Source organism: Devosia sp. Soil_C_22, from assembly GCF_057657195.1.
In genome coordinates, this window is sequence record NZ_JBDGIY010000003.1 from 1 (window position 1) to 56,339 (window position 56,339).

General features: G+C 66.0%; 54 protein-coding genes (1 of these 54 running past the window's edge). 10 read left to right on the plus strand and 44 right to left on the minus strand.

Annotated features, from left to right (window positions below; translation table 11 throughout):
• Positions 1–493 precede the first annotated feature (493 nt).
• From AC3A6I_RS20250 to AC3A6I_RS20295, 10 genes are all read right to left on the minus strand, one after another.
• Positions 494–1,150: an RES family NAD+ phosphorylase gene (locus AC3A6I_RS20250; RefSeq protein ID WP_487545816.1), complete on the minus strand. Its 657-nt coding sequence runs from the start codon at positions 1,148–1,150 to the stop codon at positions 494–496.
• Positions 1,147–1,686, minus strand: a complete 540-nt coding sequence (locus tag AC3A6I_RS20255) for an MbcA/ParS/Xre antitoxin family protein (protein WP_487545689.1) — start codon at positions 1,684–1,686, stop codon at positions 1,147–1,149. Before AC3A6I_RS20255 ends, AC3A6I_RS20250 begins: the two co-directional genes overlap by 4 nt.
• Before the next feature lie 79 nt (positions 1,687–1,765).
• Entirely contained in the window at positions 1,766–3,058 is a 1,293-nt protein-coding gene (locus AC3A6I_RS20260; protein WP_487545690.1) for a branched-chain amino acid ABC transporter permease, read from the minus strand.
• Entirely contained in the window at positions 3,055–4,056 is a 1,002-nt protein-coding gene (locus tag AC3A6I_RS20265) for a branched-chain amino acid ABC transporter permease (protein WP_487545691.1), read from the minus strand. The genes AC3A6I_RS20260 and AC3A6I_RS20265 overlap by 4 nt, the downstream gene beginning before the upstream one ends.
• Positions 4,057–4,061: 5 nt before the next feature.
• Complete coding sequence (locus tag AC3A6I_RS20270) at positions 4,062–4,766, minus strand: ABC transporter ATP-binding protein (RefSeq protein ID WP_487545692.1); 705 nt, start codon at positions 4,764–4,766, stop codon at positions 4,062–4,064.
• Positions 4,766–5,548 carry an ABC transporter ATP-binding protein gene (locus tag AC3A6I_RS20275; RefSeq protein ID WP_487545693.1) on the minus strand — a complete coding sequence of 261 codons (783 nt, stop codon included), beginning with the start codon at positions 5,546–5,548 and terminating at the stop codon, positions 4,766–4,768. Before AC3A6I_RS20275 ends, AC3A6I_RS20270 begins: the two co-directional genes overlap by 1 nt.
• Positions 5,549–5,689: 141 nt before the next feature.
• On the minus strand, positions 5,690–6,052 hold the full coding sequence (locus tag AC3A6I_RS20280; protein ID WP_487545694.1) for a methylglyoxal synthase: 363 nt from the start codon (positions 6,050–6,052) through the stop codon (positions 5,690–5,692).
• Between the two features lie 38 nt (positions 6,053–6,090).
• A complete protein-coding gene (locus AC3A6I_RS20285; protein ID WP_487545695.1) occupies positions 6,091–6,438 on the minus strand; it encodes a DUF1801 domain-containing protein in 348 nt (115 codons plus the stop codon).
• Between the two features lies 1 nt (position 6,439).
• Positions 6,440–6,739, minus strand: coding sequence for an antibiotic biosynthesis monooxygenase family protein (locus AC3A6I_RS20290; protein WP_487545696.1), 300 nt, complete (start codon positions 6,737–6,739; stop codon positions 6,440–6,442).
• Between the two features lie 85 nt (positions 6,740–6,824).
• Entirely contained in the window at positions 6,825–7,244 is a 420-nt protein-coding gene (locus AC3A6I_RS20295) for a hypothetical protein (RefSeq protein WP_487545697.1), read from the minus strand.
• Between AC3A6I_RS20295 and AC3A6I_RS20300 the strand changes: the two genes are divergently transcribed.
• The gene (locus AC3A6I_RS20300) at positions 7,243–7,380 is read left to right on the plus strand and encodes a hypothetical protein (RefSeq protein ID WP_487545698.1); all 138 of its coding nucleotides are present in this window, start codon (positions 7,243–7,245) and stop codon (positions 7,378–7,380) included. The genes AC3A6I_RS20295 and AC3A6I_RS20300 overlap by 2 nt on opposite strands.
• Positions 7,381–7,787: 407 nt before the next feature.
• On the opposite strand, the gene AC3A6I_RS20305 is transcribed toward AC3A6I_RS20300, so the two are convergent.
• The 8 genes from AC3A6I_RS20305 to AC3A6I_RS20340 all read right to left on the minus strand — a co-directional run bounded on the left by AC3A6I_RS20305 (position 7,788) and on the right by AC3A6I_RS20340 (position 20,712).
• Positions 7,788–10,217, minus strand: a complete 2,430-nt coding sequence (locus AC3A6I_RS20305) for a methyl-accepting chemotaxis protein (protein WP_487545699.1) — start codon at positions 10,215–10,217, stop codon at positions 7,788–7,790.
• 133 nt (positions 10,218–10,350) lie between these two features.
• A complete protein-coding gene (locus AC3A6I_RS20310; protein WP_487545700.1) occupies positions 10,351–13,251 on the minus strand; it encodes a methyl-accepting chemotaxis protein in 2,901 nt (966 codons plus the stop codon).
• Positions 13,252–13,286: 35 nt separating this feature from the next.
• Positions 13,287–15,809, minus strand: a complete 2,523-nt coding sequence (locus AC3A6I_RS20315) for a methyl-accepting chemotaxis protein (protein WP_487545701.1) — start codon at positions 15,807–15,809, stop codon at positions 13,287–13,289.
• A 264-nt stretch (positions 15,810–16,073) separates the two neighbouring features.
• Positions 16,074–16,436 (minus strand): response regulator, encoded by a 363-nt coding sequence (locus tag AC3A6I_RS20320; RefSeq protein WP_487545702.1) that lies wholly within the window; start codon positions 16,434–16,436, stop codon positions 16,074–16,076.
• Between the two features lie 126 nt (positions 16,437–16,562).
• On the minus strand, positions 16,563–17,609 hold the full coding sequence (locus AC3A6I_RS20325; RefSeq protein WP_487545703.1) for a protein-glutamate methylesterase/protein-glutamine glutaminase: 1,047 nt from the start codon (positions 17,607–17,609) through the stop codon (positions 16,563–16,565).
• Positions 17,606–18,466: a CheR family methyltransferase gene (locus tag AC3A6I_RS20330; protein WP_487545704.1), complete on the minus strand. Its 861-nt coding sequence runs from the start codon at positions 18,464–18,466 to the stop codon at positions 17,606–17,608. The genes AC3A6I_RS20325 and AC3A6I_RS20330 overlap by 4 nt, the downstream gene beginning before the upstream one ends.
• A 21-nt stretch (positions 18,467–18,487) precedes the next feature.
• On the minus strand, positions 18,488–19,936 hold the full coding sequence (locus AC3A6I_RS20335) for a methyl-accepting chemotaxis protein (protein ID WP_487545705.1): 1,449 nt from the start codon (positions 19,934–19,936) through the stop codon (positions 18,488–18,490).
• A gap of 179 nt (positions 19,937–20,115) precedes the next feature.
• The gene (locus AC3A6I_RS20340; RefSeq protein WP_487545706.1) at positions 20,116–20,712 is read right to left on the minus strand and encodes a chemoreceptor glutamine deamidase CheD; all 597 of its coding nucleotides are present in this window, start codon (positions 20,710–20,712) and stop codon (positions 20,116–20,118) included.
• A gap of 159 nt (positions 20,713–20,871) precedes the next feature.
• Between AC3A6I_RS20340 and AC3A6I_RS20345 the strand changes: the two genes are divergently transcribed.
• Positions 20,872–21,225 carry a hypothetical protein gene (locus AC3A6I_RS20345; RefSeq protein ID WP_487545707.1) on the plus strand — a complete coding sequence of 118 codons (354 nt, stop codon included), beginning with the start codon at positions 20,872–20,874 and terminating at the stop codon, positions 21,223–21,225.
• Positions 21,226–21,285: 60 nt separating this feature from the next.
• Here the strand turns inward: AC3A6I_RS20345 and kynU are convergent, their stop codons facing one another.
• The 14 genes from kynU to phnG form a co-directional block, all read right to left on the minus strand.
• The gene (kynU, locus tag AC3A6I_RS20350) at positions 21,286–22,506 is read right to left on the minus strand and encodes a kynureninase (RefSeq protein ID WP_487545708.1); all 1,221 of its coding nucleotides are present in this window, start codon (positions 22,504–22,506) and stop codon (positions 21,286–21,288) included.
• An 82-nt stretch (positions 22,507–22,588) separates the two neighbouring features.
• Entirely contained in the window at positions 22,589–23,629 is a 1,041-nt protein-coding gene (locus tag AC3A6I_RS20355; protein ID WP_487545709.1) for an ABC transporter ATP-binding protein, read from the minus strand.
• Between the two features lie 637 nt (positions 23,630–24,266).
• Positions 24,267–25,619, minus strand: coding sequence for a phosphonate ABC transporter, permease protein PhnE (phnE, locus tag AC3A6I_RS20360; RefSeq protein ID WP_487545817.1), 1,353 nt, complete (start codon positions 25,617–25,619; stop codon positions 24,267–24,269).
• Entirely contained in the window at positions 25,616–26,581 is a 966-nt protein-coding gene (gene phnE / locus AC3A6I_RS20365; RefSeq protein WP_487545710.1) for a phosphonate ABC transporter, permease protein PhnE, read from the minus strand. The genes phnE (AC3A6I_RS20360) and phnE (AC3A6I_RS20365) overlap by 4 nt, the downstream gene beginning before the upstream one ends.
• 72 nt (positions 26,582–26,653) lie before the next feature.
• Positions 26,654–27,562 carry a phosphonate ABC transporter substrate-binding protein gene (gene phnD / locus AC3A6I_RS20370; RefSeq protein WP_487545711.1) on the minus strand — a complete coding sequence of 303 codons (909 nt, stop codon included), beginning with the start codon at positions 27,560–27,562 and terminating at the stop codon, positions 26,654–26,656.
• A 97-nt stretch (positions 27,563–27,659) separates the two neighbouring features.
• Complete coding sequence (phnC, locus tag AC3A6I_RS20375) at positions 27,660–28,532, minus strand: phosphonate ABC transporter ATP-binding protein (RefSeq protein WP_487545712.1); 873 nt, start codon at positions 28,530–28,532, stop codon at positions 27,660–27,662.
• A gap of 139 nt (positions 28,533–28,671) precedes the next feature.
• On the minus strand, positions 28,672–29,259 hold the full coding sequence (locus tag AC3A6I_RS20380; RefSeq protein WP_487545713.1) for an exopolysaccharide biosynthesis protein: 588 nt from the start codon (positions 29,257–29,259) through the stop codon (positions 28,672–28,674).
• Between the two features lie 107 nt (positions 29,260–29,366).
• Positions 29,367–29,978 (minus strand): LbetaH domain-containing protein, encoded by a 612-nt coding sequence (locus AC3A6I_RS20385; RefSeq protein ID WP_487545714.1) that lies wholly within the window; start codon positions 29,976–29,978, stop codon positions 29,367–29,369.
• Positions 29,975–30,679, minus strand: a complete 705-nt coding sequence (gene phnL / locus AC3A6I_RS20390; RefSeq protein WP_487545715.1) for a phosphonate C-P lyase system protein PhnL — start codon at positions 30,677–30,679, stop codon at positions 29,975–29,977. The genes AC3A6I_RS20385 and phnL overlap by 4 nt, the downstream gene beginning before the upstream one ends.
• Before the next feature lie 181 nt (positions 30,680–30,860).
• Entirely contained in the window at positions 30,861–31,634 is a 774-nt protein-coding gene (phnK, locus tag AC3A6I_RS20395; protein ID WP_487545716.1) for a phosphonate C-P lyase system protein PhnK, read from the minus strand.
• A 148-nt stretch (positions 31,635–31,782) separates the two neighbouring features.
• Positions 31,783–32,661, minus strand: coding sequence for an alpha-D-ribose 1-methylphosphonate 5-phosphate C-P-lyase PhnJ (locus tag AC3A6I_RS20400; protein ID WP_487545717.1), 879 nt, complete (start codon positions 32,659–32,661; stop codon positions 31,783–31,785).
• Positions 32,662–32,794: 133 nt separating this feature from the next.
• Positions 32,795–33,883 carry a carbon-phosphorus lyase complex subunit gene (locus AC3A6I_RS20405; protein ID WP_487545718.1) on the minus strand — a complete coding sequence of 363 codons (1,089 nt, stop codon included), beginning with the start codon at positions 33,881–33,883 and terminating at the stop codon, positions 32,795–32,797.
• Positions 33,884–33,885: 2 nt separating this feature from the next.
• Positions 33,886–34,473 (minus strand): phosphonate C-P lyase system protein PhnH, encoded by a 588-nt coding sequence (phnH, locus tag AC3A6I_RS20410; RefSeq protein WP_487545719.1) that lies wholly within the window; start codon positions 34,471–34,473, stop codon positions 33,886–33,888.
• Positions 34,473–34,934, minus strand: coding sequence for a phosphonate C-P lyase system protein PhnG (phnG, locus tag AC3A6I_RS20415; protein ID WP_487545818.1), 462 nt, complete (start codon positions 34,932–34,934; stop codon positions 34,473–34,475). The genes phnH and phnG overlap by 1 nt, the downstream gene beginning before the upstream one ends.
• Positions 34,935–35,000: 66 nt before the next feature.
• On the opposite strand from phnG, the gene phnF reads away from it, so the two are divergent.
• Entirely contained in the window at positions 35,001–35,738 is a 738-nt protein-coding gene (phnF, locus tag AC3A6I_RS20420; protein WP_487545720.1) for a phosphonate metabolism transcriptional regulator PhnF, read from the plus strand.
• Between the two features lie 159 nt (positions 35,739–35,897).
• Here the strand turns inward: phnF and AC3A6I_RS20425 are convergent, their stop codons facing one another.
• The 3 genes from AC3A6I_RS20425 to AC3A6I_RS20435 form a co-directional block, all read right to left on the minus strand.
• Entirely contained in the window at positions 35,898–37,190 is a 1,293-nt protein-coding gene (locus tag AC3A6I_RS20425; RefSeq protein WP_487545721.1) for a Gfo/Idh/MocA family protein, read from the minus strand.
• 223 nt (positions 37,191–37,413) lie between these two features.
• The gene (locus tag AC3A6I_RS20430) at positions 37,414–38,160 is read right to left on the minus strand and encodes an SDR family NAD(P)-dependent oxidoreductase (RefSeq protein ID WP_487545722.1); all 747 of its coding nucleotides are present in this window, start codon (positions 38,158–38,160) and stop codon (positions 37,414–37,416) included.
• A gap of 76 nt (positions 38,161–38,236) precedes the next feature.
• Complete coding sequence (locus AC3A6I_RS20435) at positions 38,237–39,397, minus strand: NAD(P)-binding domain-containing protein (protein WP_487545723.1); 1,161 nt, start codon at positions 39,395–39,397, stop codon at positions 38,237–38,239.
• A 397-nt stretch (positions 39,398–39,794) separates the two neighbouring features.
• On the opposite strand from AC3A6I_RS20435, the gene AC3A6I_RS20440 reads away from it, so the two are divergent.
• Positions 39,795–40,676, plus strand: coding sequence for a DMT family transporter (locus AC3A6I_RS20440; protein ID WP_487545724.1), 882 nt, complete (start codon positions 39,795–39,797; stop codon positions 40,674–40,676).
• Positions 40,677–40,985: 309 nt separating this feature from the next.
• Here AC3A6I_RS20440 and AC3A6I_RS20445 read toward each other — a convergent pair whose 3' ends face one another.
• The 5 genes from AC3A6I_RS20445 to AC3A6I_RS20465 all read right to left on the minus strand — a co-directional run bounded on the left by AC3A6I_RS20445 (position 40,986) and on the right by AC3A6I_RS20465 (position 46,359).
• A complete protein-coding gene (locus tag AC3A6I_RS20445) occupies positions 40,986–41,897 on the minus strand; it encodes a TIM barrel protein (protein ID WP_487545725.1) in 912 nt (303 codons plus the stop codon).
• A gap of 152 nt (positions 41,898–42,049) precedes the next feature.
• Positions 42,050–43,126 (minus strand): ABC transporter ATP-binding protein, encoded by a 1,077-nt coding sequence (locus tag AC3A6I_RS20450; protein WP_487545726.1) that lies wholly within the window; start codon positions 43,124–43,126, stop codon positions 42,050–42,052.
• 14 nt (positions 43,127–43,140) lie between these two features.
• The gene (locus AC3A6I_RS20455; RefSeq protein WP_487545727.1) at positions 43,141–44,058 is read right to left on the minus strand and encodes an ABC transporter permease subunit; all 918 of its coding nucleotides are present in this window, start codon (positions 44,056–44,058) and stop codon (positions 43,141–43,143) included.
• Positions 44,059–44,068: 10 nt separating this feature from the next.
• On the minus strand, positions 44,069–44,953 hold the full coding sequence (locus tag AC3A6I_RS20460; RefSeq protein ID WP_487545728.1) for an ABC transporter permease subunit: 885 nt from the start codon (positions 44,951–44,953) through the stop codon (positions 44,069–44,071).
• A 68-nt stretch (positions 44,954–45,021) separates the two neighbouring features.
• On the minus strand, positions 45,022–46,359 hold the full coding sequence (locus AC3A6I_RS20465) for an extracellular solute-binding protein (protein ID WP_487545729.1): 1,338 nt from the start codon (positions 46,357–46,359) through the stop codon (positions 45,022–45,024).
• A gap of 290 nt (positions 46,360–46,649) precedes the next feature.
• Here AC3A6I_RS20465 and AC3A6I_RS20470 point away from each other — a divergent pair, with 290 nt between their 5' ends.
• Together AC3A6I_RS20470 and AC3A6I_RS20475 are read left to right on the plus strand one after the other, a co-directional pair.
• Entirely contained in the window at positions 46,650–48,038 is a 1,389-nt protein-coding gene (locus tag AC3A6I_RS20470; RefSeq protein WP_487545730.1) for an L-serine ammonia-lyase, read from the plus strand.
• 482 nt (positions 48,039–48,520) lie between these two features.
• Positions 48,521–48,670 (plus strand): hypothetical protein, encoded by a 150-nt coding sequence (locus AC3A6I_RS20475; RefSeq protein WP_487545731.1) that lies wholly within the window; start codon positions 48,521–48,523, stop codon positions 48,668–48,670.
• 333 nt (positions 48,671–49,003) lie between these two features.
• On the opposite strand, the gene rhmD is transcribed toward AC3A6I_RS20475, so the two are convergent.
• The 4 genes from rhmD to AC3A6I_RS20495 all read right to left on the minus strand — a co-directional run bounded on the left by rhmD (position 49,004) and on the right by AC3A6I_RS20495 (position 52,231).
• Positions 49,004–50,188: an L-rhamnonate dehydratase gene (gene rhmD / locus AC3A6I_RS20480; RefSeq protein ID WP_487545732.1), complete on the minus strand. Its 1,185-nt coding sequence runs from the start codon at positions 50,186–50,188 to the stop codon at positions 49,004–49,006.
• Positions 50,185–50,502 (minus strand): L-rhamnose mutarotase, encoded by a 318-nt coding sequence (gene rhaM / locus AC3A6I_RS20485; RefSeq protein ID WP_487545733.1) that lies wholly within the window; start codon positions 50,500–50,502, stop codon positions 50,185–50,187. Before rhaM ends, rhmD begins: the two co-directional genes overlap by 4 nt.
• The gene (locus AC3A6I_RS20490; protein WP_487545734.1) at positions 50,495–51,280 is read right to left on the minus strand and encodes a FadR/GntR family transcriptional regulator; all 786 of its coding nucleotides are present in this window, start codon (positions 51,278–51,280) and stop codon (positions 50,495–50,497) included. Before AC3A6I_RS20490 ends, rhaM begins: the two co-directional genes overlap by 8 nt.
• Positions 51,281–51,349: 69 nt before the next feature.
• Entirely contained in the window at positions 51,350–52,231 is an 882-nt protein-coding gene (locus AC3A6I_RS20495; protein ID WP_487545735.1) for an amidohydrolase family protein, read from the minus strand.
• Between the two features lie 167 nt (positions 52,232–52,398).
• Here AC3A6I_RS20495 and AC3A6I_RS20500 point away from each other — a divergent pair, with 167 nt between their 5' ends.
• The 4 genes in view from AC3A6I_RS20500 to AC3A6I_RS20515 are tightly spaced (each overlapping or abutting the next) and all read left to right on the plus strand, a layout consistent with a single transcriptional unit that may run on beyond the window.
• A complete protein-coding gene (locus tag AC3A6I_RS20500; RefSeq protein ID WP_487545736.1) occupies positions 52,399–53,427 on the plus strand; it encodes an aldo/keto reductase in 1,029 nt (342 codons plus the stop codon).
• Positions 53,424–54,947, plus strand: a complete 1,524-nt coding sequence (locus AC3A6I_RS20505; RefSeq protein ID WP_487545737.1) for a sugar ABC transporter ATP-binding protein — start codon at positions 53,424–53,426, stop codon at positions 54,945–54,947. The genes AC3A6I_RS20500 and AC3A6I_RS20505 overlap by 4 nt, the downstream gene beginning before the upstream one ends.
• Entirely contained in the window at positions 54,944–55,930 is a 987-nt protein-coding gene (locus AC3A6I_RS20510; RefSeq protein ID WP_487545738.1) for an ABC transporter permease, read from the plus strand. Before AC3A6I_RS20505 ends, AC3A6I_RS20510 begins: the two co-directional genes overlap by 4 nt.
• Positions 55,927–56,339 carry the beginning of an ABC transporter permease gene (locus AC3A6I_RS20515; protein WP_487545739.1) on the plus strand. It continues 589 nt past the right edge of the window, so 413 of the gene's 1,002 nt are visible here — the first part of the coding sequence; its start codon is at positions 55,927–55,929; its stop codon lies beyond the right edge, outside the window. The genes AC3A6I_RS20510 and AC3A6I_RS20515 overlap by 4 nt, the downstream gene beginning before the upstream one ends.

The following is a 56,339-nucleotide window of genomic DNA, read 5'->3' on the forward strand; positions in this document are numbered from 1 at the left end:
ACCGGCACGACTGCCGACCCACCCAATCTCCACCACACCAACCACTCGTCATGATCTCGCTTCGGTGCAGCGGACGGAGGGATTGTAAGGGGTGGTGGAGAGAGGGGGATAAGATTTTGCATGGCGCGTGTGGCCACCCCCACCCACCGGCTTCGCCGGTCCCCCCTCCCCACAAGGGGGAGGGAGAGCCGACTGAGAGTTCGGATGACCCGACTGTGGGCTTGAGCTTCGGTTCTTGCACGGGTGTCCCTCCCCTTGATGGGGAGGGTAGTGGAGCTTGGCCGCTTGCGGCCTAGCGCAACTGGGTGGGGTGGGGCCCACGCACCGGTGGGGTGACCAGGTGGGTAGGAAGGCCTAGGGACAAACTACAACCGCCTCATGCCCGGAGAAGGGTCGTGCCTGTTGTCGCCCCCTCCACCCGCTACGCGGCCCCCCCCTCCCCGCCCCGCGGGGGAGGATCATGGAGAGGCCGTCGGCTTGGCCGTCCCCGCCCCTACATCGCCAGCCGCTTCGCCTCGATGCGCTTGTCGCTCACCGACACGGTGATCTCGAAATGCTCGGCCTGCACCACGTCGAGCACCTTGCTCGGGCGATAGGCGCAGGCATTGGTGCCGCCATGGTGGCGGACGCTGTCGTAGAGGATGCCGTCTTCCCCGGCGGCCCGATGGGCTTCGCCGAAGGCCTGGCCGGCGCTGTAGTCGGTGGCGGCGTGGAGCTCCGGCGAGGTGCCGCGGATATCGACGAAAGCGCCATCCAGGCGGGCGGAATAGCTGCGGAACGTGCGCTGCATGCTCTCGGCACCGCGCGCCAGGGCTTCGCGGCGCAGATGGTGGCCAACCTCGGCCACGGCTGTGGGGATGGCGGCCGCGGCGTACCAGGCGCCCAGGTCAGGACCGTTGAAGCGGCCCCCGCTCGGTGCGGCATGGAGGAAGGCGGCCATGACGATGCTCGAGTTGGGCCGGCCATAGGCCCATTCGCTTTGCGGTAGGCGGGCGACGCGTTCCTTGACCAGCCGGTCATTGGTCCAGCCGGCGAGTTCCATTACCGCCTCGAGATCGGCGGCGAGGGCGACCGTGTCGAACAGGCCGATCGGCGGAAAGCGCGACGGGATCAGCCGGTAGGTCGGCTGCGGGGCGGGCGAGTGCATCAGGTGATGACGATATCCGCATCCGCGTAGGGCGTGAACGCCGCATCGAGGGCGTTGGGCGGCATGTAGAGGCCGCCGCGCGCCGCATCGAGAAAGCGCCGCACCGCCATCAACCCATCCTGCGTGCCCGACGTGACCAGCGCCAGCGGCGGCTGGCCGCCAAACATCGGGGCCATGTGCGGGCCCTTGAGCCAGCGCACGCCTTCGGCCTCCTCGGCGAAGAGGACGCCGAGCGCCTGATGGATGCCGAACACTGCCGAGATGCGCAGCAGCGCATCGACATCGAGGGTGAAGGGCTGCCCCTCGCGGGCGAGCTTGGCCCAGTTGTGATAGGTCGAGCGCGATGGGAAGCCGAGCACCAGCCGCCGCTGCTCCTCGTTGAGGCCCCAGCGATCGGCGATGGTGAGGAAGGTGCGCAGCGCCGGGCCGCTCAGGCGACGCCGGTTGGGGGCGGTGAAGCGTCCGAGATCGATGATTTCGGCGTTGTTGGCCGCCGGCTCGAAGGCGGGCTGCGGGCGTTCACTGAAACCGAACTGCATGGGCACCTCCTGTCCAGATCAGGACATAAGCCTGATCTGGGGGAAATGCAAGAGTGAATCCAGATTTGGACAGTGGTGGTTAGGCCTCCCGCTTCACGACTTCCGGGATCAGGCCGCGCGGGGCATAGCGCAGTGCGATGGTGATCACCACGCCGAGCACCAGTACCCGCATCTGGCTGGCGCGCGACTGGATTTCGGGGATGGCGCCCCAGCCCATATCGGTCGACCAGCTGGAAATGCCGTTGAACAGCCACTGCGCCAGCGGGTCGGAGATCATCCAGGCGATATAGATGAGCAGCGCCCCGAATACGGCGCCCCAGTTGTTGCCGGCGCCACCGACGATGACCATCACCCAGATCAGGAAGGTGTGGTTGATCGGCTGGTACGCGCCCGGATCGTAGATTTGCTGGAAGCTGACCAGGATGGCGCCCCCAATGCCCATCAGCACCGAGCCGAGCACGAAGATCTCGAGCTGGCGCCGGGTGACGTTCTTGCCCATCGAGGCGGCCGCGACGTGGTTGTCGCGGATGGCGCGCATCATCCGGCCCCACGGCCCGCCATAGGCGCGCTGGATGAGGAAGAAGGCGATGGCGAGGATGATGACGACCAGCGCAAGGAAGCCGAGCCGGGCATAGACGAATGAATCGGCGATGTTGACGCCCTGGGCCTGCAGATCCTGCGGCAGCGGAGTGGGCCAGGAGATGGGGGACACGGTAAGCGTACCACGCGTCAGCCAGTCCATGTTCTTGAGCAGGGCGCGGATGATCTCGGAGATGCCGATGGTGGCGATGGCAAGATAGTCGGTCCTGAGACCAAGGCAGATCTTGCCCACGACATAGGCGACGCCGGCGGCGAGCACGCCGCCGAACAGCCAGCCCAGCACCGGATGAAGGCCGAGACCGCCGACCCAGCTGCTCGACAGACCCTCGATATAGGCCGCGGCCGGATCGATCTGGCTGCGATAGATCGCGTAGGCGGCGATCCAGGCGATCACGGTGAGCAGTGTTTTCCAGCCGCCGCGGATACCGAGGCGATCGGACTTCGACACGCCCCAGACCAGGAGGCCGCCGGCGAGGAAGGCGATCAGCGCGCGGCCGAGCATCATCGGCCCCTCGGACCCCCAGAACTCGGGATTGACCGGATAGGAGATGAAGGTGACGGCCGCGCCGCCCAGCATCAGCATGCCCATGATGCCGAAGTTGAACAGACCGCCATAGCCCCACTGGATGTTGAGACCGAGCGCCACCAGCGCATAGGCAAAGCTCTGCGCCAGCAGCAGCGTGATGTTGGCGGCGCCGAGAATCAGGCCGATCACCACGAACAGGGCGAAAAGGCCGACGAACAATGCCAGCGAACGCTGCACCATGTTCATGACGAGGCCCCCTTGAAGATACCGGTCGGGCGCCACAGCAGCACGACCACGAGGATGACGAAGGCCACGGTGAGCTTGTACTCGGTCGGCACGATCGCAAGCGTCGCCGGCACCTCGAAGGGCAGTGCGCCGGCGAAGGGCCGGAGCAGCACGGACCAGTTGAAGATCGCCGCCGTCTCGGCAAAGCCGATCAGGAAACCGCCGGCAATGGCGCCGAACGGCTTGCCGAGGCCGCCCACGATCGCCGCGGCAAAGATCGGCAGCACGATGTTGAAGGCGAGATCGGGCTTGAGGTTGACGTCGAGCGCCAGCATCACGCCGGCCATGGCGGCGAGGCCGCCGGCGATGATCCAGGTGACGCGCACCACCAGCTTGGTGTTGATGCCCGAGACCTGCGCCAGATCGGCATTATCCGACATGGCGCGCATCGCCTTGCCCAGCCGCGAGCGGGTGAGGAAGAGCTGCAGCGCGATTACCGCAACGACGGTCGAGATCACCATCAGGAGCTGCGGCTGGGTGAAGTTGATGGTGCGGGTGACCCCCTCGAGCGGCACCTCGAGACGGATCAACTGCTTGGCCTCGGTTTCAAAGAAGGAATAGGTGCCCGAGCCGAAGAACAGGCGGATCAGGCCCTGAATGATCAGCGTGACGCCGATCGAGGCGATGAGCAGCGTCACCGGCCGGGCGCCACGCTTGCGCAGCGGGGCGTAAAAGCCCTTGTCGAGGCCGAGCGCGATGATCGCCGTCAGCACCATCGCGATCGGCAGGACGATGAAGCCGGTCGGCAGCCACGGCACCGAGATGCCAAAGGCCTGGCAGGCCAGCATCAGGAGGAACGCGATAAAGCCGCCCATGGTCATCATGTCGCCGTGGGCGAAATGGGCGAAGCGCAGGATGCCGAAGATCAGCGTGATGCCGATGGCGCCCACGGCATAGATCGAGCCGAGCACGACACCGGCGACCATGACGTTGTTGAAAAAGAAGATGAGCTCGTTCATTGCCCTCAGCCCCCGAGGAAACTCTTGGCGACTTCGGGGTCGGCGATGAGCTCGGGGCCCGTGCCGGTGAAGCGGTTCTTGCCGGTGGCGAGCACGAACCCGCGCGAGGCGAAGGCGAGCGCTTGTCGCGCGTTCTGCTCGACCATCAGGATGGCGACGCCGGCCTGGTTGACCTTGACGATCTGCTCGAAGATTTCGAGCACGTAGCGTGGGCTGAGGCCGGCCGAGGGTTCGTCGAGCAGGAGGAGCTTCGGCTTGCTCATCAGCGCGCGGCCCATGGCCACCATCTGGCGCTGGCCGCCGGAGAGCTCGCCGGCCGGCTGCCGGCGCTTTTCGCGCAGGACGGGGAACATCTCGTAGACCCACTCCATGGTGGGGCGGAAATCGCCGGTGCGCGTGAAGGCGCCCATCTCGAGATTTTCCTCGACGCTCATCGAGGTGAAGACGTTCTTTTCCTGCGGCACGAAGCTCAGCCCCTTGGGCACCAGCCGGTCGGGCAGCGAGTTCTGGATCTCTTCGCCGTTGAAGACGATGGCGCCATCGGTGACTTTCAACAGGCCGAATATCGCCTTGAGCGTCGTCGACTTGCCGGCGCCGTTGGGCCCGACGATGACGCCGATGTCACTCTGCTCGATGGCGATGTTGACGCCATTGAGGATCGGCGCGCCGCCGTAACCGCCGACGACATTCTGGATATCCAATAGAGGCATCAGGCGGCCTCCACCGGAGCGCCGAAATAGGCCTCGATGATTTCGGGATTGGCCCGGATTTCGCTCATCGGACCCTCGGCGATCTTCTCGCCCTGCGCCATGACGATGACCGGGTCGCAGAGGCGCCCGATCAGGTCCATGTCGTGCTCGATGACGAAGAAGGTGTAGCCGAGTTCCTGGTTCATGCGCTCGATATTGGCGGCGAGATCCTGCAGCAGCGTGCGGTTGACGCCGGCGGCGACCTCGTCGAGCAGCACCACCTTGGCGTCGACCATCATGGTGCGGCCGAGCTCGAGCAGCTTCTTCTGGCCGCCCGAGAGGTTCCCGGCGAGTTCGTTCTTGACGTGCCCGAGCTTCAAAAAGTCGATGACGTCGAGCGCCTTCTGCCGCACGTGGCGGTCGGCGGACTTGACCACGCCCGGCATCAGCCAGGTACGGATGAGGCTCTCGCCGGGCTGGCCGGAGGGAACCATCATCAGGTTCTCGAGCGCCGTCATGTTGGAGAATTCATGCGCGATCTGGAAGGTGCGCAGCATACCGCGGTGGAACAGCTGGTGCGGCTTGAGGCCCGTGACATCCTGGCCGTCGAAGATGATCTGGCCGCTGTCGGGCGTGATATTGCCGGCGACGAGGTTGAACAGCGTCGATTTACCCGCGCCGTTCGGGCCGATCAGCCCGGTGATCGAGCCGCGCTCGACCCGGAGCGAACAGTTGTTGACCGCGCGCAAGCCGCCAAAGCGCTTGCTGACGTTCTTGACGTCGATGACTGCGTCGAAGGACACCCCGCCCCCGTCCTGATGTGTTAGCCGGTCTATAGCCTGCTTTGCTGGGCATCTGCGCATATGCAGAATACCCGGTCAACCGAGCAGCAGACCTTGGTTGTGGGCGCTTCCTATAGAAACCGTTCGGCTTTGACCAGATGGTCAAAGCACGGCGAGCACCGCATCGGCCGTCTTGTGGTTGGGCGCGAACAGGATGTTGTAGAGCGTGGCGAGCCGGGTGAGCGACTTGATGTCGACATCGTGCGGCATGGCGGTGAGCGGATCCTGGAAGAAGATCAGCGCATCGAGCCGGCCTTCGGCGATCATGGCGCCGAGCTGCGCGTCGCCGCCGAGCGGGCCCGACAGCATGCGCGTGACCGGCAGGCCGGCGCCCTCGGTGACCCGGCCGCCGGTGGTGCCCGTGCCGTACAGCTCGTGCAGGGCGAGCTTGTCGCGGTTCACCTTGGCCCAGGCGACCAGTTCGTCCTTCTTGTCGTCGTGAGCGACGAGCCCGATCCGCGCCATGGTGCCTCCTGCCCTGAGCAAGTGACGTTCTGCACGGCTCACGCCTTGAGCGCAATGGCCTCGGCGATCAGGATGGCGATGTCGTCTTCGGGGATGCTGTCGCCCGGCGCGAAGCGGATGAAGCGGACCTGCTTGCCATCACCTTCGAGCAGCGGCGAGCTGAGGAGTCGGCCCTGCTCGAAGACGAGCGAGACGTGATCTTCCATCGGGAAGATGGCGCAGATGAAGCCCGCCTTGGGATGCCGGTAGTTGACCGAGCCCCAGCCGAGCCGGGCCTTGGCCTCGAGGTCGGGGCGCAGGTTGAGCAGGGTCAAGGCGAGACGGCTCGCGAATTCCCCGATCGGTTCGGGGAACGGACGGACGATATGGAGCAGATCGGCGACCATTTCAGTCGACCGAGAGTCGGATGGTTGCATGGTTCATCTCGAGGCCCATGGGATCGATCATGGTCATGGCCTCGTTCTGGGCCATCTCTTCCATGATTTTGCCGCTCGCCGCCAGTGCTGCTTCGTGGCTCTCCCAGAAGACGATATCGAGATAGCTGCCATCGTCGCGCTCGGCGAGGTGGCGCGACACGAAACCGGGTTGGCGCTTCAGCCAGTCGCTGACCGCGGCATTGGCGTCGACGAATTGCTGTCCGGTCCCGCGCGCAAGACGGAAGGTAACGAGTTCGACGGTGGCGGACATGATGAGAAAGACCCTCTCCGGTGACGCGGGGAGAGGGTTTCGCACGCTTCTCCTGACACCGCGTGTCAGGGTTTTTCGAGAGCGCTCAGAATTCCGACCACTCGGCGTCGATGGCACTGCCGCCCAGCACCAGCATGGCGGTTTGCGTCCAGCTCGCCTGCCCTTCGGCGATCCTGCCGGCCTGCTTCTGGCCGGTGACGATGGCGGCAACGCCGGCACCGAACGCTTCGGCCAATTGCGTATCGGCTGCCGCGAGGTCGGTGGCGAGGCCGGCGCGGGTGTCGAGCTGGGCATGCACAGCTTCGATGCTGGCGCGATAGGTCTCCATCGCGGCCGAAACACTATCGACTCTGCTGAGGTCGTCGGCACGGAAAAAGGTGGCGCGCAGATCGGTCAGCGCCGTGACAGCGCCCTGGGCTGCCTCTTGCACTGCGGTGAGGTTGGCGGCGGTGGTTTCGGCAAGGAGTTCCGTGACGAGCAGGCGCGTCGACAGCAGCTGCCGCATGGCGAGGCCCGACAAGGCCGCCGCCCACCGACTGGAGTCCGACCAGCGCCATGCCGAGCAGGCAGATCATCAGGACGATCAACGTGCCGAAGGCTGCGTAAACGCGCTGCGCGACCGACAACCGAAACATGACTAAGACAACCCCCGGAGTCACGGATAATGGCGGCAGAACTAGGCGGTACTGCTTAAGGAAACTCCAAGCCGAATGTCACCTAACCGACATAGTCGGGGTTGAGCTAAGGCGCTGGTGCAGCGTGGATTTTCGGCAGCCCCCGGATTGTCGGGCTTTGCCGCGCGGTGGCCTCGCTGAGCCATGCGCCGCGTGAAAAGCTGAGTCGCGAAAACCAACAGAGGTCGAGACTTACGCCGGCGAGTAACCGGCATCGGGGCTGAGAATACCCCCACCCTGTCCCTCCCCCGCAAGGGGGGAGGTGACCTGCGCTCGCAAGTCATCGCAAGCCACCGACATCTGGGTGAGCGTCTCCCTCCCCCTTGCGGGGAGGGGACAGGGGTGGGGGCATCTTTGATGCTCGCGGCCGGAGATCAGAACTCCGACCACTCCTGGTCGATCGCGGCGTTGCCCTGCGTGAGGTAGGACTTGGCCGCGGTGCGCACGCGCTCCTGCAGGTTCCTGACCGTCGGCTTCGCTGGGGCGACCGGTGCCGGCTTCGCCGCCGGGACAGCACCCGACACGGTGAAGATGTCGACGATGCGGTCGAGATCGTTGGCCTGCGCCTCGGTCTGCTCGATGGCGGCATTGGTCTCTTCCACCAGCGCCGCGTTGTGCTGGGTCATCTCGTCGAGTTGGCGCACGGCGGTGTTGACCTCTTCGATGGCGGAAGCCTGCTCGCGGCTGTCCTTGGCGATGCCGTCCATCAGCGCGTTCGAGGACCGGGCCGCTTCCAGCATGGCGACGAGGCGGGCCGCAGCGTCGGCGACGAGCTTCGAACCGGTCTTCACCTCGCTGCCCGACTGCTCGATCAGCGCCTTGACCTCGGACGAAGCCTCGGCGGCCGACTGCGCGAGACGGCGCACTTCCACGGCGACCACGGCAAAGCCCTTGCCCGCTTCACCGGCGCGCGCCGCTTCGACCGAGGCGTTGAGCGCGAGCAGGTTCGTCTGGAAGGCGATGTCGTCGATCAGCCCGATGATGTTTGAGATCTTGGCCGACGAGGCGGTGATCCGCTCCATGGCGTCGTTCGCCTCGCCCATCACCTGGCCGCCCTCTTCGGCGGTACGAGTGACGGTCGATGCCACCTGGCTCGCCTCGCGGGCCCGCTCGGCATTCTGCAGCACGGTGCTCGCCAGCTGCTCCATCGCCGCCGAGGTTTCCTCGATGGTCGCGGCCTGCTTGGTGGTGCGTTCGCTGAGGTCGTTGGCGCCGGACAGAATCTCGCTCGTTGCGGTCTTGAGGCCACGCGAGGTGTCCTTGAGCTGGGCGACGACACCGCTCAGCTTCTCGGCCATGGCGTTGGTGTCGTCCTTGAGGCGGGCGAAGGCGCCCTCGTAGTCGCCCTGCATGCGCTTGGTGAGATCGGTATCAGCGAGCGCGGCGAGCACTTCGCCAGTCTCGGCGAGGCCGCGATCGACGGTGGCGACGAGGTTGTTGATCGACGAGGCGATGGCGTTGAGCTCGGCGTCCGGGAACTCCGTGTCAACCCGGCGGGAAAAGTCACCCGCGACGGCGGCATCGACCACCTGGCCGAAGGCGGCCTGCAGTTCGGCCATCATGGCGGTGCGAGCCTGCTGATCGGAAATGATGCGGGCGGCTTCCGCCTCGGTCATTTCGGCAACGCGCTGGCCGTTCTGACGGAATACTTCGACCGCCTTGGCCATGTCGCCGATTTCGTCGCGGCGGGTGTCGAACGGCACTTCGACGGCGAAATCACCCTCGGCGATCTTGCGCATGACGCCGGTCATGCGACTGACCGGGCGGGCGATCGAGCGGCCGAGGAAGAAGAAGGCGACCAGGCCGAGAACGAAGACGACGAGGCCGCCGGCAATCAGCGCATTGCGCTGCTCGACCGCATCGGCGAGCAGCGTCGCCTCGGGCACGGCGACCATGACGGTCCACGAGATGCCGAACTGCGGCAGCGGCAGCTCGATAGCGGTCATGCGCCACGGCTGGCCCTCGACCGGAACGGTAGCGTGATAGCTGCCCGCGGCAGCTCCGGCCATGGCCGCCTGTGCGGCGGCATCGCTGGCCGGTTGGCCGATCAGCGCCGGATCGGGCGGCACCACCCAGTTGCCGGTGGCATTGATGATGCCGACCCAGCCGGCGCCGAGCGGACGGTGTTGGCCGATGAGATCGGCGAAGACGCCGCCATTATAGTCGACGCCGATGAGGCCGACATCCTTGCCGTTCGCATCCCGCACGATGGCCGTGCTCGAGGTGAAGAGCTTGCCGTCATAGAGATAGGGGCCGACCAGCGAGGGCGAACCCTTGGCCAGCGGATCGAGGAACCAGTCCTTGAAGCCGTTCTGCAGCGACAGGTCGAGGCCGCCCCAGCTGGTCGCGCCGGTTTCGATGTCGCGGGTGATGCTGGGACCGAAATAGCCGTCCGGCAGGCCGAACTGCGAGCTCATCAGGCTGGCATCGGCGGCGGTCGGCGCATCCTTGGTGAGCAGGGTCCAGATGCCGACCGCGTTCGGCACGATGGTGATCTGCCGCTCGAACAGGTCCTTGTAGGCATCGGCCCCGACGCCCGGCGCCGAGATCATCGAGGTCAGCGTCTGCGACAACGAGTCGGCGACCGCCGAATGCTCCTTGAGCACCAGCTCCACATTGGCCGCCTCGGTCTGCGCGAGGCTGGTCAGCGTGCGGTTGGCGTTCTGGAGCGCGTGCTCGCTGGTCGAGCTGACGACGTAGAACAGGGTGGCGGAAATGGCTGCCGTGAAGACGGCTGCCGCGGCGAGCACAATCTTGCCCTGCAGCTTGAGCTTGGGCAGACGGAGCGGCGATTTGGCGGGCATAGGGAGGTCGTGGTCCTTCTGGAGTTTCGACGGCCGGGTGAGCTTCTGCGTCGACCGGCACCAGACCACGAACTGGTTAATGCAGCGTCACGCGGCATCCCGTATGACGCTGATTTCACGTTGGCTTTGTGGCTCACGCCGCCTGCCGGGCCGCGCCCGTCCGATCGAGCGTGAACACGTCCGCGATGGCATCGACCTCGCCTGCCTGCGCTTCGGTCTGCTCGATGGCAGCGTTCATTTCCTCGACCAATGCCGCGTTATGCTGGGTCATCTGGTCGAGCTGGCGCACCGCGCCGTTGACCTCGTCGATGGCCCCAGCCTGCTCCCGGCTTTCCGCGGCGATGGCGGCCATCAGCGTGTTGGAACGGCGGGCAGCCTCCAGCATACTGTCGAGCTTGAGCACCGCCTCGGCGACGAGCCTAGTGCCTCCCTTCACCTCGCCATCCGACTGTTCGATCAGCCCCTTGATCTCGCGCGAGGCCTCGGCGGCCGATTGCGCCAGCCGGCGGACCTCGACGGCGACCACGGCAAAACCCTTGCCGGCCTCGCCGGCTCGCGCGGCTTCCACCGAGGCGTTCAGCGCGAGCAGGTTGGTCTGGAAGGCGATGTCGTCGATCATGCCGATGATATTGGAGATCTTGGTCGACGACTGCGTGATGCGCTCCATGGCGACATTGGCCCGCTGCATCACGGCCCCGCCCTCCTCGGCGGTGCGCGACACTTCCTCGGCGACGTGACGGGCATCCTCGGCCTTTTCGGCATTGGCGCGCACGGTGTCGGCGAGCTGCAGCATGGCTGCGGTGGTCTCCTCGATGGTCGCGGCCTGGCGCGTGGTGCGTTCGCTGAGGTCGTTGGCGCCCGAGAGGATTTCGCTGGTGGCGGTCTTGAGTGCGCCGGAGGTCTGTTTGAGCGTCGTCACCATGTGCGCGAGCCGCTCGGTGACATTGTTGGTGTCGTCGCGCAGCTTGCCGAGCGCCCCGCCATACTCGCCGCTCATCCGCTGCGTGAGATCGGCGTCGGCAATGGCCGAGAGCGCGGTGCCGGCATCGGCGAAGATGGCTTCGACCGTGCCGACCAGGCGGTTGACGCTGTGGGCGAGGCGGTTGAGCTCATCGTCGGCGAAATGTGCGTCGACGCGGCGCGAGAAATCGCCCTCCGTCGCCGCCTCGACAACGTCGCCAAAACTTTGCTGCAGCGTCATCATCATCTCGGCGCGTTCGGCGCGGCGCTGCTCGAGGGCGATGCGCTCGTCCTCGGTGAGTTCCTGCACCTTCAGCGCATTGGCGCGGAAGACTTCGACATTGCGGGCCATATCTCCGATTTCGTTGCCGTGCGAGGTGTAGGGGATCGGGCTGTCGAGATCGCCGGCGGCGACGAGGCCCATGGCCTTGGAGAGACGCGGAATGGGGCGGGTGAGGCGAGAGGCGGCGAATACCGAGAGCGCGCCAATGACCAGCACGGCGATGCCGCCGACGAGGCCGAGCATCTTCAGCCCGTCGACTGCCGCCGCATCGATCTCGGCCTTGGGAATGCCGACATAGACGATGCCGATGACCTCGTTGGTGAGGTTCTGGATCGGCGCGTAGATGGTGTAGTGGGGCACGCCGAGAATGGTGGCTTCGCCGCTATAGGTGCTGCCGGCGGAGACGACGGGATAAACGGGGTCTTCCTTGGCCAGCGGCGTCTCGAGGATGCGCTCGCCTTTTTCGTCGAGGATGGTCGTGGTCTTGCGCACGAAATCCTGCGTCTCCGGATCGAAGACGAATAGCGTCGCCGTGTCGCCCGTCACCCGCCCGATCGTGTCGATCAGGTCGTGGGTGCGGAACTTCGGCATGGCCTTGGCTTCGATCTTTTCGAGCTCGCCGCCCTCGCTCCAGAAGATATCGGAGTTGGGGAGGTTCACCTCGAGGATCGCCGCGGCGATGCGGAGGTCTGTGGCGAGGCGCTGATCGGCGGTGGCGCGGCTGTTGGCCGCGAGCAGGAACCACACCGAGAAGAGGACTGCCGCGATGGCCACCGTAACCGCGGTGAACACCATTGCCGAAATCGCCGTGGTGAGCTTCAGCCCGCCTTTGGCACGCGAAGAGGTCTTGGCCATTCTAGCCCCCAATGCGCCGTGGCTCCCGGGCCCGGCTGCTCCGCTCTTCCCCGATCGGAACGATAGGGGAGCTTCCTTAATCGCCAGTTGACCGTTGCGGCCAGCCAGCAGGAACGTCACGGCGCCCGATACGAGCGCCAATAGCAATGCGAGCCCGGCGGCAGCAGCCAGGCGAAACTCGGCGTCGGCGATGCGGGTGTTCAGCGTCGCCGTCATGGTGCTGCCCGAGGCTTGCCCGAGCGTCAGCGCCGCATCCTGGAACGCGTCGTGGGCGGCATTGAGCCCGGCCCAGTCGTAGCCGGCGCGGCCATCTGGGATGGCGGCGATGCCGGCCGCGACACGATCGGCGAACGTCGCAGCGGCCTCGACATAGGCGCGGCCGGCAGGCGTGGCGCCAGCTGCGGCCGTAGCCGCGCGGAACTGGGCCAGTACCTGTTCGAGCCGGGCTTTCTCGGCCGGCAGCACGGCGGTGGCGTGGCGGGCCGCTTGCATCAGCGCCGGCGAGAGCGGCGCGGCATTGGCGGCAGCGGGAACACGGGTGAAATCGGCGGCCTCGCGGGAGACTTCGGCGGCGATGCCGGACGCCTCGTGGATGCGCGCGACCAGCATGGAGGCGGCCTGGCGTGCGGCGGCCGGATGGGCTCCAGACGAGAGCTGAGCCTTGAGCTGGTCGTAGGCGCGAGCGATGGCGGTGGTGCCGAAGGCGGCATCGCTGTCAGCAGCCACCGCGGCGAGGGCCGGATCGGCCGGCGGCAGCGCGCCGTCGCGGGCCAGCCCGACCAGTTCGGGTAGCACCAGGCCGGCGTAGCGGACGCCCTGCGCCTCACGGCGGGCCGCGTCGATCTCGCCGGTCGCTGCCAGCATCACGGCGCCACCCACGACAAGGGGCAGCACCGCAATGGCGATGGCAGCGATGAGGCGGTGCAACTGGCGCATACGTCCTCCTGGACTCGCCGGTCAGCGGCCGGAGATCAGAACTCCGACCACTCCTTGTCGATGGCCGCGTTGCCGTGGCTGAGGTAGGACTTGGCGGCCGCCTTGACCCTGTCCTGCAGCGCCTTGATGCCCTTGGCCGGTGCGTTCGCCGTTGCCTGCTGCGGTGCGGCGGGGACATCCTCGCCGGTGACGAACACATCGACAATGCGGTCGAGCTCGGAGGCCTGCGCCTCGGTCTGCTCGATCGCGGCGTTGGTTTCCTCAACCAGCGCGGCGTTGTGCTGAGTCATCTCGTCCATCTGGCGGACAGCGGCGTTCACTTCCTCGATCGCCGAGGCCTGCTCCTGGCTGGCGCGCGAAATCGAGTTCATCAACTCGTTCGACGAGCGGGCGGCGACCAGCATGGCCTCGAGCTTGGCGGCGGCTTCGGCGACGAGCCGCGAGCCGCCCTTTACCTCGACGCTCGACTGCTCGATCAGCGCCTTCACTTCGCTCGACGCGCTGGCCGCCGACTGGGCGAGCCGGCGGACTTCCACCGCGACCACGGCAAAGCCCTTGCCGGCATCGCCGGCGCGCGCCGCTTCGACCGAGGCGTTGAGGGCGAGGAGGTTGGTCTGGAAGGCGATGTCGTCGATCATGCCGATGATCGAGGAAATCTTGTTGGACGAGTTGGTGATGCGCTCCATGGCTTCGGTCGCCTGGTGCATGACCTGCCCGCCTTCCTCGGCGGTGCGGGTCACGCTGCCGGCGACGGTCGAGGCATCCTTGGCCCGCTCGGCATTGGCGAGCACGGTGCCCGAAAGCTGCTCCATGGCCGCCGAGGTTTCCTCGATGGTGGCGGCCTGCTTGGTGGTGCGTTCGCTGAGATCGTTGGCGCCCGACAGAATCTCGCCGGTCGCGGTCTTGAGGCCGCGCGAGGTGTCCTTGAGGCCGGCCACGATCTCGGTGAGCTTTTCGGCCACCGCGTTGGTGTCGGACTTCAGCCGGGCGAAAGCACCGTCATAGCGGCCCTCGACGCGGTGCGTGAGGTCGGCCTGGGCGAGGCCCGCGAGCACCGTGCCGGTTTCGCTGAGGCCGCGATCCACGGTTTCCACCAGTTCGTTGACGCTGCCGGCGAGTGCGTTGAGCTCGTCGTCCGGGAACTCGGCGGCGACGCGCTTCGAGAAATCACCGGCAATGGCGGCATCGACCACCGCGCCGAAGGACTTCTGCAGCTCCTGCATCATCTGCGTACGCTCGGCGCGCCGCTGCACCGACGCGACGCGCTCGCCTTCGGTCATCTCATTGACCTTGAGGGCGTTCTCCTTGAACACCTGCACGGCCTTGGCCATGTCGCCGATCTCGTCGCCGCGGCCGGCGCCCTGGATCTCGGTGTCGAGCTTGCCCTCGGCCAGCGCGTTCATCGTGCCGGTGAGCCGGCTGATCGGCTTGGTGATCGAGCGCGAGAACAGGAACCCGACGACTGCCGCGATGCCGAGGAGCACAGCGCCGACGCCGAGCATCATGTTGCGCAACTGCGCGACGGGCGCCAGTGCCTCGTCTTCGCCGATGGTGGTAACCATGGCCCAGGTGGTGCCGTTGAACTCGACCGGGGTGGCGGTCGAAATCATCCGCATGCCACGATAGTCGCTGGTGATGCCGGTGCTGGCAGTGCCCGCCAGCGCAGCCTCAACCATCAGGTTGTCGTAGCTGGTGGTGAGCGTGTCGTCGGCTTCCGAATAGACCGAGTCCGAGCGCAGCAGCTTGTCGGCGCCGACGAAGAAGCTCTCGCCGGTCTGGCCGAGATTGGCGTTGTCCTGCAGCATCTGGTTGATCGGTGCGACCGGCATCTGGAAGGCCATCACGCCCATCAGTTTGCCACGCGCGTCGATCATCGGGGTGGCAATGAAGCTCGCCGGCAGGCCGGTGAGCGGGTAGATCGAGCTGTCCTCGTAGGCGATCTGGCCGCGCTCGGTGAGCGACAGGGCCTTGCGGAAGGCGCGGCCGAGGCCGTTGTCGGCCATGTCGCCGCCCTCGGCGAAATTGAGCGCGAAATCGTCGTTCTTCATCACCGAGTAGACGAGGTTGCCCTCGGTATCGAACATGTAGAAGTCGAGATAACCCTGCGTCTCGAGCTGGTGGCGGAAGGTCGCCTGCACCTTGTCATGCGTGAAGTCGTAGTTGGTGCGCCCCGTCTGCTTCTTGTCCAATAGCTGGCGCTGGCCGGGCGGGTTCGGGTTCTCGGTGATGAAGCCCTGCCGTAGTGTCTCCTTGGCGTCAGTGGGCGGCGTAGCCCGGGCAAAGCCCTTCCAGGCGACCGAGAAATCGCGCACGGCGCCGAGTGCGCTCTCATTTGCGGCGGTGTTGATGAGGTCGGACTCGATGGTCTTGAGATAGGTGCTGAACTCGTCGGCGCGGTTGGTCGCCACGGTCTGCATCTGCCGGGCGCTGAGGTCCGAGACGATCGACGATCCGATCAGGTAGCTGCCTATGCCGACGCCGGCGCTGACGAGGAGGGCCACTCCAACCATGGCCAGCGGCAGCTTCTGCGCAATCCTGAACTTCGGAAAAATGCCCATTCCCAATCTCCTCCTGGAGCATGCGCGAGACAGGGCAATGAAAAGGGCTTGACGGGCGCAGGGATGGTCCGCACCACAATCACGCGCCGACCGTGCCCCCTCGCAGGTCCGCAAATGACTGGCGGCAATCTAGGCCGGGGCCCTTAATTTAGAATTACGCATCGACCCGCACTACTGCGAGTGATTCCGGGCATGACATCGATTTCAGGCGACATGAAAATAAGCCGCCCGGAGGCGGCCGTCTGACATCGGCGGCGCCAAGCCTTAGGACAGCACGCCGATTACGGCTTCGATGCGCTTCTTCATGGTCGAGGCATCGAACGGCTTGATGATGTAGTTGTTGACGCCCGAGGAGATGGCTTCCTTCACCTGCTCCTTGTCGGAGCGGCCGGTAGCCATGATGAAGGGCATAGACTGCGTCTTCGGGTGCTTGCGGATGACGCGCAGCAGCGTCAGCCCGTCAATGTCTTCCATGTTCCAGTCGGAGATGATCAGGTCGACCGGGCTCTTTTCCAGCTTGCCGAGCGCATCGCGGCCGGATTTGGCCTCGATGACGTTGGTAAAGCCCAGCTGGTTGAGAATATACTTGCAGATGCCGCGCATCGACTGCTGGTCATCCACAATCATGACATTGATTGCACTTGCCTTCGGCATGGTACGCTGAACGCCTTCTAGCTGCCCGAAATACGCCCGGGTTGCGTATGCCGAAAACCTAGGCACATTCCGTTACCAAACCTTCAATCCAAAGCCGCGTTATGCTGCGGATTTGAGCCGGGTGAGCGCCGCCGCGAGCCGCGCCGCAATGGCTTCCACCGGGGCCTGGTCGATCACCGCGCCTTCCTCGAACGCGACGCGCGGCATGCCGTAGACCAGCGCCGAAGCCTGACTCTGGCCGACCGTATAGGCGCCGGCATCGCGCATCAGCTTCAGCCCGCGCGCGCCGTCGCGCCCCATACCGGTGAGGATGGCGCCGACCGCCATCGGACCGACGCACCGGGCGACGGATTCGAACAGTACATCGACGCTGGGACGGTGACCGGAGGTCAGCTCGTCCTGGGTCACGCGGCACTTGAGCTGGCCCGAGCTGCGCTCGACCCGCAGATGGTGGTCGCCGCGCGCCACATAGGCGTGTCCGGGCAGCAGCGGCAGGCGATCCTCGGCTTCGCGGACCGTAAGCTCGGTCAGCTCGTCGAGCCGGCCGGCAAAGCGCGAGGTAAAGCCCGCCGGCATGTGCTGAGCGATGACGATGGGCGGACAATCGGCAGGCATCTGGCTGAGCACGACACGGATCGCCTCGACCCCGCCGGTGGAGGCGCCGATGGCAATGAGCGCGCCCGCTGGCGCGGCGGCGGTGCGCACCGGCACCTGTGCGGCGGGAGCCCGCAGGGCGCGGCCCTTGACGTCTGAATTGGCGGCGGCCCGTACCTTCTGGCGCAGGTTCTCGCCGAACGCTTCGAGCCCGCCCGAGAGCGTCGCATTTGGCTTGGCCACGAAATCGACGGCACCCAGCTCGAGCGCCAGCAGCGTCTCGCTCGCGCCCTTGGTGGTGAGGGTCGAGACCATCACCACGGGCAGCGGATGCAGCCGCATCAGCTTGTCGAGGAACTGGAGCCCGTTCATGTTGGGCATCTCGATATCGAGCGTAACGACGTCCGGATTGAGGTCCTTGACCTTGGCGCGCGCCTCGATCGGGTCCTCGGCGACACCGACCACCGCGATGTCGCCGTCGCGGCCCAATGTGCGCGCCAGCACCTCGCGAATGAGGGCGGAATCATCGACCACCAGCACCCTGATGCTCATGCTGCGTTCCTTGCCTTTTGCGGCGCACGCGCCCGGTAGATGGTCTTGCCGACCAGCTTGAAGCTGGCCCCGCCGGCACCGAGGTTTTCCGAGTGCCCGATATAGAGAAAGCCCTCGGGCGCGAGCATGCCGCCCAGCCGGCCGAACAGCTCGCCCTGGGTCTGCTTGTCGAAATAGATCGCGACGTTCCGGCAGAAGATGGCGTCGAACGGCCCCTTCATCGGCCACGGGCTGGCGATGAGGTTCAGCGGCTTGAACGAGACGATCTCGCGTGCCGCGAGCGGGACGCGGATCTGGCCCGGACCGGCCGGCTCGAACAGCGCGGCGCGATCGGGGGTCAGCCCGTTGAGCTCGTTCTCGGGATAGACGCCGGCCTCGGCCTTGGCGATGACATTGGTGTCGATATCGGTGGCAAGGATGCGGAAATCCCAGCGTTTGAGTTCGGGAAAAGCCGAGAGCAGGCTGAGCGCAATGGTGTAGGCCTCCTGCCCCGTGGAGCAACCCGCCGACCAGATGCGCAGCCGCGGCCGGAGCCCGGCCGAGCGCGAGCCGCGCCGCATCAGGTCGCCGACATAGGTTTGCAGGTGCGTGAAATGGTGATCCTCGCGCCAGAAGCGCGTGAGGTTGGTGGTGAGCGCGTTGACGAAATCCTGCGCATCGGCGGGACTGCCCTGCCGTTCGAGAAAATCGAGGTAATCGTCGAAGGAACCGAGCTCCAGCGCCCGCACCAGCTTGCCGAGCCGCGAAACCACCAGGGTACGCTTGGCGTCGGACAGCGAGATACCGGCCTGCCTGTAGACGCGGGCTTTCACCCGGCTGAACTCGCGTTCGCTTAGGGCAAACTCGCCCTGCTCCATGTCGCCCCCAAAAGGCCCGTTCTAGGCCTGACGCCGGCGCGCCGGCAGCTGCAATGCCCGTGCCGCCTCGGAACCGACGGCCGCGACGCTGCCATCGAGCCGGGCGATGGCTCCGCTGCCTTCGTCCAGTGCGCCTGCGATCATGTCGGTCTCATTGCTTAGATTCTCTAAATGGCGACCGAGCCCGGAGAGAATTTTGTTGAGCCCTTCGGCTTCCGCGAGCGAGGCGCCGGCCTGGGTGCGGGAACTGCCGACCAGCGTGCGGATTTCGCGTGCTGCCTGCTGCGTCGCCTGCGCCAAGGTGCGCACTTCGCTGGCGACCACGGCGAAGCCTGCGCCTTTCTCGCCTGCCCGCGCGGCTTCGACTGCCGCATTGAGGGCGAGGAGGTTGGTGCGAAAACTCACATCTTCGATGGCGTTGACCATCTTGTCGATCTGGACGGTCGAGGCCTCGAGCCCGCCGACCGTGCTGCTGGTGCGCTGCAGCGCCAGCGCCGCATCGGTCGCCATGGCGACGGCCTGCCGCTCCAGCACCCGCACGGATGCGGTCTTGCCGCGTCCCTTCTCGATGGCGCTCGAGGCAGCGCTGAGACCGGCGCGGCTCTGGTCGGCGAGCTCGGCGAGGCTGGTGACGCTGGCGCGGTAGCGATCGATGGCGCGCAGGATCGCCTCCATCTTGGCCTCGAGATGCTCCCGCGCCGCCAGCGCTTCGTTGCGCTCATCGATGATGATCGAGAGGTCGGTGGCGAACTGCCTGAGCTCGGGCCCGAGTCCTTCCGCGCCCCTCAGCAGCAGCGCATCGACGTCCTCGCCGCGCAGCAATTGCCCGATGGCGTGCACGCTATGGTCGAAGGTTTCGAGCGCGCCGCCCAGCGCCTTCAGCGCCGGTGAGTGCCGCATGCCCCAGTCGTCGAAGCGGAAACCAGTGCGGCCGTTGCTGAGCGCGGTGACGAAGGCCTCGAAATCGTCGTCGTCGATGTGATGACCGGAGGGGCTGAACTCGAGCACGGCGCGGCCGCCGCCGACCTCGCGCCGCTCGCTGACATAACGCCGCCCGGCGATGGTGACGATGCTTTCCTCGGCCATGTCGTCGAGCAGCACCGAGCCGCCCAACACGTCGATGATCAGGCCGCCCTCTTCCGCCGCCGGCTCGACGGCGATGAGCCCGCTACTGGCGCCGAGGATCTCGCCGCTGGTGCCGACCAGCGCCACCGGCTGGCGCAGGCTCGTGAAGGCCGCCTTGAAATTATAGGCGCGATCGAGCCGGGCAACGAGGCTCTGCACGATCGCCTCGATGTTGACGGCCGCACCGTGCGGTACGCCGACGGCCTCGCCGATCGTGGCAAGGCGTGCCTGCTCGCGGCGATCGGCGTTGCGGCCGATGATGAGGGTGGCGACGATGGCCGCAATCGCGGCTGCGGCACCGATCGCCAGCGCTGTGGCGAGCCCGAATAGCAGCGCGCTTGCCACAGCAATGCCCACTGCGACAAGCCAGCATGAATTGACGAAGAGTGCCAAGCGCAAGCGCTGCACGAATCACCGAGCCCCGGCGGGCCTCCCCAGGCCCGTCGTCCGACCCTAGGTCCGGAATGGTTAATCAAATCTATACTTGCCAGCCGTCGGGTAAGGTCTCGGTAATGCCGTGGCGGCTAGAAGAGCTCGATGTCGTCGACTATTTGCCGGGCCGCAACACTGCGGCGGCTTGCGGCCACGGCCAGTTCTTCACGCGCAATGGAGGCATTGGCGGCGTTATCCAGCCGCTTGACGAAGGCACGCCCCGAGTGCGGCTTGAACATCACGCGCCGCGCATAGGAGCCGCCCAGGTCTTCCTTGCTGAGCGCATAGCCTTCATTGGCGAGGAACTCGCGCACGAACTCGATATTCTTCATACCGATATCGTCGAGTGCGCCGTTGATCTTGCCACCGCCAAACACCTTGATCTCGAGATTGGCCTTCTTGCCGGTGCCCCGGGTGAGCACCTTGTTGATCAGCTGCTCCATGGCGAAGGCGCCATAGCGGGCCGAGGCCCCGTAGCGATCCTGCGCGGAGGCGGACTGCTCGGCGAGCAGGAAATGGTTCATGCCGCCGACATTGGCGACGCGATCGCGGACGCAGGCTGAAACGCAGCTGCCGAGCACGGTGGCGAAGGTGAGGCCCGCATCCGCCGATACGAGACAATCCCCCTGGTGCACCGTGGTCACTGCGCCCCGGTCGAATTCGGGTGGCAGCGAATTCGGAAACACCATGGCACGAAAACCCGGATAACTTGGTGATGTCATCGTTATCGTCAAATCGTTAGTGAAGCGCTAACCAAGAGCGCCACCCCCTGTGGCCGACGGTTCAGCTCTAAGGACCGATTCAGATATAGCCGCTAGCTTGAGGCTGTTATTCGGGGTTCGGTTCCAATGGCACTGCAGCGGCTCGCGCGCGAGCTTGACGAAACGGCGCGCCAGACGGCGGCGATGGTCGATGGCGTTGCCGAAGCCCTGACGCTGCTCACCGACAAGAGCCTCGATGCCGACGAGGCCCGCGCCCAAGCCGCCCGCATCATCGTGCATGCGCTGCAGGGACAGGACCGCATCGAGCAGCGTTGCCGCAACATGGCGCTCGCCGTGCGCCAGTTCGAGCTGCTGCCGCCCAACACGCCGAGTCATGTCTACGACGAGATCTGGTCGAACCTGGTGCTCGACGAGCTCCGCGTGCCGGCCCTCTCGGGCAGTGCCGCCTACGGCACGCACGGCGAAGTCGAGCTGTTCTAGGCGGAACGTCGTCAGGAAAAGTCGCAGACTTTTCCTGTTCGACGGCGCGACCATCAAACCCTAGACGACCTTGTTCCGCTGCCGGAACTCCCGCCGGTCCCAGCCGCGCGTGGCGAGGATGTCGCCCAGGATCGCGGCAGCCTCTGCCACATCGGCAAAGCGCAGATAGAGCGGCGTCAGGCCGAAGCGCAGGATGTCGGGTTCGCGGAAATCGCCGATGACGCCACGCGCGATCAGCGCCTGCATCACCGCATAGGCTTGCGGATGACGCAGCGATACCTGCGTGCCGCGCCTTGAGGGATCGCTCGGCGTCAGGAGTTCGAGCTCCGGCGCAAGGCGGGCGACCTCACCGGTGAAGAGCTCGAACAGCCGGTCGGCCTTGGCGCGCACGGCCGCGAGATCGACACCGTCGAAGGCGTCGAGCGCCGCATCCAGCGCCGACATGGAGAGGATCGGCGGGGTGCCGACGCGCATGGCCGCGATCCCCTCGGCCGGCCGGTAGGTCTCGGCGAAGCTGAACGGGGCGGCATGGCCGAGCCAGCCGGTGAGAGGCTGGCGGAGCCCGGCGAGATGGCGCGGCGCGGCATAGACGAAGGCGGGAGCGCCCGGACCGCCGTTCAGATATTTGTAGCCGCAGCCCACCGCGAAGTCCGTCTCCGCTCCAGCCAGGTCGACCGGGAAGGCCCCGGCTGAATGCGCCAGGTCCCATACCGTCAGCGCGCCGACATTATGCGCCGCCGCGGTGAGTACGGGCATATCGAGGCGGGCGCCGGTGCGGTAATTCACCTCGGTGAGCATTAGCACGGCAACGTCGTCGGTCAGCGCCGCCGCCAGTTCTTCGGCCTCGACCAGCCTGAGTTCGTGCCCCTGTCCGAGCAGATCGGCGACGCCGGCCGCGATATAGGCGTCGGTCGGGAAGTTGCGCTTTTCCGACAGGATGACCCGCCGATCGGGCCGCAGGCGCAGGGCGGTGACCAGCGCCTTGAACAGGTTGATCGAGGTGGAATCCGCCACCGTGACCGTGCCGGGCGCGGCGCCGATCAGCCGCGCTATGCGGTCTCCGAGCCGACCGGGCAGGTCGATCCAGTCATGCGTGTTCCAGCTGCGGATGAGCCCGTCGCCCCATTGCGTCGCCACCACCTCGGCCATGCGCAACGGCACGGCTTTCGGCAACGCGCCCAGCGAATTGCCGTCGAGATAGATCACGCCGTCGGGCAGCGCGAACTGGTCGCGGCGCGAGGCGAGCGGGTCTACGGCGTCGAGCACGGCTGGATCGGTCATCGCATCGCTCTAGCCGGTGGCCCGGAAAAGCGAAAGGCCGCTGCAGCGGGCAGCGGCCTTCGATCATTCGGCGTGGGCGCGATCAGTTGGCGCGCTTGCCGTCCTTGTCGAACAGGTGGACCACCGACATGTCGGGCTTCACCTTGATCTTGGTGCCGGGCGCCACGTTGACGCGCTCGCGGAAGATGCCGGTGATGGTCTGCGAACCGAGGCGGCCCACGACCTGCGTTTCCGAGCCGGTCGGCTCGAGCACGACGACCTCGATGTCGATGCCGTCGTCGGCGAGGTGCAGGTGCTCGGGACGGATGCCGTAGGTCGTGGCGTTGGCCGGCGGGTTCACGGCCGGCAGCGCAATCCCGTCCTTGGTGGTGAACACGCCGTTCTGCACCGAACCTTCGATGAAGTTCATCGACGGCGAACCGATGAAGCCCGCGACGAACAGGTTGTTCGGGCGATCGTAGAGATCGAGCGGCGAGCCCATCTGCTCGATGACGCCGTCGCGCATGACCACGATCTTGTCGGCCATGGTCATGGCTTCGACCTGGTCGTGGGTCACGTAGATGGTGGTGGTCTTGAGCCGCTGGTGCAGTTCCTTGATCTCGGAGCGCATCTGCACGCGCAGCTTGGCATCAAGGTTGGACAGCGGCTCGTCGAACAGGAAGACCTGCGGATCGCGCACGATGGCGCGGCCCATAGCGACGCGCTGGCGCTGACCGCCCGAGAGCTGGCGCGGCTGGCGGTCGAGCAGCTTCTCGAGGCCAAGGATCTGAGCGGCGCGGTCGACCTTCTGCTTGATCTCGGTCTTGGGCACGCCCTTGAGCTTGAGCGAGAAGCCCATGTTCTGCGCCACCGTCATGTGCGGGTAGAGCGCGTAGTTCTGGAACACCATCGCGATGTCGCGTTCCTTGGGCGGCAGGTCGTTGACGACGCGCGGCCCGATCGAGATCTCGCCCGAGGTGATTTCCTCGAGGCCGGCGATCATGCGCAGCAGCGTGGACTTGCCGCAGCCCGACGGGCCGACCATCACGACGAACTCGCCGTCCTCGATGTCGAACGACACGCCCTTCAGCGCTTCGAAGCTGCCGTAGTGCTTGCCGGCCTTGTTGATGTTGACGCTCGCCATGAGCTCCCCTTCCCTGTTGCGGATCGTCCGCTTGGTATGCGCAACATCCGGGCGAGCGACGGGAGCGTCAAGGCAGGAACGGCAGACCTACTACTAAAGTCTATGCAAAGACATATACTTTCGTATTAGCTCTTGGCGTGACAGCTGCGCCGATGCATCCGCCGCCACGGGCGCCGGAGGTTTGCGGCATCCGCTCACCTTCCCGCAGCCGTTCCTTGCGACCCGTCCCGCGCGGGGAAGTGGGTGGAAGATAAGGTGGGGTGGAGGGGGCGGGGATAAGATTGTGGCGCGCCGGTGCCCTCCAGGACCCCCTCTCTTGCGAAAACTAAGGACTTAGCTGCGCTAAGATCCAAGTTTTCGCTTTCTCCCCCGCCTAGGGGGAGAAGATCACCGCATGCATCGGCGTGTGTGAAACGCACCCTCTCCCCCTTGGCGGGGGAGACGCGAGACTTACGAGCGTAGCGAGTTAGTCGCAGCAGAGAGGGGGGCGGGAGGCATCGAGCGTGCCACCGGGTGGGAGGCGTACGGGACAACCAAGCGCGCCGGCTTCGGGCCTTTGGCCGGCCCCTCCACCAGCTTCGCTGGTCCCCCCTCCCCCGCCCGCGGGGGAGGATCACGGAGAGGCCCGTGCCTGGGCCTAGTGCGCTGCCGGTCCGATCAGCCGTGAACGGATGGCGTTCGAAATGTTGTCGAAGACGAACACGACCAAGAGGATCAGCAGGACCATGTAGGCGACCTTGTCCCAGTCCTGGTTGGTGCCCATGGCTTCCAGCAACTTGAGGCCGATGCCGCCGGCGCCGACCGCGCCGATGACCGTGGCTGAGCGCGTATTGCTTTCCCAAAAATACAGCGATTGCGAGATGAAGACCGGCAGCACCTGGGGCACGACCCCGTAGCGGTTGACCGTCGCCGGCGAGGCGCCGACGGACTTCACCCCCTCGCGCTGCCTGTCGTCGACATTCTCGAGCGCTTCGGAATAGACCTTTCCGAGCGCACCGGCGTCGGTGAAGAAGATCGCCGCGATGCCGGGGATCGGTCCGGGACCGAAGCCGCGGGTGAAGAACAGCGCCCAGATCAGCATGTCGATGGAGCGGATGAAGTCGAACAGTCGCTTCATCAGCCAGTTGGCCGGCCGGCTCTGCGTGATGTTGCGCGCCGCGATGAAGGCCAGTGGAAAGGCCACGAGCGTTGCCAGCAGCGTGCCGACGAAGGCCATCACCAGCGTCTGCAGCAGCTTGCTGAAGATGTCGCCATGCTGCCACGACCGGTTGCCGAGGAAATCGCGCAGCATGAGCTGGGCGTTCGACATCGCGGGGTCGAGCCGGTCCGAAGAGAAGGCGAGGCCGACCAGTTCGGTGAACGGCTTGTGCCAGAACACCGACTTGGGATCGAACAGGAAGTTGGCCCAGCCCATGAACCGGCGCTGCACGTAGACCTGCTTGTCGCGGATCTCGGCCTGCCCGGCAAAGCCGTAGTTCACGAGCACCTTCGCCCCGTCCTGCTCGATGGCGGCCGGCACGCCGGCCGGCGCCGTCACCATGCCCGGAACGATGGTGATCGGATGAGCCACTCCATCGACATAGGCGGTGACGAGCGTGGGGGTCACCTCGAGCCGGTTGCCGTCGCCATTATAGGTCACGGTGTACGAACCGTCGGCATTGGAGGTCAGCCAGTCGATCTCGGCGCCTTCGGCATATTGGCCGCGGCTCGACCATTGCGGGGTGACGCTGCCGTCGTCGCCGAAGCGCAGGCGCGGCTGGGCGCGCCAGCTGTACCAGTCCTGCACATAGATGGCGGCGCGGTCCCACTTGCCGTTCTCGAATGTCGGCCCGACGTTGAAGAAGACGAAGCAGAAGGCGAGATAGGCCAGCGTGGCGGCAGCCCCGATCAACAGGCCCCAGCGCTGCAGGAACGACCGCTTGAAGCTCTCGGGATACTGCGCGAGCAGACGGGCGCGCTCGTCGGCGCTGATTGACAGCTGGCTCATCAGGCGGCTCCCCGTCCGAGTTCGAACGCTGCCTTGCCCACCAGCCGCCGCCGCAGCCAGCCCGAAAACTGGTCGACGATGATGATGGTCACCAGCAGCAGGATGATGATGGCGTAGGTCTTGGCGGCATGGTCCCGGCCGATCGACAGGCGGAACGCCTCGCCGATGCCGCCGCCACCGACCGCGCCGATGATGGTGGAGGCACGCACGTTGATCTCGAGCCGCAGCAGCCCGTAGGAAACGAAGTTGGGCAGGACCTGCGGCAGCATGCCGTAGCGCACGCGCTCGAGCCAGGTACTGCCGACCGCCCGGAGCCCCTCGTCGGGCTTCATGTCGGCATTCTCGACCACTTCGAAGAACAGCTTTCCGAGCGCGCCGATGGTGTGCAGCGACACCGCGAAGATCGCGGCGATCGGGCCGATCGAGAGGACGGCGGTCAGCAGGCCCGCGATCACGATCTCGGGGAAGGCGCGCAGGATTTCCATGATCCGCCGCACGAAGAAGCGCACCACGCCGGCGCCGACGAGATTGGTGGCCGCGAAAAAGCACAGGCAGAACGCGATCGTGCCGCCGATGATGGTGGAGACGATCGCCACGTTCACCGTGATCATCAGCTGGTAAATGAAATGCGGAATGTAGAGCGTCTCGGTGATGTAGAGCCGCTCGGAGATGTAGTCGAACTTCTGCGAGCCATCCGCGTAGGGGCTCGGCAGGTCGAACATGGCGCGAAAGATCTCGAACGGATCGTTCGGCACGAAGTGCTGCAGGAAATCGAACATGTAGGGCAGGCGTTCAAAGAACTTGCCCGAGTTGGCCGCGTTGGCGAAGTTCAGCGAGGCGCCCAGCACGATGGCGAACACCACCAGCACGATCACGGTATAGAGGCGCCGGGTCCGCACCTGCGAGACATAGTGCCTGAAAACGGCTTCCGATTGCGGTCGAAGGTCATTGACCGTGTGGGCCATGCGCGGCGGCTCCTGCTTAAGAGAACGGCGGCACCCCGGGGGCGCCGCCGCAAAGATCACGGACGGAAGGGATCAGCCGCCGATCACCGACTTACGGGCGTCGATGATGGTCTGGTACATGGCCTGGTCGGCGTCGACGAAGTTGGTGTAGCCGCCGGCGGTGAAGGCATCGAAGCACTCGAAATCGGTCTCGGGCAGGGCCTTGAAGAAGGCGGTCACCTTCTCCTTCATATCGGCCGGCAGCTTGTTCGAGACCATCAGCGGGCCGTTCGGGATGATCGGCGACTGCCACACTTCGACGAGGTCGTCCATGTCGAGCATGCCCTTGTCGACCATGATGCGCAGGTTGCCCGAGGTGTAGCCCTCGGAGAACTCGCCCTGGCCCGATCCGAAGGTGGTGCCCACGTCCCAGGTGCCGTCGAGCACACCGAGAACCAGGTTCTCGTGACCGCCGCCGAAGCCGGTCTCAGCGTAGAATTCGGCGATCGGAGCGCCGATGTCGGCCGGGAGCGACACGTTCGGCACGAGGTAGCCCGAGGTCGAGTCCGGGTCGGCAAATCCGAGCTTCTTGCCCTTGGTCGAAGCGAGGTCGGTGATACCCGAGTCGGCACGGGCAACCATGATCGAGTGGTAGCCGGTCGAGCCGTCTTCCTGCTGGGTGGTCAGCACCGGGTCGACGGCTTCCGGATCCTGCAGGTAGATCGCGGCATAGGACGAGGCGCCCATGATGGCGATATCGATGGTACCGCCGAGCAGTCCCTGGATCACGCCGTTATAGTCGGGCGAGGGGAACAGCTGGACTTCCGACACGCCGGTCGCGGCCTTCAGCGGCTCGATGACGCACTCGGTACGACGCAGCTGGTCGGACTCGTTCTCGCCGCCGTCGAGGCCGATGCGGAGGGCGGTCACGTCCTGGGCGAAAGCCGCCGAGGACATGGTGACGGCGACGGAAGCCATCAGGACTTTGCGGATCGCGGACATGGAAGTCTCCTTTGGTGACGCGATTGGCTTTCCGCCGCCTGCCGGCCGCCGCGCGAGCAGGCGGCTGGCCGACAGGAGCGGAAACTCGAAAAACTGGTCAGTTGGGAAGGCTGGCCGGGGCCAGCGGAGCGTCCATGGCTCCGCGCGGCATGTCGGCGTGCTTCTTCTTCTTCTTGTGCGGAACGATGCTCTCGAGGCTGGTCGAGGTCATCTCCTCGGAGAAGGCCTCCTCGAGGCCGTCGGCGCCGTAGAGCTCGCGCGCGACCTCGGTAGTGAGCTCTTCCGGCGTGCCGTCGAACACCACCTTGCCCGCCGCCATGCCGATGATGCGCTCGCAATAGGCGCGCGCCGTATCGAGGGTGTGGAGGTTGGTGATGACGGTAATGCCCTGCTCCTCGTTGATCGCGGCCAGCGAGTCCATCACGATCTTGGCGTTGCGCGGATCGAGCGAGGCGATCGGCTCGTCGGCGAGGATCACCTTGGGTTCCTGCATCAGGGCGCGGGCGATGGCGACGCGCTGCTGCTGGCCGCCCGAAAGCGTCTGCGCCCATTGGCTGGCGGTCTGTGCGATGTCGAGCCGCTCGAGCGCCTTGAGCGCCATCAGCTGCTCCTGCTCGGAGAAGATCTGCAGCAGGTTGAGCACGGTGTTGCGGTGGTTGAGCCGGCCGAGCATCACGTTGGTGATGACGTCGAGGCGCGGCACGAGGTTGAACTGCTGGAAGATCATGGCGCAGTCGCGCTGCCAGTCGCGCAGCGCCTGCCCGCGCAGCGAAGACACCGGCACGCCGTTGAACTCGATCGTGCCTTCCGACACGTCGGCGAGACGGTTGATCATGCGCAGCAGGGTCGACTTGCCGGCGCCTGACCGGCCGATGATACCGACCATCTGGCCGGCGGGGATCTCCAGATTGACGCCCTCGACCGCGACCTTCGCGCCGAAGCGCCGCGTCACGTTGGAAATCTTCAGCATGCGGCCTGCACCCCGTTTGGCAACGGGAGCGACACCTAGAACCGCCACGCTACGTCAGCATGAAGGTTGGATGACGCTTGTGTGACGGTGGACAACCCATGCCGGTGCACGAGCTAACCGACTGATCTATCGTGATAGTTCAGAAAAATATCAGGAAGATCGCGACGGCCAGCACCACCGGAATCGATATCGCGGCGAGCAGAAGTGCACCGTCCCGGGTCGTTATCGCGAGCCCCAGCGCCCCGATGACCAGCCCGGCGGAGGTCGAGGCGCCCGGGAAGAACTCGAGCGGCGGCATCGTGGCGGCCACGAGAATGGCAGCCAGCGCCGCCAGCCGGGTGCCGATGCCATCTACCAAAAACGTCAGCCGCGGCTTGGTCAGTTTTCCAATGCGCAGCAGCCAGGGCCGCAGAAAATCGATGACCTTCTTCGACCGCTCGGGCGACAGGGACGCCACCCTGATCCGGCTCGGTAGCCAGATCGTGCGGGCTCCGGCAAGCAGCTGCGCCGCGACGATGACCACGGTGATCGCCGTCAGGGTCGGCAGGGTCGGGATCAGGCTCAGTGGCGACACGACAATCATCGCAGGAAAGAACAGCAGCGGCCCGGCGAAGCGCTTGCCCGCAATCTGCTGGATGGTGCTTACCGACACGCCTTCACCGGCATCGACCCGTTCGGCAATCCTGTCGACAAGCTCGGCGAGGGTCGGGTCGGGTTCGTCGGTCAATCAATGGTCCATCTGTGCGAGGGGCGCCTTCTTAGCGGCGTCCTCCGACTGACGGCAACGCAATTTTCCGAGCGGGACTGCGACGCGGAGCCGCGCGATCGCCGCCGCTACTCGTACTTTTCGAGGAAGGCTTCGATGCCGAGCGCGCGGAAATCGGGCAGCGCGGAGCGCAGTTGCTCGTGGCTCCAGTCCCACCAGGCGAGCGCAGTGAGGCGATCGGCGATGGCGTCGGGGAAGCGCTGGCGGATGGGTTTGGCGGGGACGCCGACGGCAATGGCGAAATCGGCGACGTCCTTGGTGACCACCGCATTGGAGCCGATGATGGCGCCGTTGCCGACCTTCACCCCGGGCATGATCACGGCGCCATGGCCGATCCAGGTGTCGTGGCCGATCTCGATCGAGTTGCTTTCGCGCCAGGCGAAGAACTCCGCATCATCCTCCTCGCCCTCGAAATACATGGCCGAGCGATAGGTGAAGTGGTGCAGCGAGGCGCGCTGCATCGGGTGCTTGGACGCATAGATGCGCACATTGGCGGCGATGTTGGCGAACTTGCCGATCGTTGCGTACGCGATCTGGGTGCCGCCGACGCAATAGGAATAGTCGTCCATCGTCGAGTTGTGGACGTGGCACTCGGCCCCGACCTCGGTGTATCTGCCGAGCTGGCTGTTCTTCACGCTGGCGGTAGCGTGGATGGAGGGGGTCTCCGACAGGCGCTTCATGCGGCTTTCCTTGCAGCAAACAGGGTGACGTCGACGGTGCGGTCGGCCACCTGGGCGCGGACTTCCTCGTCATGGAAGATACCGAGCAGGGCCACCCCTGCCCCCTTCTTTTCGGCGATCATCTCAACCACTACGGCGCGGTTGACCGCATCGAGCGAAGCGGTCGGCTCGTCGAGCAGCAGCACCGGGTGGTGGGTGATGAAGCCGCGCGCGATGTTCACGCGCTGCTGCTCGCCGCCCGAGAAGGTGGCAGGCGGCAGCGACCACAGCCGCTCCGGCAGGTTGACGCGGGCGAGCAGCGCCCGGGCCTTGTCGGTGGCTTCGTCACGCGAGACGCCGCGGCTGACCAGCGGCTCGGCCACGACATCGACGGTCGTGACGCGCGGCACGGTGCGGAGGAACTGGCTGACATAGCCGATGCTGTCGCGGCGCAATTCCAGCACGGTGCGGGGGGATGCGGTGGCGAGATCGACCGGCTGGCCGTGATGGATGAGGCTGATCGAGCCCTGATCGACGCCGTAATTGCCGTAGACCATCTTGAGGAGCGACGACTTGCCGGCGCCCGAGGGGCCGCCGAGCACGACGCACTCGCCGGCATTAACCTCGAAGGCCACGTCGGAGACAACCGGCAGCACGATGCCGTCGCGCAGGTGCATGGTGAAGGATTTCGCGACGTCGCGGACAGTGAGGAGGGGGGTCATCGAGTAGCTCCGAGTTAGTTGCCACAACCCCTCATCCGGCGCTGCGCGCCACCTTCTCCCCGACGGGGAGAAGAACACGCTGCGGCACGATCGGGGCACGTTGTTCCTCTCCCCGTCGGGGAGAGGGTGGATCGGCCAACGGCCGAGACGGGTGAGGGGTTGGAGGGCACAGCACCCACCGTCACACCTGCAGAATCGAGCTGACGAGCAGCTGGGTGTAGGGCTCGCGCGGATCGTCAAGGACGCGGTCGGTGAGGCCGTGCTCGATCACGTAGCCGTCCTTCATCACCATCATCCGGTGGCTGAGGAGGCGCGCCACGGCGAGATCGTGGGTGACGATGATGGCCGACAGCCCGAGATCGGAAACAAGGCCGCGGATCAGGTCGAGCAGGCGGGCCTGCACCGAGACGTCGAGGCCGCCGGTCGGCTCGTCCATGAACACGAGCCGCGGGTGGGTGACGAGGTTGCGGGCAATCTGCAGGCGCTGGCGCATGCCGCCGGAGAAGGCGCGCGGCTCATCGTCGACACGATCCTCGGCAATCTCGACGCGGCCCAGCCACTCGATCGCGGTCGAGCGGATATGGCCATAATGCCGGTCACCGACCGCCATCATGCGTTCGCCGACATTGGCGCCGGCCGAGACGGTCATGCGCAGGCCGTCGGCCGGGTTCTGGTGCACAAAGCCCCAGTCGGTGCGCATCAGGAAGCGGCGCTCGGCTTCGCTGAGGTCGTAGAGATTGCGCCAGACTTCGTCGCGCATTCGGTACTCGGCGACGCCGGAGCTCGGCTCGAGGCGCGTCGAGAGGATGTTGAGCAGCGTCGTCTTGCCCGAGCCGCTTTCGCCGACAATGGCCAGCACTTCGCCCGGCCAGAGCTCGAACGAGACATCGGCGCAGCCGAGGCGCGAGCCGTAGTACTTGGTGAGGTTGCTGACGCGCAGCAGCGGTTCGTTCATTTCAGCACTCCGCCATTGTGGGGCTCCCCTCCCCCTTGCGGGGAGGGGCGGGGGGTGGGGGTCCATCGGTGGCTCGCTGCACCACCCCCACCCTCGTTCCCTCCCCGCAAGGGGGAGGGAGGCGATGAGCCGCACGATCCGGGGAAGCTCATTCCGCCGCCTCCAATGCGTGGCCGGCGAGCTTGCCGCGATGGCCATGCGCGCGGCGATCCTCGCAATTGTCGGTGTCGGAACAGACGAACATGTGCCCGCCCTGGTCATCGAGGATGACCTCGTCGAGATAGACGCCGGTGGCGCCGCAGAGCGCGCACGGCTCCTCGAAATGCTGGATTTCGAACGGGTGGTCCTCGAAATCGAGGCTCACCACCTCGGTATAGGGCGGCACGGCGTAGATGCGCTTTTCGCGGCCGGCGCCGAACAGCTGCAGCGCCTCCGACATATGCATCTTGGGATTGTCGAATTTCGGCGTCGGCGAGGGATCCATCACGTAACGGCCCTCGACCTTGACCGGATAGGCGTAGGTCGTGGCGATGCGACCGTGCTTGGCGATATCCTCGTAGAGCTTGACGTGCATCAGCCCGTATTCTTCGAGCGCATGCATCTTGCGCGTCTCGGTTTCGCGCGGCTCAAGGAAGCGCAAGGGCTCGGGGATCGGTACCTGGTAGACCAGCACCTGGCCCTCGCCGAGCTTGGCTTCCGGGATGCGGTGGCGGGTCTGGATGATAGACGCTTCATGCGTATGCGTGGTCACCGCGACATTGGCCACCTTGGCGAAGAAGGCCCGGATCGACACGGCATTGGTGGTGTCGTCGGCGCCCTGGTCGATGACCTTGAGCACATCGGACGGCCCGATGATCGAGGCCGTGACCTGCACGCCGCCGGTGCCCCAGCCATAGGGCATGGGCATTTCGCGCGAGGCGAACGGCACCTGGTAGCCGGGAATGGCCACGGCCTTCAGGATGGCCCGCCGGATCATGCGTTTGGTCTGCTCGTCGAGATAGGCGAAATTGTAGGTCGCGATGTTCACTTGCGGTTCTCCTCGACACCTGTGTCCAGCCACGGCGTCATTCCCGCGAAAGCGGGAATCTCTGTTTGCGGAGCGGGAAGTAAGGAAACGGAGGTTCCCGCTTTCGCGGGAATGACCCGGTGCGGATGGAAAGTCATTCGGCGGCCTCCGAATAGGCTTCCGCCTCGTGCTCGGCGCGCATCTCGCGCAGCAGGCCGAGTTCACCCTGGAAATCGACATAGTGCGGCAGCTTGAGGTGCTCGACGAAGCCGGTCGACTGCACGTTGTCCGAGTGCGAGATGACGAATTCCTCGTCCTGCGCCGGGTGGTTCACATCCTCGCCCAGCTCGCGGGCACGGAGTGACCGGTCGCACAGCGACATCGCCATGGCCTTGCGCTCGGCCTGGCCGAACACCAGCCCGTAGCCGCGGGTGAACTGCGGCGGCACCTTGGCATTGCCCTTGAACTTGTTGACCATCTGGCACTCGGTGACGCGGATGCGGCCGAGCGAGACGGCAAAGCCGAGTTCGGGGACATCGAGTTCGACCTCGACTTCGCCGATGCGAATTTCGCCCACGAACGGGTGCGACCGGCCATAGCCGCGCTGGGTCGAGTACCCCAGCGCGAGGAGGAAGCCCTCGTCGCCGCGCGCCAGTGCCTGCAGCCGGCGGTCGCGGCTCAGCGGAAACTCCATGGCTTCGCGGGTGAGATCGCCTATCTCGTCCTGCACCTCGTTGACGTCGTCCTCGATCAGGCCCCGGTGGCCGAGGAGGTCGGTGACGCGCGGCGCCTGTTCCGGCTCGCTGTCGCGGGCCGCCGGACCCTCGACCTCGCCGCCTTCGGCGATGGCGGGATCGAGCAGGCGGTGCGTGTAGTCGAAGGTGGGGCCGAGCAGCTGGCCGCCCGGCAGATCCTTGAACGTCGCCGAGATGCGGCGCTCGATCTTCATTTCCGCTGTCTCGACCGGGCGCGAATAACCGAAGCGCGGCAGCGTGGTTCGATAGGCGCGGACGAGAAAGATGGCCTCGATCAGGTCGCCACGCGCCTGGATCAGTGCCAGCGCCGCCAGTTCCTTGTCGTAGAGCGAGCCCTCGCCCATGGCCCGATCGACCGCGAGGCCAAGCTGCTCGATGATCTGGTCGAGGCGCAGGGCCGGCACATTGCGGTCGCCGCGGCGACGGTCGGCAAGCAGGCGATGGGCATTGGCGATGGCGGCCTCGCCGCCCTTTACGGCAACATACATGCTCAGGCCTCCGAAATGCGGGTGGTGCGCGGCAGGCCGACAACCGTGCCGGCGCGGACGAGCAGCAGGTCGATGCCGCGCGGGAAGCGCTCGCGGTTCTCGGCCCATTGCGCGAGGAAATCGCCGGCGGGGAGCGGCAGCGCAGTGCTGAGTTGGTCCTTGATGCCGGGACCCTTGAGCGTGACGGCACGGGTAGCGGAGCCGGCGGCGAGCACGATGGTGGTCGAGCGGTCCGGATACTCGTCCGTCCCCTGCCCAAAGGTATCTAGCACCGGCAGCAGCGCGGCATCCGAGACCAGCGCGAACTGCGCTTCGGCCGGATTGGCGGTGATCGGCGCGCCGCAGTGGAAGGCGATCCAGCCGGTGACAGCCGGGTTGGCGGCGAGCGTGGGGTCGAGCCAGACCGGGGTGTCGTGATCGCACAGGGTCAGAGCCACGGCGCCGAGCTCGGGGGTGAGCGGGGCCGGCGGGGCCGCGTCCGATGCGATCGACTGCACGCTGCCCGGACGGGCGAGGCTATCCATGATGGCGCGGAACACGGACTGCGCGCCCAGCACCAGGTCGGCGAAACCGCCTTCGATGGTTTCCATCAATCCTCTCCCCGGACCATGGTGAAGAAATCGACTTTGGTGGCCGCCGTCTCGTCGCGACGTTGCTTGTCGGCATCGGCGAGGGCGGCGCGCAGCGGGGCCAGCACCTGCGCCTCGACATTGGCCGGGTCGCGCTGGAACAGTGCATCGAGCACCGCCGAGATGGTGGCCTTTTCGCCATCGCGACCGAGTGCATAGCTGTGCCCGACTTCGCCGGTCTCGAGCCGCACCGTGGCGCGGGTAACCGTCGCTTCGCCCAGGTTGAACGGGTTGCCGCCGCCACCGGCGCGGCCGCGGATCATCACCAGCCCGGTCTCGGGGCCGCGCACCTTGTGGAAGGCGGGCTTGTCGGCCCACTGGGACCAGATCTCGGCGAGGCGGGCGGGCGCGGCGTGGCTGAGGACCGCCATCGCCTCCTGCCGGGGATTTGCTGCAGCGTCCTGCATCGGGGCTTGCTCCAACTTGTATAGTGTACTAGACAAGTACATCCGTTTCGGCCCCTCTTACCCAGCCTCCATGAAGATGCAATGACAATCTTGAGCCGCACCGAAATCGAGCCCGCCGGTGGCGTCGCGCTATGGCGCCAGATCGCCGATGCGATCCGCCTCGACATTGTAGGCGGCAAACTGGAGAGCGGGGATAAGCTGGATGGCGAGTTGCCGCTGGCCGAGCGCTTCGGCGTCAACCGCCACACCGTACGGCGGGCGATCGCGGTGCTGGTCGAGGAAGGCGTGCTGCGCGCCGAGCATGGCCGCGGCACCTTCGTCGCCGAGGCGCGCCGGCTGAGCTACCCGGTAGGCCGGCGCACCCGCTTCGGCGAGAACATGGCGGGCCAGACGCGCGAGCGAAAGAGCGAACTGCTGGCAAGCCGCATCGAGCGCGCCACGGCCCGGCTGGCGCAGGCGCTGGCGGTGAGGCCGGGCACGCGGCTGATCCGCAATGAGAGCGTGTCCTACGCCGACGGTCGCCCGCTGGCGCGCGCCACGGGATGGTATCCCGAAGAGCGCTTCAAGGGCATCGATGCCGCCTATCGCGAGACCGGCTCGGTGACGGCGTCGTTGAAACGCTTCGGCGTCGAGGACTATTCGCGTGCTTCGACCCGTATCTCGGCGCGGCATGCGACCGCCGACGAGGCGCAACTGCTGAAGCTCGCGCCCGGCTCGATCGTGCTGGTGTCCGACGCGGTGGACGTGGACGCGGACGGCGTGCCGATCCACGCCATGCTGACGCGGTTCCCGGCGGATCGACTGGAGTTGGTGGTTTAGGGGCGGGCGGGCAAGCCGAAGCAGACAACCCCCTCCCATCCTCCCCCATGAAGGGGGAGGTGCCCCGCCGGTGCGTGAGGCACAATCGAAGCCAAAACCTCTACTCTTCACCTCCCCCTTTATGGGGGAGGCCGGGAGGGGGCCGTCTCTCGCGACCTTCTACCTCGGCAGCGCGATCCCGGCTTCAGCCAGCATGGCGTCCACATTCACCGTCTGCCCGGTGGCGATCGCCTGGTTGGCGGCGATGCCGGTGAGGATGGACCAGGCGCCTTCCTTCCAGGTGGAGGCGCGGTTGTAACGGTCGGCTTCCATGTGCTCGGGGTCGAACAGGTAGCCCAGCATCACCGGATCGGCGCCGCCATGGTCGCCGGAGCCGGCCCAGACATCGAGCTGCTGCGGGCGCTGGCCGTGGAGGTGGAGCGTGGTGGTCATGTTCTCCTCGGCCGACTTGTCGCGCACGCCGCCGAACACGCCGTGCACTTCGACGTGGCGATGCGTCAGCTCGCCCTTGGTGCCGTGGAACTTGATTTCGAGGCCTTCCCACGGGGAGTAGGCGCATAGCGTGTAGTTGAGCATCACGTCATTGGCGTAGCGCACCTGCACCTGCATGGTGTCTTCGATGGTGATGTCGTCGGCGAACACGCAGCGGTCGCGGAAATAGCCGTCGGCGTCCTCGGCCTCGAGATAGAGCTCGCGCAGCGGCAGGTCGGTCTCGAGGTCGAGCCGGTAGTCGCAACGCTCGAACACCGGGCAGTCGTGGCAGCGCTCGCCGTGGTCGGCAAGGCCCAGTTGGGCGGCCATTTCGGGGGTGTAGAACACCCGCTTGCCATTGGCGCTGACGGTTTTCGGGGTCGAGGCGACCCACCAGTTCATCAGGTCGAAATGGTGCGTGGACTTGTGGACGAGGAGCCCGCCGGACTTTTCCTTGTAGCGGTGCCAGCGGCGGAAATAATCGGCGCCATGCACGCGGTCGAGATACCAGCGGAAGTCGACCGCCTCGATCTCGCCGATCGCCCCGCTCATCAGCAGGTCCTTCAGCTGGGTGCGGGCCGGAGTGTAGCGGTAGTTGAAAGTAACTGTGACGTTCTTGCCGCTCGCCTGCTGCGCGTTGAGGATCTGGCGCAGCTTGTCGAGATCGACCGTCATCGGCTTTTCGGTCATCACGTGCCGGCCCTGTTTGAGCGCGGCGACGATATATTCGTGATGGAGATAGTCGGGCGTGGTGACGATCACCGTGTCGGGCTGCTGCTCGGCGATCATCCTGCCGAACTCGGCCGGCGCGTAAGTGGCGACGCCATTGCCCTTTTTCGGGACTTTGCCGGCCGACAGCGCCAGGCGCTTGTCGTTGCTGTCGCACAGCGCCACGAGCTCGTTGCCCGCGTCATAGGTCTCGGTGATGGCGCGGCGGAACATCTGGTGACGCCCGCCGGTCCCGACAATCGCATACTTCACTTGCGGTGATCCTCGTCCCGTTCGCGCCGGCTCCTCCGGCCAGGCTCGAGCAAAGCTAATTCACCGGCTGGTTACTTCGCAATACGCCCTTGGCGGTACGCCCATCAACTCTCCCACCCACTGGGTCATCCCCGCGAAGGCGGGGATCTCCGTTTGGCCGCGAGCCGCAAACAGAGGTTCCCGCTTTCGCGGGAATGACTCCGTGCTTGGGCACGCGCGGTGGTCAGTACGTCGCCCGTCCGCCCGACAGGTCGAACACCGAGGCGGTGGTGAAGCTGTTTTCCTTGCTGACCAGCCACGACACCATGTTGGCGGCTTCCTCGACCTCGAGGAAACGGCCCCGCGGGATGCGGCTCAGCATGTAGTCGATGAACTCGGGCTTGAGCTCGTCGAGGATGCGGGTCTTGGCAGTGGCCGGGGTGATGGCGTTGATGGCGATATCGTATTTCGCGCATTCCTTGCCGACCGCCTTGGTCATCGCAATGACGCCGCCCTTGGCCGCGGCATAGGCGGCGGCGTTCGGGTTGCCTTCCTTGCCGGCGATCGAGGCGATGTTGACGATGCGGCCATAGTTGCGGGCCTTCATGCCCGGTAGCACGGCGCGGTTGACGTAGAAGGCGCCATTGAGGTCGATGTCGATGACGCGGCGCCATTCGTCGAGATCGTACTCGTCGAGCGGGGCGTTCTTGCCGGCAATGCCGGCCGAGTGGACGAGGATATCGAGCTTGCCGAGATCGGCTTCGACCTTGGCCACGGCGGCGGTGACCGCATTATAGTCGGTGATGTTGACCGCCACGCTCGAAGCGGCAGCGCCGAGCTCGGCCGTTGCCTTGTCAAGCAGCTCGGCATTCATGTCCCACAGGCTGACCTTGGCGCCCGAGGCGACGAGGCGCCTGGCAATGGCAAAGCCGATGCCCTGGGCACCGCCGGTGATGACGGCAACCTGGCCGTTGAGATCGATCTGGTTCATGGGCTCCCCCGAAGGCTGATTTGTCTTACAAGTCGCTGTAGCAGCGTCCGCAGCCGCTCTCCATAGGAAAAGGGTTCTAGGGCGCGACCTGTTGCGCCGGCGCAGCGGAGCGGAACGGCACCGCCTCGAGCCCCAGTGTCGCCATCAGCTCGGCCGCGGCAGCCGACCCGGCGCGGTTGGCGCCGATGGTGGAGGCGGAGGGCCCATAGCCGGCAAGATGGATGCGCGGCTCCTTCACCACCTGAGTGGCGAGGCGGCCACCCATCAGGATACCGCCCGAGGGCTCCCGCAGCATCAGCGGGGCGAGGTGATCGAGCGAGGAACGAAAGCCCGTGCACCACAGGATCACGTCGGCGCGTTGCGCCGTGCCGTCGGCCCAGCGCACGCCTGTCGGCGTGATCTCGGTGAACATGGGCAGGCGCTTCAGCACGCCGCGCGCCTCCATCGCCTCGATCATTGGCGAGCGCGGCAGGCCGGTGACCGAGACCACCGAATTGGCCGGCAGGCCTGCGCGCACCCGGTCCTCGACCAGCTTTACCGCGGCGCGGCCATCCTCGGAGGTGAAGGGCGTGTTGCGCCACTGCGGCTCGCGCCGGGTCACCCAGGTGGTGGTGGTGACGAGCGAGATCTCGTTCAGCAGCTGCACGGCCGAGATGCCGCCGCCCACAATGATGACGTGCTGGCCGGCGAACTCGTCGGCTGACTTGTAATCGCGGGTGTGGAGCTGACGGCCCTTGAACAGCTCGCGGCCGGGATAGTCCGGAATGAACGGGGTTTCCCAGGTGCCGGTGGCGTTGATCAAGCCGCGGGCGGAAAACAGGCCGCGGTCGGTCTCGACGCGGAAGCGGTCGCCGCGCCGGGTGACGACCTGCACCTTGACCGGACGAAAGACATTGAGGCCGAAACGCTCCTCATAGGCGGCAAAGTAGCGGGGCACGGCGGTGGACGCCTTGACCGAGAGCGCCGAGGTGTCGACCGCCTCGGAGAACTCCATGCCGGGCAGGTCGTGCACGCGGTTGACGGTCGAGAGCGTCAGCGACGGCCAGCGATACTGCCAGGCGCCGCCCGGCTGCGGCGACTGATCGAGCACGATGAAGCCGCGGCCGGCCTCGAGCCCGCGCTGTTGCAGGTGATAGGCCGAGGACAACCCGGCCTGCCCCGCGCCGATGACGAGGATGTCGGTCTTGATGGCGACGCCAGCCGAGGGACTGGCGGGAGTGGGGGCGGCGGCGTCCATGGGGGGTCCTGGTCGATGCTCAAGAGAGGTAGGATGCCGGCCGGCGCGGCGCAACGGCCGCGGCCGGAGTGAACGGCAGACCAGCCATTCGTTCAGTTCTGGGCTGACCATCGATTTTTCTCCCTGCCTCCGCCGCTTCGCCCATGAGTCTGGGCCGCTATCGGCCGAGGAGGACAAGTCCGGGCAAGCCGCCGGATCGCGTGGGGTTGCGGCGATGGCGATCTTGGGCTGGTGGGGATGGCGACGTCGAACGGGCCAGCAGCCCTGACCTTCCGGCCATACGAAGATGAACCGGTCATTGACGTGACCTGAATGCGCAAACGGGGCATTGGCAGATCGGGGCAAGCATGCCATGCCGATGGTGACGCGTTCGCGTCTCCCCTCCCCCGAGCTGTCCATGCGCCCCCGCGACCTGCTGCTGTTCTCCGCCGTGTGCCTGATCTGGGCACTGAACCTCATCGTCAGCCGAGTGCTGTTCTCGAGCTTCGACGTGCCACCGATCTTTTATGCAGCGGCGCGCTTCCTCATCGTCGCCGTGGTGCTGTCGCCGCTGTTCCGGCCACTGCCCAGGCCGCTGCTGCCGATTATCGGCATCGGGCTGCTGATGGGGGCACTGCATTTCGGGCTGATGTTCCTGGGGCTGGCCAATGCCAGTTCTTCCAGCGTTTCGATCGTGTTGCAGATGGCGATCCCCATCACTGCGATCCTGTCCGTATTGCTGCTGGGCGAGGAGATCGGCCCGATGCGGCTGGTGGGCATCGCGCTGGCGCTGGGCGGGGTGATTCTCGTCATGTGGGATGGCGGGGCCAGCATCAGCATCGGGCTGGTCTTTGCCTTCATCTCGGCCGGCGCCATCGCGCTCGGCTCGGTGCTGCTCAAGCGCTATGGCGCGATCAAGCCGCTGACCATGCAGGCCTGGACCGCGGCCGCTTCGGCCGGACCGCTGCTCGCCTATTCGCTGCTGGTCGAAGGCGCGCCGGTGGAGGCGGCGTGGGCGGTGGGCTGGCCGTTCTTTGCCGCGCTGGCCTTCTCGGTCATCGTCGTGACGCTCCTGGCGACGACGCTCTATCTCGGGCTGCTGCAGCGCTATCCGGCGAGCCTCATCGCTCCGCTCGGGCTTATGGTGCCGCTGATGACCGTGGTGATGGGCGTGCTGCTGCTGGGCGAAAGCTTTGACATGCAGATGGCGATCGGCGGGGTGATCGCGCTGGTCGGGCTGCTGCTGGTGCTGCGGCAGCAGGCGCCCAAGGATGCGGAACTGCCGCGGGAGATGAGTTGAGGGGGGCTTGGTTGGTGCCTGCCATCGCCCCCCTCTCTGCTGCGACTAACTCGCTGACGCTCGTAAGTCTCGCGTCTCCCCCGCCAAGGGGGAGAGGGAGCGTTGCTGCAAGCGCTTATGCTGATGGAAGGCTTCTCCCCCTTGGCGGGGGAGAAAGCGAAAACTTGGGCTTAGCGCAGCTAAGTCCTTAGTTTTCGCAAAGAGAGGGGGTCGTGGAGGGCACGGTGCGTGCGGCTGCCCCCTCCACCAGCTTCGCTGGTCCCCCTCCCCCGCCCCGCGGGGGAGGATCCGCTGTGGCACGATCGTGCCTTACTCCGCCGCGATGGCCTTGGGCGCGTTCAGCGCCGCCAGTTCGCGGGCGCGGACGAGGCTCGCCGGCTGTTCGCGGCGGTAGCGGCGGCCGATTTCCATCATCAGGACGGTGTCGGGCAGGAACGTGAGCTCAGTGAAGATGCGGGTCCAGTCGATATCGCCCCAGCCGAGCGGCATGTGCAGGTCGCCGATGCCGAGCGCCGTGTTTTCCTGCGGGTGGAAAGCCTTGAAGAAGCCCTGCGGGCGGCCGAACGAGTCGTGCACATGCAGATGCCCGGTGACCGGCGCCATGGCGGCGATCTCGGCGAAGAAATCGAGGCCCTTGAAGGTGGACTCGATATAGGCGTGGCTGAAATCGATCAGCGCCACGACGTTGGGATGGTTTACCGCCTTGACGGTGGCCGCGACCTGCGCCGGGGTCTGGCGATACTGGCCGGGCTCGGTGGTGAAGATGTTCTCGAGCGCGAGGCGCACGCCGTGCGGACGGGCGAAATCGGCGACTTCGGTGAGGGCTTCGCGCTCGCGCAGGTCGGCGCCGGCCCAGTCGGCGATGGCGTCGGCGCGCAGGTTGCCCGAGTGGTGGACGAGGATGCCGGCGCCGATCGAGTTGCACACCTCGATCAGGGCCTTGGCAGCATCGACCTGGTAGCGCTGGGTGATCGGGTCCATGAAGTTGGACGAGACCAGCCCGTGCACGGTGTAGCGGAAATCGAACTGCCTGGTGAGCGCGAGCAGCGCTTCGTGGCGCTCGCGGATCACTTTGCCGCCGGCGACGAGATCGAGGCTGGTGATGCCGATTTCGACGGTGTCGACGCCCATGTCGGCAAGGGCGCGCATGTCGGCTTCAAGCGCGGCGAACTCGCCGTTGTCCGAACCGACATTGAAGCCGGTACCGATGATGTGGGTCATTTGAGGTGCTCCTGGGGTTGTATGGCGGCGTGAATGACTGCCCCTCACCCCGGCCCTCTCCCCAGCGGGGAGAGGGGGCGATGTGGCACTGTCCGTGCTATGTGCGTCCCCTCTCCCCGCTGGGGAGAGGGTCAGGGTGAGGGGCGGTTCGGCTAGTGCGTGATGCGGCGGCCGTCTTCCATCGAGAAGACGTGCAGGGCCCGGTCATCGACGCTGAGATGCACGGGAGTGCCAGTCTTGATCTCGGCGGTGTCGGTATCGAGCGCGACGATGCGGCTGCCATTGGCGTCGGCGTGGATGAGACGCGAGGCGCCCAGTTCCTCGACATAGTCGACCACCGCCGGGATGGCGCCCTGAGTTTCGGCGCCGGTGCGGCGCACCGCCTCGGGGCGTACGCCGAGCACGACGCGGCGGCCGGGCACGCGCACGCCGTTGAGCTGGTCGACGCGCAGCCGCCCGCCCTGGCCATGGACGAAATGGCCCTCGGCGTCGAACTCGCCTTCGAACAGGTTCATCGCCGGCGAGCCGATGAAATCGGCGACGAAGCGGCTGGCCGGATTGTTGTAGACCTCGGTCGGGCGGCCGATCTGCTCGACATTGCCGGCATTCATGATGATCAGCTTGTCGGCGAGCGTCATCGCCTCGGTCTGATCGTGCGTGACGAAGACCGAGGTGACGCCCAGGTCGCGATGCAGGCGCCGGACTTCGGCGCGCATGGCGACGCGGAGCTTGGCGTCGAGGTTGGAGAACGGCTCGTCGAACAGGAAGACCCTGGGCTCGCGCACCATGGCGCGGGCCATGGCGACGCGCTGGCGCTGGCCGCCCGAGAGCTCGGCCGGACGACGATCGAGGAAGGGTTCGAGCGACACGGACTTCGCTACCGCCAGCACGCGCGCCTCGCGCTCGGGCTTGGGGATCTTTGCGACCTTCAGCGAGTAGCCGATATTCTGGCGCACCGTCATGTGCGGGTAGAGCGCATAGTTCTGGAACACCATGGCGCAGCCGCGCTCGCGCGGCTCGAGCTGGTTGACCACCCGGCCGCCGATCGAGATCTCGCCGGCGGAAATCTCCTCGAGACCGGCGATCATCCGCAGCAGCGTGGACTTGCCGCAGCCCGACGGCCCGAGGATGACGACGAACTCGCCGGCCTCGATCTCGACGTCGACGCCGTGGATCACCTCGGTCTTCTGGTAGACCTTCTTCACGCCCTTGATGGAAATCTGGGACATCGGCTTAGCTCCGTTCACTTGTCACGGGAGATGAGGCCGCGCACGAACCAGCGCTGCATGAATGCAACGACCAGGAGCGGGGGCAGCATGATGATGAGGGCGCCCGCCATGGTGACGTTCCAGTCGGGCGTGCCGTTCTGCGCCGGGATGAGCGACTTGAGCTGCATCACCACGGTGCCGAAATTGGCGCGGTCGGTGGTGACCAGCAGCGGCCACAGATACTGGTTCCAGCTGGAGACGAACATGATGGTGGCGAGCGCCAGCATGTTGGTGCGGCTCAGCGGGATGAGCACGTCCCAGAAGAATTCGAGCGGGCTCGCGCCATCCATCTTGCTGGCTTCGACCAGTTCGTCCGGAATGGTCATGAAGAACTGCCGGTAGAGGAAGGTGCCGGTGGCCGTGGCCACCAGCGGCAGGATGAGGCCCGGATAGGAGTTGAGCAGGTTCCAGTTGAGCGACAGCTGCAGGCCGCTCACGGAGTTGACCAGCCAGCTGATGCCGAGCGTATCGAGGATGACCTGGAACGGCAGCAGCGCGTTGGCGGCGATGGCGTAGGTGGGCACGATACGCACTTCGAGCGGCAGCATCAGGGTGATGAAGATCAGCCAGAAGCAGAGCATCCGCGCCTTGAAGTTGAAGAACACGATGGCGAAGGCCGAGAGCGAGGCCAGCGTGATCTTGCCGACGGTGACGCCGATCGAGACGATGAAGCTGTTCAGCATCTTCGGCCCGAGGTCGGCGCGGGCCCAGGCGGCCTGCAGGTTCTCCCAAAGGTGCCCCGAGGGCATCAGGTTGAGCGGCACCTGGCTGACTTCCTGCAGCGACTGGCTGCCGGCGACGAAGGTGATCCAGAACGGGATCACCACCAGGAAGGCGCCGAACGCCATGGCGAGGTAGGTGACGAAATCGAAGAACGGCGAGCGCTCGATCATGGTGCGGGCCTCAATGGTAGTGGACGCGGCGTTCGACCCATTTGAACTGGACGAACGTGAGCCCGATGACGAGCAGCATGAGGACGATCGACTGGGCCGCGGCGCCCGAATAGTCGAGGCCTTTGAAGCCGTCGAAATAGATGCGGTAGACCATCACCTCGGTCTGCCCGATCGGCCCGCCTTCGGTCATGGTGTCGATCAACCCGAAGCTGTCGGTGAAGCTCGAGATGATGTTCATGATGAGCAGGAAGAAGGCGGTCGGCGCGATCAGCGGCAGCTGCAGGTCGATCATGCGACGGAACGGCCGCGCGCCATCCATGGCGCCCGCCTCTGAGATGGAGCGCGGGATCATCTGCAGCGCGGCGAGGAAGAAGATGAAGTTGTAGCCGATGCCGAGCCAGGCATGGCAGATCATCACCATGAGCAGCGCGTGCCAGCCCACGGTCGCAGGATCCCAGACGCCGGGCCAGAACTGGTTGAGCGAGCCGATAAGGCCGGACTCGGGCGCGAAGATGAAGCGGAACGCAACGCCGGCGGCGGGGGCTGCGATGGCATAGGGCCACACGTAGATCGACTGGAAGATCTTGGTGCCCTTGAGCGAACGATCAACGAAGGCCGCGAGGGTGAGCGCCACACTCATGGAGAGGCCTGTGGTGACGAGGGCGTAAAAGCCCGAGCGCAGCACGGTGGCCCAGTATTCGCGATCGCGGAAGATCGAAAGGAAATTGTCGAACCCGACCCAGGTGTTGCCGCCGCCCCAGGGCTGCTCGAGCGTGAAGGCCCAGTACAGCGCCTGCGTCGTCGGCCAGTAGAAGAAGACGAGAACGAGGATGAGCTGGGGCGCCAGCAGCAGCCAGGGCAGCACACCGTTCCTGTAGTAGGCGCGACGTTCCATGAGGGGCTTCCACACATAAGCGAGTAAGCACGGGCGGCCGCAGCCGCCCGTGCGAGGTCAGGCGCAGATCAGGGCAGGGTCTTGCCGGCGTAGGTCGCCTCGAAGCGACGCAGGATCTCGTTGCCGCGGGCATCGAACTCCTCGAGGGCCTGCTGCACCGGCACGTCGTTGAACAGCACCGACTGGATGGTCTTCACCATCTCGGCGCGGATCGAGGCATAGCCGCCCAGGCGGATGCCGCGGGTGTTCTCGCCGGCCGGCATGGTCAGCGACGCGATCGCCAGTTCGCGGCCCTTGTATGGGGCGGCATCGTAAAAGCCATCGGCGGTCATCGCCTCGAAGGCCGAGTTGAGGACCGGGATGTAGCCGGTGACGGTGGACCACCAGGTGGCCTGCTTCGGCGTGGCGAGGAAGTTGAAGAACGCGGCAGCGCCCTTGTATTCTTCAGCCGACTTGCCCTTCAGCGTCCAGAGCGAAGCGCCGCCCACGAAGGAGTTGTGGCGCTCGACGCCCTCCAGCATCGGCAGCATGGCATTGGTCCAGTGCACGCCTTCCTTGGCCTGCTTGCCGAAGGTGCCGTGATCGGCGATCGAGGACGAAGTGATCTGGCAGTTGCCGTTGACGAAGGCGTCGTTGGCGGTCTCGCCGGTGTCCTTCGACTTGTGAACGATCAGGCCCTCGTCATACATCGCCTTGATCCAGCTCAGCTGATCGACGAACTTGCCCTTCGACACGACCATCTCGGCGTTGAGGCCGCCATAGCCATTGCCGAGCGTGGCGATCGGCTGGTTGTGGATGGCCTCGAACTGCTCGAACCACTGCCAGGCGCCTGACGGATCGAACGCGATCGGGCAGTCATAGCCGGCTGCCTTCATCTTGCGGGCGACATCTTCGACCTGGGTCCAGGTCTCGGGCGTACCCTCGAAGCCGACCTTCGCCAGTGCGTCGGTGTTGTAGTAGATGACCGCCGTCGAGGAGTTGAACGGCATCGACAGCAGCTCGCCCTGCGAGGTCGAGTAATACGAACCCACGCCGGCGAAATAATCGGCCCAGTCGATGTCGTAGCCGTTCTCTTCCATGAGCTGGCGCACCGGGAGATAGGCCTCGGACAGCATCAGGTCGAGCGTGCCGGCGTCGAAGATCTGGGTGACGGTCGGCTGCTTGTTGGCGCGGAAGGCCGCGATCGTGTTCTGCAGGTTGTTGTCGTAGTTGTCCTGCGACACGCAGACGATCTCGTAGTCGGCCTGCGACTCGTTGAACGTCTTGCACATGTCCTGGATGCGCTCGCTGAGGTCGCCGGACAGGCCGTACCAGAACTCGAACTTGGTCTGGGCGAAAGCGGGGGAAGCGACGAACGTGAGCGCGGACGCCGTGAGGGCCGCGCCGAGCAGCCAGTTGGTTTTCATCGTCAAGGTCTCCAGGGATGAATTGCCGGTCGATTTCTCGAGCGGCGCACTCCTAGTGGGTCACCTTGACGGTTGGATTTCAGGTGGATGAAGGACGGATGACGGACGGGTGACGGTTATGTGTCAGCCCGTCACATTGGGCGAGGAAGTGTTGTGCGACAGGCTGTTGCCCGCGATGTAGGCACACCGGGGCAACGCCGAATAGGTGTGCATAACCTTCAGGCGGCCGCGCCCCGTAGGCAGGCGCGGGGCTTGCCGCTATGGTTGGCGCATCACATCTAAGGGACGCGATGTTCCTATCGGTTTTCGACGTCTTCAAGATCGGCATCGGTCCTTCGAGCTCGCACACGATGGGCCCGATGACGGCCGCCAACCGCTTTCTCGACGAAATCCGGACCGGCGACTGGCCGCGCCCGCGCGGCGCGCAGGTGGCGGCGCTGAAGGCGAGCTTGCATGGCTCGTTGGCCTTTACCGGCATCGGTCATGGCACCGGGCGGGCGGTGATTCTGGGGCTGAGCGGCTTTGCGCCGGACAGCGTCGATCCCGAACGGATGGATGCGATCGTCGCCCAGGTCGAGGCCGAAGGCATGGTGCGGCCCGAGGGGCATTCGGCGTACCGCTTCCGGCCGGAGCCCGACCTCGCCTACGACAGGAAGGAGCGACTGCCCGGCCACACCAACGGGCTGCAGTTCTTCGCCTACGACAAGGACTGCACACTGCTGTTGCGCCGCATCTACTACTCGATCGGCGGTGGCTTCGTGGTAAGCGAGGCCGAGCTCGGGCACGAACCGAAAGCCGAAGCGACGCCCGTCCCCTATCCGTTCGAGAACGCCGCCGAGATGCTGGCCATGGCGCGGGAGTCCGGCCTCTCGATCGCCAGGATGAAGCGCGCCAATGAAGAGGCGCGCATGGGGCGCAAGGCCGTCGATGCCGGGCTCGACCGGCTGTGGGCGGCCATGGAGGGCTGCATCACGCGTGGACTGCGTGGCGAGGGCGTGATGCCGGGTGGACTGAACGTGAACCGGCGGGCCAGGCCGATTCACGACCAGCTGGCGGCGCAGTGGCAGCGCAACGAGCTCGGCCCGCTCGCCGGCAATGACTGGCTCAGCGTCTACGCCATGGCGGTGAACGAGGAGAACGCGGCCGGCAGCCGCGTGGTGACGGCGCCGACCAACGGCGCGGCCGGGGTGATCCCCGCGGTGCTCAAGTATCACACGACCTTCAATCCGGGCGCTTCGTCCGAGACGATCCGCGACATGCTGCTGACCGCCGCGGCGATCGGCGGCATCATCAAGCACAATGCCTCGATCTCGGGCGCCGAGGTCGGCTGCCAGGGCGAGGTCGGCTCGGCTTCGGCGATGGCAGCGGCGGCGATCTGCGCGGCGATGGGCGGCACGCCGGCACAAGTAGAGAACGCCGCAGAGATCGCGCTGGAGCATCACCTGGGCATGACCTGCGACCCGGTGGCCGGGCTGGTGCAGATCCCCTGCATCGAGCGCAACGCCTTCGGCGCGGTGAAGGCGGTGACGGCGGCCTCACTCGCCATGAAGGGCGACGGCACGCACAAGGTGTCGCTGGATGTGTGCGTCGAGACCATGCGGCAGACCGGCCGCGACATGTCCGAGCGCTACAAGGAAACCAGCCAGGGCGGGCTGGCGGTGAACGTCGTCGCCTGCTAGGCCCAAGCGCCCACAGGAAGGCCCCCGCGTCAGGATGACGCTGCAGGCAGCGCATGGCAGGCCTGTTCCAATGTCGATTGTTCGGGTCGACAAACACCCCTATCTGTTGGCCATCGCGCTGGAGCACTGAATCCTCCTCCCTCGGTGTGACCCGCGATACCCGACGAAGACCGCTCTCCTCCTCCCTGCGGTTCAGTCACCCGGCCAAGGGCGTATCCTCCTCCCTCGCCCAAGGCCAAAACTTCAGGGCTCCATCTTCGGATGGAGCCCTTTTGCTTTTTGCGCCTGGCGCATGGGTGGCATGAGCCGGGTCCGGTTGCCGGGGATGGCGGCAGCACATATTTCGATCTGGCCTGACTATCCGACGAGGCGCCAATGCGCCCATCCGCAATCTCACCTCGGGTAGGCACGCTCCGGCCGAACGGCCGCACCGGCACAGGCACATTCCCTCCCGCATCGAGACGACATTGAAGGAGCACGCCATGCACGACACGGCAGGTCAGCTCACCACACCCGGAACCATCGAACAGTCCAGCGCGCCCAAGCAGCGCGAGGCGACAAAGCAGCCGACGAAGCGCCAGCCCCAGGACATCCACCCGAGCTTGAGGGCGCTGCCCGACTATCCGGAGTAAGCGTGGGGCACGGTTCACCTCTCCCTCTGGGGGAGAGGTCGGCGCGCAGCGCCGGGTGAGGAGGCCTTCTCTGAACGCCCGCGCGTGCTGCAAGGCCCCCTCACCCCGACCCTCTCCCCCAGAGGGAGAGGGGGCGTTGTGGACAGCCCAGTGACTCAGTCCTTGAACTAGTCCCTGCTCGCGCCGGGACCGGCAACTGCGCCCGCCGGCACCTTGCCGGCGATGATCATGGCCAGCACTTCGCGGCTCGCCGCCGAGACCCTGCGGCAGTTGGATCGGACGGCGATCGCGCCGCTGGCCGGTGGAGCATCGCGCACCAGCGCCGCCTGAGGCTCAGGCGACCGGTTCGAGCACGCTCCGGTCGCGCAGCACCATGCCGAAGCCGGGGGCCTCGGAGAGCTTGAGCTTGCCGTTCTGCGGCATCTGCTCGCCTTCGAACAGGTCGCCGAACACCGGCTGGATGGTCTTGCCGTCCGGGCTCGCCGCCACATACTCGCAGAAGGCCGGGCCGGTCTGGCTGGCGATGAACTGGTATGAGTATGGCCCGCTGCCATGCGGCACGACCGGGATATCGTAGGCCGAAGCGTGGGCGGCGATCTTGAGGAGCTCGGTGAGGCCGCCGACCCACATCACGTCCGGCTGGACGATGTCGAGCGTGCGTTCCTCGATCAGGCGGCGGAAGCCGTAGCGGGTGTACTCGTGCTCGCCGGTGGTCCACTTGAGATGGGGATGGGCCGCCTTGATGATGCGGAAGCCTTCGACGTCCTCGGGCGACAGCACCTCTTCCCACCAGTGGATGTTCAGCGGCTTGCACGCTTCGGCCAGCCGGATGGCATAGTCGACGCTGAGCGACATGTAGCAATCGACCATCAGCGGATAGTCGGGGCCGACGGACTCGCGATGACGGCGCAGGAACTCGACATTGGCGCGCAGGCCTTCCTCGCCGTCAAAATGGCTGTGCGGCAGCGGCACCTTGGCGCCCCAGAAGCCGAGCGCCTTGATGGCGGCGGGTTCGGGGGTGGTGCAATAGAAGGTGATCTCGTCGCGGGCGAGGCCGCCGATCAGGTTATAGACCGGCTCGTTGCGCACCTTGCCGAGAAGGTCCCACAGCGCCAGGTCGACACAGCTGATCGCCATGATCGGCAGGCCCTTGCGGCCATAGGGCAGCGAGCTCCGATAGAGCTGGTCCCACAGCATGTTGGTCTTGCGCGCATCCTCGCCGATGAGGAAGCGGCGGAAATGGTGATGGATCATCCACGCCGCGGGCGCGCCGCCCGAGCCGGTGGCGACGCCGACCTTACCGTCCTCGGTCTCGATCTCGACGACGATGGCACCGAGCACGCCAATGCCCCAGCTCGAGCGCTTCTCGCGATACCGCGCATAGCCCGACATCGGGTTGGAGATCAGGGTATCGACCAGCCAGTGGTTGCTGGCGCCCGGCTTGAAATAGGTGCCTGCCTTGTCCGACGGCTTCACCGTGTAGGTGCGGACATCCTTGATCCGAAATGCGGTGCTCACGGCAGGAAGAACACGCGCTTGAGCGGCACCTGCACCGGCACATTGTCCGGGTGGGTCTCCATGATGTCGGCCATGTGCTTCCACCACCGCTTCATGATTTCGGTGTCGGGCAGCTTGTCCATGGTGTGGTCGTCGGTGCGGGTCAGGATGCCGAACAGGTGGTTCGATTCCGGATCGAGCCAGATGGTGTAGTCGGACACGCCGGCATCCTTCAGCGCCTGGGCGAGTTCGGGGAAGATCTCGTCGTGCCGCTTCTCGTATTCGGCGGCTTGGCCGGGAAAGAGGTTCATGCGGAAGGCGATGCGTTCAGCCATTGGTCGGTCCCTGTGATCGCTTGGCGATGGCCATGAAGGTGGTGTCGCGGACATGCTCGAGATGGGCGCGATAGGCGGCGACGGCGGTGGGTGCGTCGGCGTTGAGGATCGCCTCGGCGATCTCGACATGCTGGCCGTTGCTCTTTTGGATGACGCCCGGCACTTCGCTGGCGGTGCGGCGCACATCGAGCCCGAGGTCGTAGAGCACCTGCGCCAGCGCCGTGAGCAGCGCGTTGCCGGCACCATCGTTGATGGCCTGGTGATACTCGATATCGAGCAGGCGGAAGGCGACCGGATCGTGTTCGAAGGCGCGCCCGTCGACGGCGAGCTTGTGGATGCGCTGGCGCTGCTCCGGCGAGGCGCGCTCGCAACAGAGCCGCACCAGTTCGAGATCGACCACGCTGCGTGTTTCGAACTGCTGGTGCACATCGTAGTCGGCGACGGCCAGCACCGAGTTGAACGGGGCGACCAGCCGGCTCGGCGACAGGTCGGTGACGGTGTAGCGCCCGCCCTGCCGGCTCGCGAGGACGCCCATCAGCGTCAGCGCCTTCAGCGCTTCGCGCAGCGGCGGGCGGGAGATGCCGAAGGCGATGGTCATCTGCTGCTCGGTGGGCAGACGATCGCCGGGCTTGAGATTGCCCGACTTGATCATCCCCATGATGCGGTTGGCCACCTGCTCGGCGATCGGCCGCCGCTCGAGCGTGCCGCCGCCGAAGCCGCCGGCCGCCTCGTCGGCGGCGAACCCGGTGTCGAGCTGTTCTGTGGCGGCCTTGCTCACGCGGACTCCTGACGATCAGTCACCGCGCTCTCGAACCGGAAAAGTCTGCAACTTTTCCTGAGAGCGCTCTTACAGCTCCAGGCGATAGAACTTGATGGCGTTGTCGCGATAGATCTTCCGGGTCTCGGTTTCGCTGAGCCCGAGATCGGCAAAGGCATTGTCGAGCACCTCGACCCACTGCGTCATGTTGGTGGCCTGCAGCAGGATCGGGTAGTCGCCGGCATAGATGGTGCGATCCGGTCCGAAAGTTTCGAGCACCGTCTCGATATAGGGGCGCAGATCGGCCTCGGTCCAGTTCTGCTTGTCGGCGCAGGCCGGCAGATCGGAGAGTTTCACCCACATATTCGGGTGCTTCGCCAGATCGGCCATGTCCTCGCGGAACTGCGCGATGGCGCCGGCGCGGATGCCGGGCTTGCCGCAGTGATCAAGGATCATCGGCACGTCGTGGATGAGCTTCACCCATTCGCGGATGAAGTGCATCTGCGTGTAGTTGGGGTTGATGTCGAAGGACCAGCCGAACTCGGAAAGCAGGTTCGTGCCCTCGATGAAGCCTTCGCTCATCGTGAAGGCCTGCGGGTCCTTATCGAACTCCATGATGCGGCGGATGCCGCGCACGCTCGGGTGCTCGTCGCGCATCTGCTCGAGCATCGGGCGGACGGCCCTGCCCCGCTCGAGCGGGGCCATCGGGATGATCGCCTTGATGCGCGGATCGCGGCGCTGCTCGTCTTCGACGAACTCGATCTCCTCGATATACTGGCCGCCGTCGGCATCGAAATCGGCGTAGCATTCGAGGAAGACCATGGCCTCGACCTGCAGATCACCACAGTCGCGGGCGTAATCCTCGACATGGTAGGGGTGGCCGAACAGCGGGTTGCCCTCAAACGCAGAATAGCGGAGGCGCGTCTGATCCCAGACGTGCAGATGCGTGTCGATGACGGGAAAATTCGGCATGTCCTATCCCTCTCGCAGGCCCGTCTCTAGGTGGCGGGTTCCCCTGCGTAGCGTCAGGAATGGGCAGGTCGCAAGAACTTGTCAAACTAATTTTTGTCTGACAAGTTGCACGGCAGAACGAGAGCGGGGAGCACTCCGCCGTCTTGCTTTGGGAGGAGCTGTTCGCTGTGACCGTCACCGTTTCCACGCGCCGCCGTGTCGCCAAGACCAGCCTCGAACTCCCCGTCTTCGGCCTCGGCACGGCGCATCTGGGCGAGCTTTACGGCAAGGTCGATGAAGCCGATTCCCGCGCCACCATGGATGCGGCCTGGGCGGCCGGCGTTCGCTACTACGACACCGCGCCCTGGTATGGCCGGGGCCTCAGCGAGCACCGGCTCGGCGGGTTCCTGCGCACCAAGCCGCGCGAGGAGTTCGCCGTCACCACCAAGGTCGGCCGCACCCTGCACCGTCCGGCCGACCCCAAAACATTCGACCACGGCCCGTGGAAGGGCGGCCTGAACTTCGAGGTGAAGTTCGACTATTCCTATGACGGCATCATGCGCTCCTACGAGCAGGCGCTGCAGCGCCTCGCGCTCGATACCGTCGATGCGCTGGTGATCCACGATCTCGACGTCGCCTATCACGGCCCCGAGATGCAGGCGGGGCACGAAAAGGCGCTGGTCGCAACCGGCATGAAGGCGCTCGAGGAGCTTAAGCGTACCGGGCATATCCGGGCCTACGGCATGGGCATCAACACCAACGAGGCGCTTGAGACGACGGCGACGATGGTCGACCTCGATTTCTGCCTCGTCGCCATGCCCTATACCCTGCTGGATCAGGAGAGCCTGACGCGTGGCATGCAGACCTGCCTCGACCGCGGCGTTTCGGTGATCATCGGCGCGCCGTTCGCTTCGGGCATCCTCGTCACCGGCTCGGCCGGGCCGGCGCACTATGCCTATGGCAAGGCGCCGCCGGAAGTGCAGGCGCGGGTGCGCGGCATCGAGGCGGTGTGCAAGGCGCACAACGTGGCGCTGCCGACCGCCGCGCTGCAATTCGTGCTGGCGCATCCGGCCGTGGTGTCGGTGATCCCCGGCGCCGCCAAGCCGAGCGAGGTCGAGGCCAACGTCAAGGCGCTGGCCCTGCAAATCCCGGCCGGCTTCTGGGCCGACCTCAAGGCGCAGAAGCTGATCCATCCCGACGCGCCGGTGCCCGCATGAGCGACGCCGTCGCCCCTGTATTGATCGCGGCGCGCGGCATCTCGAAATCCTTCGCCGGCGTCGAGGTGCTGCGCGATGTCGATCTCGACCTGTTGAAGGGCGAGATCCACGCGCTGCTGGGCGAGAACGGCGCGGGCAAATCGACCTTTGCCAAGATCCTCGCCGGCGTGCACCGGCCGACGCTCGGCACGCTGGCGCTGAACGGCCAGCCGGTGGAAGTGCCCAACCCGGTGGCGGCACAGAAGCTCGGCATCACCCTGATCCACCAGGAGCCGATCTCCTTCCCCGACCTGTCGGTGGCTGAAAATCTCGTCCTCGGGCGCTCCGAGGATGGCTGGTTTTCGAACGTGCCATGGGCGGAGATGACGCGCGAGGCGCGCCGCTACATGGATCTGCTCGGGGTGCGCATCGACGTGACCCGGCCGATGCGCGGACTGTCGATCGCCGACCAGCAGATGGTCGAGATCGCCCGGGCGCTGGCCTCGGACAGCCGACTGATCATCATGGACGAGCCGACCGCGCCGCTGACCCCGCGCGAGGTCGAGACCCTGTTCGGTATTGCCCGCCGCCTGCGCGACGAGGGCCGCACCATCGTCTTCATCTCGCACCGGCTCGAGGAAGTGCGCGCGCTCTGCGACCGCGTCACCATTTTCCGCGACGGCAACAAGATCGCCACCGACACGATCGGCAACTTGTCGGACGCCGACATCATCCGGCTGATGATCGGCCGTCCGCTCAAGGAATACATGCACAAGCAGAACGCCTCGATCGGCGAGGTGGCGCTGGAAGTCGAGGGGCTAACCCTGCCCGGCGTGTTCAACGACATCAGCTTTGCCGTGCGGCGTGGCGAGATCGTCGGACTCGGCGGCCTGGTCGGCGCCGGCCGGACCGACGTGGCGCGGGCCATATTTGGTGTCGAACCAGCCGCGTCTGGTGCGGTGAAAGTCCATGGTAAGTCCGTGAACATCCGCCAGCCGGACGACGCGATTGCGCTCGGGCTCGCCTTCGTGCCGGAGGACCGGGCCGTGGCCGGGATCTTCCGTACGCTGCCGGTCGAGCAGAACATCACCGCCGCCATTCCGGGCAAGATCGCGCCGACGGGGATTATCCGTCGGGCCGTTGAAAAGGCGCTGGCGCTCGACTCGGTGCAAAAGCTCCGCATCCGACTCGCCTCGATCAACCAGCCGATCGGCGAGCTGTCGGGCGGCAACCAGCAGAAGGCGATTCTCGCCCGCTGGCTGCTGGCCGACCCATCCATCCTGATCCTCGACGAGCCGACGCGCGGCATCGATATCGGTGTGAAGGCCGAGTTCTACGACATGATCGGCGAGCTCGCCGCGCAGGGTAAAGCCATCCTGCTGATCTCGTCGGAACTGCCCGAATTGCTGGCGCTGTGCGACCGCATCCTCGTCATGGCCGAGGGCCGGCTCACCGCCGAGATCCCGCGCGCCGAGGCGAGCCAGGAAAAGATCATGAGCGCCGCCGTGCCGCGTACCCAGCGTACGGGAGTGGCGGCATGAACGCGCTGCGCTCGATCCTGCTGAAGCGCGAGACCGGCATCGCCGTGATGATCGTGCTGTTCTGCCTTGCGGTGAGCCTCTACAAGCCGCAATTCGCCACGCTGAACAACCTGCGCGTCATCCTGCTGCTGACGCCGCTGGTGATGATTGCCGCCATGGGCCAGATGCTGGTGCTGGTGGCGCGCCATGTCGACCTGTCGATGGGCTCGATCCTGGGGCTCAGCGCCATGATCACCGGCATGATGTTCCGCGATATCCCGGAAATCCCGTGGGGCCTCGGCTTCGTCGTCGCCATCGGTGTCGGCACGCTGCTCGGGCTGGTCAACGGCGCGCTGGTGACCATCTTCCGGCTGCCAGCCATCATCGTCACGCTGGGGACGCTCAACCTCTATCGCGGGCTGACCTTCATCGTCTCCAACGCCCGGCAGGTGGATCGCCAGTACATCCCCACCGAACTCAAGGCGATGAGCCAGACGTCGCCGATCCTCGGCATACCGTGGATCATCTTCATGGCCTTCGGTATCGCCATCCTGACCTACTGGTTCGCCATGCATACCCGCGTCGGCCGGCAGATCTTCGCGCTCGGCTCCAACCCGGTGGCGGCGCCGCTGCGCGGCATCAAGGTGACGCAGGTGACGCTGCTGGTCTTCGCCATCGCCGGCGCACTCTCCGGGCTGGCCGGCATCATGTATGCGAGCCGCTGGGGCTTCGTGAACCCGTCCAATACCGGCTTCGGCTTCGAGTTCCAGGTGATCGCCGCGGTGGTAATCGGCGGCGTCTCGATCAATGGCGGCGTCGGCTCGGTGCTGGGCGTGGTGCTCGGCGTGCTGCTGATGGGCTGCGTTGCCGCCGCCCTGCCCCTGCTCGGCATCCCCGGCACGGCGCAGAGCGCCATCTATGGCGCGGTGATCCTCGTCGCGCTGCTGATCGACCGCTCGGTGCGCCAGCAGGGCATTGTCAGCCTGAAGCGGGTGCAGGCATGAGCGCGGCCGAAACCACTCCGCAGAACATTGCGGGCCGCGAGAGCGCGCCGCCGCGGCCGCTCTGGCACCAGATCCTCGTCCGCCCCGAGACGATGACGCTCGTGCTGCTGATCCTCGGCATCGTGGTGGCGAACCAGATCTCGCCGTTCTTCCTCGACATCAACTACATCCTCCGCAGCTTCACGCTCTCGGCCGAGTTCGCCATCGTCGCGCTCGTGCTGACCATGGTGATCATCGCCGGCGAGATCGACCTGTCGCCGGCCGCCAACATGGCGCTGTCGGCGTGCCTGTTCGCCTGGGCCCAGGCGAGCGGCGTGCCGATGCCGCTGGCAATCGGCGTCGGGCTGCTGTCCGGGCTCGTCATGGGGGCGATCAACGCCTTCATGGTGATCCGCCTTCAGCTGCCCTC

Bases quoted from the DNA above. Each gene is read 5' to 3' on its own strand.
- AC3A6I_RS20255 (WP_487545689.1), bottom strand. From the start codon at position 1,686: ATGCAGTTCGGTTTCAGTGAACGCCCGCAGCCCGCCTTCGAGCCGGCG.
- AC3A6I_RS20260 (WP_487545690.1), bottom strand. From the start codon at position 3,058: ATGAACATGGTGCAGCGTTCGCTGGCATTGTTCGTCGGCCTTTTCGCC.
- AC3A6I_RS20265 (WP_487545691.1), bottom strand. From the start codon at position 4,056: ATGAACGAGCTCATCTTCTTTTTCAACAACGTCATGGTCGCCGGTGTC.
- AC3A6I_RS20270 (WP_487545692.1), bottom strand. From the start codon at position 4,766: ATGCCTCTATTGGATATCCAGAATGTCGTCGGCGGTTACGGCGGCGCG.
- AC3A6I_RS20280 (WP_487545694.1), bottom strand. From the start codon at position 6,052: ATGGCGCGGATCGGGCTCGTCGCTCACGACGACAAGAAGGACGAACTG.
- AC3A6I_RS20285 (WP_487545695.1), bottom strand. From the start codon at position 6,438: ATGGTCGCCGATCTGCTCCATATCGTCCGTCCGTTCCCCGAACCGATC.
- AC3A6I_RS20290 (WP_487545696.1), bottom strand. From the start codon at position 6,739: ATGTCCGCCACCGTCGAACTCGTTACCTTCCGTCTTGCGCGCGGGACC.
- AC3A6I_RS20300 (WP_487545698.1), top strand. From the start codon at position 7,243: ATGGCGAGGCCCGACAAGGCCGCCGCCCACCGACTGGAGTCCGACCAG.
- AC3A6I_RS20295 (WP_487545697.1), bottom strand. From the start codon at position 7,244: ATGCGGCAGCTGCTGTCGACGCGCCTGCTCGTCACGGAACTCCTTGCC.
- AC3A6I_RS20305 (WP_487545699.1), bottom strand. From the start codon at position 10,217: ATGCCCGCCAAATCGCCGCTCCGTCTGCCCAAGCTCAAGCTGCAGGGC.
- AC3A6I_RS20310 (WP_487545700.1), bottom strand. From the start codon at position 13,251: ATGCGCCAGTTGCACCGCCTCATCGCTGCCATCGCCATTGCGGTGCTG.
- AC3A6I_RS20315 (WP_487545701.1), bottom strand. From the start codon at position 15,809: ATGGGCATTTTTCCGAAGTTCAGGATTGCGCAGAAGCTGCCGCTGGCC.
- AC3A6I_RS20320 (WP_487545702.1), bottom strand. From the start codon at position 16,436: ATGATTGTGGATGACCAGCAGTCGATGCGCGGCATCTGCAAGTATATT.
- AC3A6I_RS20325 (WP_487545703.1), bottom strand. From the start codon at position 17,609: ATGAGCATCAGGGTGCTGGTGGTCGATGATTCCGCCCTCATTCGCGAG.
- AC3A6I_RS20330 (WP_487545704.1), bottom strand. From the start codon at position 18,466: ATGGAGCAGGGCGAGTTTGCCCTAAGCGAACGCGAGTTCAGCCGGGTG.
- AC3A6I_RS20340 (WP_487545706.1), bottom strand. From the start codon at position 20,712: ATGGTGTTTCCGAATTCGCTGCCACCCGAATTCGACCGGGGCGCAGTG.
- AC3A6I_RS20345 (WP_487545707.1), top strand. From the start codon at position 20,872: ATGGCACTGCAGCGGCTCGCGCGCGAGCTTGACGAAACGGCGCGCCAG.
- kynU (WP_487545708.1), bottom strand. From the start codon at position 22,506: ATGACCGATCCAGCCGTGCTCGACGCCGTAGACCCGCTCGCCTCGCGC.
- AC3A6I_RS20355 (WP_487545709.1), bottom strand. From the start codon at position 23,629: ATGGCGAGCGTCAACATCAACAAGGCCGGCAAGCACTACGGCAGCTTC.
- phnE (WP_487545710.1), bottom strand. From the start codon at position 26,581: ATGGCCCACACGGTCAATGACCTTCGACCGCAATCGGAAGCCGTTTTC.
- phnD (WP_487545711.1), bottom strand. From the start codon at position 27,562: ATGTCCGCGATCCGCAAAGTCCTGATGGCTTCCGTCGCCGTCACCATG.
- phnC (WP_487545712.1), bottom strand. From the start codon at position 28,532: ATGCTGAAGATTTCCAACGTGACGCGGCGCTTCGGCGCGAAGGTCGCG.
- AC3A6I_RS20385 (WP_487545714.1), bottom strand. From the start codon at position 29,978: ATGAAGCGCCTGTCGGAGACCCCCTCCATCCACGCTACCGCCAGCGTG.
- phnL (WP_487545715.1), bottom strand. From the start codon at position 30,679: ATGACCCCCCTCCTCACTGTCCGCGACGTCGCGAAATCCTTCACCATG.
- phnK (WP_487545716.1), bottom strand. From the start codon at position 31,634: ATGAACGAACCGCTGCTGCGCGTCAGCAACCTCACCAAGTACTACGGC.
- AC3A6I_RS20405 (WP_487545718.1), bottom strand. From the start codon at position 33,883: ATGTATGTTGCCGTAAAGGGCGGCGAGGCCGCCATCGCCAATGCCCAT.
- phnH (WP_487545719.1), bottom strand. From the start codon at position 34,473: ATGGAAACCATCGAAGGCGGTTTCGCCGACCTGGTGCTGGGCGCGCAG.
- phnF (WP_487545720.1), top strand. From the start codon at position 35,001: ATGACAATCTTGAGCCGCACCGAAATCGAGCCCGCCGGTGGCGTCGCG.
- AC3A6I_RS20430 (WP_487545722.1), bottom strand. From the start codon at position 38,160: ATGAACCAGATCGATCTCAACGGCCAGGTTGCCGTCATCACCGGCGGT.
- AC3A6I_RS20435 (WP_487545723.1), bottom strand. From the start codon at position 39,397: ATGGACGCCGCCGCCCCCACTCCCGCCAGTCCCTCGGCTGGCGTCGCC.
- AC3A6I_RS20440 (WP_487545724.1), top strand. From the start codon at position 39,795: ATGCGCCCCCGCGACCTGCTGCTGTTCTCCGCCGTGTGCCTGATCTGG.
- AC3A6I_RS20445 (WP_487545725.1), bottom strand. From the start codon at position 41,897: ATGACCCACATCATCGGTACCGGCTTCAATGTCGGTTCGGACAACGGC.
- AC3A6I_RS20450 (WP_487545726.1), bottom strand. From the start codon at position 43,126: ATGTCCCAGATTTCCATCAAGGGCGTGAAGAAGGTCTACCAGAAGACC.
- AC3A6I_RS20455 (WP_487545727.1), bottom strand. From the start codon at position 44,058: ATGATCGAGCGCTCGCCGTTCTTCGATTTCGTCACCTACCTCGCCATG.
- AC3A6I_RS20460 (WP_487545728.1), bottom strand. From the start codon at position 44,953: ATGGAACGTCGCGCCTACTACAGGAACGGTGTGCTGCCCTGGCTGCTG.
- AC3A6I_RS20465 (WP_487545729.1), bottom strand. From the start codon at position 46,359: ATGAAAACCAACTGGCTGCTCGGCGCGGCCCTCACGGCGTCCGCGCTC.
- AC3A6I_RS20470 (WP_487545730.1), top strand. From the start codon at position 46,650: ATGTTCCTATCGGTTTTCGACGTCTTCAAGATCGGCATCGGTCCTTCG.
- AC3A6I_RS20475 (WP_487545731.1), top strand. From the start codon at position 48,521: ATGCACGACACGGCAGGTCAGCTCACCACACCCGGAACCATCGAACAG.
- rhaM (WP_487545733.1), bottom strand. From the start codon at position 50,502: ATGGCTGAACGCATCGCCTTCCGCATGAACCTCTTTCCCGGCCAAGCC.
- AC3A6I_RS20495 (WP_487545735.1), bottom strand. From the start codon at position 52,231: ATGCCGAATTTTCCCGTCATCGACACGCATCTGCACGTCTGGGATCAG.
- AC3A6I_RS20505 (WP_487545737.1), top strand. From the start codon at position 53,424: ATGAGCGACGCCGTCGCCCCTGTATTGATCGCGGCGCGCGGCATCTCG.
- AC3A6I_RS20510 (WP_487545738.1), top strand. From the start codon at position 54,944: ATGAACGCGCTGCGCTCGATCCTGCTGAAGCGCGAGACCGGCATCGCC.